The organism is Streptomyces sp. NPDC006365 (assembly GCF_042870755.1).
GTDB classification, from domain to species: Bacteria; Actinomycetota; Actinomycetes; order Streptomycetales; family Streptomycetaceae; genus Streptomyces; species Streptomyces xiangluensis.
The window spans coordinates 511,562-567,490 of sequence record NZ_JBIAHS010000004.1 but is presented as its reverse complement, the minus strand read 5'-3'; the positions used below and the strand labels follow the sequence as shown (position 1 = coordinate 567,490).

Genomic DNA, 55,929 nt, shown 5'->3' with positions numbered 1-55,929 from the left:
CCGCCTGCTGACCGAGCGTGCCACCGAACTCGGCGCCGAGATCCGGCGCGGCTGCGAACTGGTCGGGCTGAGCCAGGACGACGACGGGGTGACCGCCGAGCTCGGAGACGGCACGCGGCTGCGCTCGCGCTACCTCGTCGGCTGCGACGGCGGCCGCAGCACGGTGCGCAAGCTGCTCGGCGTCGGCTTCCCCGGCGAGCCCTCCAACGCCGAGACGCTGCTGGGCGAGATGGAGGTGACCGAGGACCCGGAGACGATTGCCGCCGTCGTCGCGGACGTCCGCAAGACCCAGCTGCGGTTCGGCCTCGGGCCCCTCGGGGACGGGTTGTACCGCGTCGTCGTGCCCGCCGAGGGGGTGGCCGAGGACCGCGCGGTCCCGCCGACCCTCGAGGAGTTCCAGCGGCAGCTGCGGGTGTACGCCGGCACCGACTTCGGCGTGCACTCGCCGCGCTGGCTGTCCCGATTCGGCGACGCCACCCGGCTGGCCGAGCACTACCGCGTCGACCGGGTGCTGCTGGCCGGCGACGCGGCCCACGTCCACCCGCCGCTGGGCGGGCAGGGGCTCAACCTCGGTGTCCAGGACGCGTTCAACCTCGGCTGGAAACTGGCCGCCGCGGTGGGCGGCTGGGCACCGGAGGGACTCCTCGACAGCTACGAGACCGAACGGCAGCCGGTGGCCGCCGACGTACTGGACAACACCCGCGCGCAGACGGTGCTGGTGTCCACCGATCCGGGCTCCCAGGCGGTGCGCCGGCTGGTGTCGGAACTGATGGACTTCGAGGACGTGCACCGGTACCTGATCGAGAAGATCACCGCGATCAGCGTCCGCTACGACTTCGGCGAGGGCCACGAACTGCTGGGTCGGCGCCTGCGGGACGTGAAGCTGAAGCGGGGCCGCCTCTACGAGCTGATGCACACCGGCCGCGGCCTGCTGCTCGACCAGACCGGCCGGCTCTCGGTGGCGGGCTGGGCGGACCGGGTCGACCACGTCGTCGACGTCAGCGAGGAACCGGACATGGAGGACGTGCCCGCGGTGCTGCTGCGGCCGGACGGCCACGTGGCGTGGGTCGGTGACGACCAGGAGGAGTTGCTCGGTCGGATGGCGAAGTGGTTCGGCGCGGCCGTCTGCTGAGTGCGCGACTGCGACTCAAAGGCCCCGTCCACGCTCGGCGGGGCCGGAGCGTCAGACCAGCCAGCGGCCGTCGCGCATCAACTCGCGGTCGCGCAGCTCGTTCTCCTCGCGCCAGGCCTGGATGCGGCGCGGAGTGATGCGGAACCAGCGGTATGGCGTGGTCAGTGCACGCGGGTCGAAGCCGGTGCGTGCGGCGAACCGGTCAGCCTGCTGCTGCGGCAGCTCGTCGATCTCGAGAACTTCGACCTCGCCGTCGATCATGGACACGTCGCGGGTGTGACCCAGCCCGACACGAGCGGTCCGGGTGGCGGCCAGATTCCTGCCGGTCGGGCTCTTCGCCGGGGTGGCCACCAGCAGCGCCTCGCCGTCCCAGTCGAAGGACAGCGGCACGAGGTACGGTGCGCCGTCCGCCGAGGCACTGGCCACCCAGACGTCGACGTCGTCGGCGAGCTGGTGCTCGGTGTCGCGGCGGCGCTGGGCGCGGGGGCGGGGGTCGGCGGACACCACGTTCATGGTCACTCCTGTAGGCGGGGGGCACGATCGCTGTGGCCACAGCCTCTCCCGGACCGGATGCCGTCCACCTCCGTGCTGACCACGGAAACCGCCACGGATAAACGGATAATGAGCCGGTGTCCACTCCAGTGATCTCGTCCCGGGAAGCCGAAGTCCTCGCGCTGCTCGGGGAGCACCTCAGCAACGCGGAGATCGCCGCGCGGTTGGTCATCTCCGTACGTACGGTCGAGTCGCACGTCTCCTCGCTGCTGCGCAAGCTGGAGGTGCCGGATCGGCGGGCGCTTTCCCGGCGCGCGGCCGAGTCCGCCCACGCCGAGCGGTCGCGGTCGGCACCCGCCCTTCCGGCGCGGCTGACGCCGTTCGTCGGACGGGCGCGCGAGCGTGCCGAGTTGGCCGAGGCGGTGAGGACGCACCGGCAGGTGACCGCGGTCGGCCCGGGCGGGGTCGGAAAGACCCGGCTCGCGCTGGCGGTGGCAACGGAGGTGGCCGACGACTTCGCCGACGGGGTGTGGTTCGTCGACCTGGTCCCGGTCACCGATCCGGAGCGGGTCGGGGCGGCGGTCGCGGCGGCCGTGGGTGTGGGCGAGCAGCCCGGGCGTGGCATCGACGACGCGGTGCCGGCCGCGCTGGCGGATCACCGGGCGCTGCTGGTGCTGGACAACTGCGAGCAGGTACGCGACGGGGTGGCGTCGTTCGTGGAGCGGCTCTTGACGGCCTGTCCGCGGTTGCGGGTGCTCGTGACGAGCCGGGGCCGGCTGATGGTGCCGTTCGAGCGGGTCTTCCCGGTCCCGCCGCTGTCGCGGGCCGGCGGCGACAACTCGGAGGCGGTGGCCCTGTTCATGGACCGGGCGGCGGCGGTCGGCCGGCCTCCGGGTCCGGCGGTGAGCGAAGGAGTCGTGGCCGTCTGCGAACGGCTCGGCGGCATGGCGCTGGCGATCGAGCTGGCGGCGGCACGGTGGTCCACGCTCGGCCTCGACGGCCTCACGGTCGGCCTCTCCGATCAGCTGCGGATCCTCACCGGCGGAGCCCGCGCCGACGACAGGCACCGGTCGGTGCGGGCGGTCCTTGACTGGAGCCATGACCTGCTGGAGCCGCAGGATCAGGCCTTGCTGCGCCGGGTGTCGGTGTTCGCCGTGCCGTTCACCGCCGAGGCGGCCACTGCGGTGGCCGGGTTCGCCCCGCTGGATCCGGCCGCGGTCACGGACGGGCTCGGCAGGCTTGCCGAGCAGAGCCTGCTCGCCGTGACACCGTCCGCGGACGGCACCCGTTACCAGGCGCTGGAGACCATCCGCCAGTACGGGACGGAGCGGCTCGCCGACGCCGCTGAGCTGATCGACGTCCGATCCCGCCACGTGGACTGGTGCCTGGCCGGCGCGAGGGCCCTCATGGGAGCCGGCGGCGCGGACTGGCGCGCCCGGTTCGACGCTCTGGCGGACGACCTCAGGGCCGCTCTCACCTGGGCCGCCGAACAGCCGGAGCGGCACGCGGGTGCCTGCCAACTTGCCTTGTCCCTGGCCGAGTTGGCGTTCACCCGCAACCTGCTCGGCGAGGCCCAGCAGCGGTACGAGCAGGCGGCCCGGCTCACCGACGACGCCGCCGCCGGTGCCGCTGCGCTGCGGCACGCCGCCTCAGTGGCCGGGTGCCGCAGACTCGGCGAAGACATGTTCCGACTGCATCGTGCCGCCGCGGAGGCCGCCCGCCGGGCCGGGGACAGCGCCGGTGCCGGCCGCGAACTGGCGACCGCCGCCACCGTCGCGTACCGCTTCTCCACCTCGTTCACGCGCATTCCCCCCGTGGACGAGGTGACCGCCATGCTCGCGGAGGCGCGAGAGCTGTCCGGTGACAGCCCGGCCGCCGAGGCGGCTGTCGCGCTGGCCGAGGCGGCGGTGGTCGGGGACGCGCACGGCGCGATTCAGGGAGACGCGGAAAACACCGTTGAGGAGACGGTCGAGCGAGCCGAACAGGCCGTCGGGCTCGCCCGGCGCACCGGCGACCCGGTGGCGGAATCGGCCGCACTCGACGCGCTCTCCGGCGCCCGGTGCTGGGCCGGTGATGCCTTCGCCGTCGCGAGGCTCGCCCGGCACCGGATGGAAATCCTGGCTTCCGTACCGCCTACTCCTGCCAGTACGCACGAGTTGATGGACGCCCTCGCCATGGCCGCCGGAACCGCCCTCGGTGTGGGCGAGCTGCCGGAAGCCCGGCGGTGGGGCAGGCAGCTCGCCGACCATCCGCTGCTGGCCGAGGCGGGCCACCACGCCACGTCCTGGATCCTGACCGCGGACGCGTTCGCCGGCCATGCCGACGAGGTACTCACCCGCAGCGTGAAGTTCCTCGACGCGTGGGAGCACAGTGGCCGCCAGCGTTCAGTCTCCCTCGGCGCCGCAGCCGCGTCGGTCGCCATGATCCACGGCCTGCGCGGCGACCACGGCGCGCGGGCGACCTGGCTCGCGGTCGTCGATCAGGCGGACACGGCGGTGGAGCAGCACCGTCATGGCTACGGTGCGGTCTTCGACGCCATGGTCCTGCTCCACCACGGAGAGGTGGACGCCGCGCTGGAGCGGGTCGCGCCGAAGCCGGACGAGGTGTGGAAGTGGGTGTGCTGGATCTGGCATCACTGGTACGTGGCGCTCCGCGCGGAGACGGCGGTGCTCGCCGGGCACCCGGACGCCCGGTCCCGGATCGACGCCGCGCGCGCCGTGGTCACCGGCAACCCGGTCGCCACCGCCCAGGTGGACCGCGCGGAGGCACTGCTGGACGGCGACCTGCCGCGCCAGCTCGCCGCCGCGGCGGCGTTCGACGCGGCCGGCTGCCCCTACCAGTCGGCGCGCACGCTGCTCCTCGCAGGCGGCGACCACGCCACCGCCGGCGCGGCCGCGCTGGCCGGCCTCGGCCTGGCGCCCAAGTCCGACCGGTAGTCGGTAGCCGGTAGCCGCCGCTGGTGTTCCTTCAGCTGACCGCCTGCTTCACCAGTGCGGCTATCCGTGCCTCCGCCTCGTCCGTCACCTCGGTCAGGGCGAAAGCGGTCGCCCACATCGTGCCCTCGTCCAGCTTCGCCGGGTCGTTGAACCCGAGGGTTGCGTAGCGCGACTTGAACTTCGCGGCGCTCTGGAAGAAGCAGACGACCTTGCCGTCCAGTGCGTAGGCGGGCATCCCGTACCAGAGCTTCGGCGCGAGGCCCGGGGCGTCGGCCTTGACGATGGCATGGACGCGCTCGGCGATGATCCGGTCCGAGTCCGGCATCTCCGCGATCTTCGCGAGCACGTCCCGCTCCGCCTCCGCCGCCTTGTCCGCCCGCGAGCCGCGACGCGCCGCCTTCTTCTGCTCCTGGGCGTGGTCCTTCATCGCGGCCCGCTCCTCGGCCGTGAATCCCTCGTACGAGCTGTTCTTGGCACTGGTCATGATCACTCCTGTGGTCGTGGGTCACGAGCGGCTCGGTGTGCCCGTTCGGGCCCTGCCGCTGTGGTCACAGCCTGTCCTGACCGAGGTGCGGCGGCATCCGTGCCGACCACGGAAACCACCACGGACACGGAGTCGGTGTCTGCCGCGGTCGGCGGTTACGCCGTGCTGCTTTCGCTCGTTTCGACGCCGTCGGCTTCCTCGGTGGCCGGTACGGCCAGACGCAGGCCGCGGGACTCGGCGACGCGCAGGGCGTCGGTCAGGCACTCGGCCAGCCGGAGGCCGGCGTAGCGGACCTCGGTGTACGGCGACACGGGGTCGTCCAGCACCGCGCGGGCGAGGCCGAGCACATCGGCGCCCATGGCGAGCTGCACGGCTTCCAGGTCGTCGGCGAGGCAGGAGACGTACCCGCCGCCGCTGTCCGTCATCAGGTAGCAGGGATTGCCGTCGGGGGACGGCCAGGGCAGCAGGCGGGGGGAGTTGGAGGTCGCCGCGGGGTCGGTGATGTGCTTCATCAGGCGGCCACCTCCTGCGCGCCGATCAGGTGCCGGTCGAGGTCGATCCCGAAGTCGGCGGCGAGGACGAGGGCGAGGCGACGGCGCTCCTGGAGTGCGGCTTCCCGTTCGTGGGCGGCCAGATAGGGGCGCACGAGGGCGGAGTCGGTGCCGTCGAGGGGAGTGGCGAGGCCGTACGGGGAGCGGTGGCGAGGGAGGTTCGGGGGCAGGGGAGACGAGGGGCGGCGTACGACGGTGAGGTGGACGCAGAAGTGAGGGTGCCGGTGGGGACGGCGCCGTTTGCCCGTACCCGGGGCGAAGAGGAGGCGCAGCCATTCGAGGGTGCGGCGGATAAGGTCGTGCACGTCGACGCTCCTTTCAAGCGTTGGCCGTGCCCCGGGAGGTCTGGCCACCTCGCCGGGGTCTTGTCATATCGACCATACCGGGAACTGCGTCCCCCTGCACCCCCCTGCCTATTGCTGCGTCCCACCGCGTCGGAACGCGTTCGGCCACTGCGATACGCGTTGGGCTGCGGCACCGTAGAGGAATGAGTGAGCTTCCGCGCTACGAGTACGTGAAACTCGCCGATTCCATCGCGGCGGAGATCGCGTCCGGCAAGCTGCCGCAGGGCGCCGCGCTGCCGGGCGAGCGATCCATGACGGAGTTGTACCGCGTGAGCATCGGCACAGTCCGCCGCGCCGTCGTCGAACTCCGGAAACGAGGGCTTGTCGCCACATTGCCCGCGAAGGGGACGTACGTCATCGGAATGCCGGAGCCGGCCGGCGACGCGCCCGAAGAGGGCGAGCCGAACACCTGAAGGGGTCGCGCGTTGCATCGCGCGACCCCGAAACGCACCAGAGCCCCAGATCAGATCCGCTCTGAACTGGGGCTCTCCGGTAGGCCCTGTGGGACTCGAACCCACAACCAATGGATTAAAAGTCCACTGCTCTGCCAATTGAGCTAAGGGCCCTGGCGATGTTGCTCCCCTGAGCATAGCCGGACGTGGCCGGGTCTCCGATCGGGTATCGGGGTCCCGGCCACGGTGGGTGGGTGGAAGCGTCAGAGATCTACCGGTTCCGGGGCGTTCGCACGGGACGCCTCTCGGGCGCGGGTTTTCTCGTGGTCCGGGTTGAGGAACCAGTGGCGGGCCGAGGCGTACCACCAGGCGGCGGCGAAGCCCAGGACGACGAGGACGGCGATGGGGGCGTAGTTGAAGGTTTCCCAGGTGACCGGGGAGACCTGGGGGAGCATGAACAGGATCGTGATGACGACGACCCAGGCCACGGCGATTACGCCGATCAGGCCCGACCACCGGCCCAGATGCCACGGTCCGCGGTCGAAGCTGTCACCCTTGCGGAGCCGGAGCAGGGTCGGGATGACGTACGCGATGTAGAGGCCGATCACCGCGATCGAGGTCACCGCCGCGTACGCGGTCACGTTGATCAGGTACGGCAGTCCGAGCACCAACGCTCCCAGCGCCGCCAGCCACACGGCGGCGACAGGAGTGCGGGTGCGCGGGCTGACCGTGTGCCAGACGTGCGAGAAGGGCAATGCCCCGTCACGCGAAAAGGCGTAGATCATGCGGGAGTTGGCGGTCACGGACGCCATGCCGCAGAACAGCTGGGCGCCGATGATGACCAGCAGGAGCAGCTTGCCCGCCGTCGCGCCGAGCGCGTCGAGGAGGATCTGCGCGGGCGGCACACCCGTGGCCGACTCGAGGGCACCGTCGTACGACTGGATGGCGAAGGTGAAGCCCAACAGGAGTACGAAGCCCGCTATCCACGACGTCCAGATCGACTGCACGATGCCCTTGGGGCCCGCCGTGGACGCGTCGTGTGTCTCCTCCGTCATGTGCGCGGAGGCGTCGTACCCGGTGAAGGTGTACTGCGCCATCAGCAGGCCGAGGAGGACTACGTACAGGCTGCTGCCCCACCCGGTGTTGTTCACGAACTCCGTGAACACGAAGGACGCCGACTGGTGGCTGTCCGGGGCGAAGGTGAGCGCGCCCACGATCACCACGACGCCCACCACGTGCCACCACACGCTGACGCTGTTGAGCAGGCCGACGATGCGTACGCCGAAGGTGTTGAGGAGGCCGTGGAGGACGAGAATTGCGGCGAAGAGCAGGACCGTACGGCCGGGTGTGACCTCGAAGTCGAACTGCAGATTGAGGTACGCGCCCAGGAACGAGGCCGCCCCGAAGTCGATCCCGGCGGTCACCGCGACCTGGCCGAGGACGTTGAACCAGCCTGTGAACCAGGCCCAGGCGGCTGCGGTACGCGGGGGTGCCAGCCGGTGCGACCAGAAGTACAGGCCCGCGGAGGTCGGATACGCCGAACAGATTTCGGCCATCGCGAGGCCGACGAACAGCGTCATCAGGCCGACCGCCGCCCAGCCCCACATCATCACGGCGGGGCCACCGGTGTTCATGCCGAACAGGTAGAGGGTCATGCACCCGGACAGCACGGAGATGATCGTGAAGGAGACCGCGTAGTTGGAGAACGCGGACATACGGCGGGCGAGGACCTGGGTGTAGCCGAGCTGCGCCAGCCGTTCCTCGTCGGAGACGGCCTGTGCGGAGGGCGGTGCGGAGGCGGCGACGGAGGGGTCGCTCGCGCCGGAGGGTGGGGACGGTGTTGTCATGCCCCGAGCGTTTCCCTCACCGGGAGCGTGACATGCGTCACGGATGAGCTCGGTTTGGCCAAAGACAGGCCCCGCGCGGGTCGTTCGGCTCCCACACGGCCCGCGAACGCCGCAGGGCCCGGACGACGAAGTCGTCCGGGCCCTGTCAGCGGGAGATCGGGTCAGCCGTTGCGCTTCCAGCGCGGCTTGTCGTCGCGACGGCCGAACGAGGAGCCGGAACCTGAGCCGGAGCCTGCGCCACGGTGGTCGTCACGACGGCCGTACGGGCGGTCGTGGCCGCCGGAACGGAAGCCGCCGGAGGGACGGTCGCCCTGACGGTCGCGGTTGAACGGGCGGTCGCTGCCCCGGTGGCCGGAGGGACGGTCGTCCCGGCGGAACCCACCGGTGGGACGGTCGCCGTCACGGCGGTCATCGCGACGGAAGCCACCCGAGCCACCCGACGGACGGTCGTCGCGACGGAAACCGCCACGGTCGCCATCACGGCGCTCGTCACGACGGAAGCCACCCGAGCCACCCGACGGACGGTCACCGTCACGGCGGTCGTCCCGGCGGAAACCGCCACGCTCACCGTCACGGCGGTCGAACGAACGGCCACCCCGGTCGTTGTCACGCCGGTCATCGCGACGGAAGCCACCCGAACCGCCCGACGGACGGTCGTCGCGACGGAAACCGCCACGGTCACCGTCCCTGCGGTCGTCCCGACGGAACCCACCCCGGTCACCCTCACGACGCTCGTCACGGCGGTCGTCCCGACGGAAGCCACCCCGGTCACCGTCACGACGGTCCCGGCGCTCGTAGTTGCCCCGCTCGTCACGGCGCTGACGCGGCTGCTCGTACGCCGGTGCGGACGCCTGCTCCGGCACGGAGGCGGCAAGCGCGGCCTCGGCCGCGGCGGCCTCCACGACGGCGGCGGCCTCGGCGAGCGCGGCCTCCGGGTCATCGCCCCGCTCGCGCGCGGCGCGGGCGAGGAGTCGGTCCGCCTCCTCGCGCAGCTCGGAGGCACGCCGCTGCGCACGCTCCAGCTGCTTGGTGAGCTGGGCGACCTCGCGCTCGGCCTGCTGCGCGGCGTTGCCCGCCGACTCGGCCTGCACCTCCGTCATCGACCGGGCGCCGGTGATCTCCGCGACCTCAGAGTCGAAGGCGGCACCGCCCTGGATGATGTGGCGCGAGGCGTCGACGCCCGCGTCCTCCATCTGGCGGAAGATCTGCCGCCGCTGGTGCGGCAGGGACAGCGACACGACCGTGCCGGAGCGGCCCGCGCGGGCCGTACGGCCGGAACGGTGCAGGTAGTCCTTGTGGTCACCGGCCGGGTCGACGTTCAGGACCAGGTCGATGCCGTCGACGTGGATACCGCGGGCAGCGACGTCGGTGGCGACGAGCGCGTTGACGTAACCGTCCTTGAAGTCGGCCAGCGTCCGCGTCCGCGCGCCCTGCGTCATACCGCCGTGCAGCGCGTCGGCCTTCACGCCCGCGTCACGGAGCTGCTCGGCGATACGGTCGGCGCCCAGCTGCGTACGTACGAAGATGATCGTGCGGCCCTTGCGGGAGGCGATCGCGGCGGTGACCGGCGCCTTGTCCTTGGGCTTCACGACGAGGATGTGGTGGGACATCGTCGTGACGTTGCCCTGGGCGCTGTCGACCTCGTGCGTGACCGGGTTGCTCAGGTAGCGCTTGACCAGCGTGGAGATCTCGTTCTCCATCGTGGCCGAGAACAGCATGCGCTGGCCGCCGGCCGGGACCTGGTCGAGGAGTTCGGTGACCTCGGGCAGGAAGCCCAGGTCGGACATCTGGTCGGCCTCGTCGATCACGGCGACCTGGACGTTCTCCAGGGAGCAGGCGCCGCGGCTGATGATGTCGCGCAGGCGGCCCGGGGTGGCGACGAGGATGTCGACGCCGCGCTCGAGGGCGTAGATCTGGTTGCCCATCGACGTACCGCCGCAGACGACCTTCATCTTCAGGCCGAGCACATCGCCGTACGGCTGGAGGGCGTCCGCGACCTGCATCGCGAGCTCACGGGTCGGGGTGAGGATGATGCCGCGGGGCTTCTTCTTCTCGGTGTGGCCGCCGGAGAGCTGCGCGAGCAGCGGCAGACCGAAGGAGAGGGTCTTGCCGGAGCCCGTGCGGCCACGCCCGAGGATGTCCTTGCCGGCCAGGGCGTCCGGGATGGTCGCGGCCTGGATCGGGAAGGGGACCGTCACGCCGTTCTGCGCGAGCTTGCGCACGACACCGTCGGGCAGGCCCAGGTCGCCGAAGGTGACCTCGGGGGTCTCCTGCTCGGCGGCCTCGACGGCCTCGGCCGCGTCGGTGACGTCGACTGCCTCGTTCTCGGGCACGACGACGTGATCAGTACTGGAAATGGACATGCGAATGCGAAACCTTCCGGAGTCTCGTCGGCACGCGCCCGTCAACTCCGTGTTCGCAATTCGACCGCCTCAATGCGATCCAGCCACGGCAAGGGAGAGTACGCGCCACACGGCGCGCTCTGCTTTGGCGCCGGGCAAATGGGATCAAACGATCTACCAAGATACGCACCCTCCGACCCTCAAGGCAAATTGAGCAGCAACTGAGCCGATAACCCCAGGTCAGCCCCGGTCGGCCCGGGCCGGTCGACCCCACGTCAGCCGTGGTCACCCTGGTCAGCCGCTTACGCCCGCATGCGGCTCCGGCTCCCGCTCCGCGAGCTGAGGCGTGGGATCCGGGTGCGCCGAGGACGACGGCTCGGCGGTGGTCGGAGTGGGTGACGGCGTGGGCGACTCCTTCGGCGGCTTCGGCCGGGGAGTCGGAGTCGTACGGGTCGGGGTGGGCTGCGCCCTCGTCGGCTCGGGGACCTGCGGCTTCGGCCTCTTCCTCCCGGGCTCGGACGGCGACGAGGAGCCGCTCCCGTCGTCCCGAGACGGCGACGTCGGCCCGTCCCCGCCACCGTCCCCCGACTCCGAGGCGGCGGACTCCGCGGAACCGTGTTCTTCGTCACCCGCCCCGCCCTGCCCGGAGCCACCACCGCCTCCCGTCACCGCCGAACCGCCCTCGGGCGCCTCACCGGCCTGCTGCCCCGCGGAGTGCGAAGGCCTGGCCCTGCTCGCATCGTCGTCGTCATCGCTGACGTTCATGCAGCCGGCGGTCGCCGTGACGGCCAGGGCCGCGGCGGCCAGATGGACGGGTACGTACATGGCGCGCACGGGCAGCCACCTCCGGGGCGGGGACAAGCAGTCCCCCTGCCCAACTCCCGCCGCCCGCAAGAGGACACGCCGCCCGAAGAACAGTTTTCAACAGTCGTACGGTACGGATCTCATCCGTATCCGAGGGCATGCAGCCGCGCGTCGTCGATCCCGAAGTGGTGGGCGATCTCATGAACCACCGTCACTTCCGTCTCGGCCACGACGTCTTCCCGCGACTCGCACATCCGCAGCGTCGGCCCCCGGTAGATGGTGATCCGGTCCGGCAGCACACCGGCGTACCACTCGCCGCGATCCGTCAGCGGAGTCCCCTCGTACAGCCCGAGCAGCTCGGGATCGTCGCTCGGCGGTTCGTCCTCGACGAACACCGCCACGTTGTCCATCAGCCGTGTCAGCTCCGGCGGGATCCGGTCCAGGGCCTCGGCGACCAGTTCCTCGAACTCCTCGCGCGTCATCTCCAGCACAGAGCCATTGTCAGGCACGGACGTCACCCGCGAGAGCCGTAGGAGGCCCCGATCGGGCGGCATATCCGGCCCCGGACTTGGGCATACGGGACCAATGGCCCGCGTCCCCGCCGCCGCTCTGCACCGCGTACGCCAGGCGCCACGTGCGCTCGTACGTCACTATCGCGCTCGCCACACTCACCCGGTCATCGAACTCGTCCACCAGCCGCACCCCTACACCCGCGCCCTGGGCCTGATCACCGTCGTCCTGGTCGGGGCGTGGCTGGGCCTGCTGATCGTGGGGAACGTACGCGCCCCGGTCGGCCCCATGGACACCACCATGACCCTGCGCCCCTCGGTCACCGGCGGCACGAAGATCAACGTCTCACCGCTGGGCGCGCTCGAACTGCGCAGCCATGTCGCGCCGATCCGCCTGGACGTCGACGTGGACCAGCTCGACCCCGTCCGATCCCAGGCCCTCGTCGACCACCCCGAACGGCTCTCCGGCCTCCAGGACGAGGTCACCCGCGACGTCGGCCACGGCACGCTCGACCTGGCCGTACGCTCCGTCGTCGCCGTCGTCTCCGGCGCCACCGCACTCGGCCTCGCCGTATACCGCCGCCCGCGCCGCGCCCTGGCGGCCGGCGGCCTGGCCCTCACCCTTCTGGCGGCCTCCGGAGCGACGGCCTTCGCGACCTGGAATCCCAAGTCGGTCCTGGAGCCGAAGTTCTCGGGCCTGCTGAGCAGTGCCCCCTCAGTGGTCGGCAACGCCCGCAGCATCGTCAGCGAATTCGACGTCTACCAGAAGGAGTTGGCGCGCCTAGTGACGAACGTGACGAAGCTGTACGACGCCACGTCCACACTCCCCGCGTACGCCCCCGACCCCTCCACCATCCGCGTCCTGCACGTCTCCGACATCCATCTCAACCCGGCGAGCTGGAAGATCATCGCCTCGCTGGTGAAGCAGTACAAGATCAATGTGATCGTCGACTCCGGCGACACCATGGACCACGGCTCCGCGGCGGAGAACGGTTTCCTGGACCCGGCCGCCGACCTGGGCGCTCCGTACGTATGGGTGCGCGGCAACCACGATTCGCGGGATACGCAGGCCTATCTGGAGGACATGGAGAACGTGCACGTCCTGGACGAGGGGCGCGCCGTGTCGGTCGCGGGCCTGCGGTTCGCGGGCATGGGCGACCCGCAGTTCACCCCCGACCGCTCGAAGGAGGTGACCGCCTCGGAGGAGCTGGCGGGCGCCCGCCTGGCCTCCGCGCTCCGCGACCAGGAGGCGGCGGGCACGCCTGTGGACATCGCCGTCGCGCACAACCCGGACGCCGCGCGCGAGGTGGACGGCGACGTACCGCTCGTGCTGGCGGGCCACCTCCACCATCCGGAGATGGAGATCATGAAGTACGGCACGCGCCTGCGGATCGAGGGTTCGACGGGCGGCAGCGGGCTGCGGGCGCTGGAGCAGCAGTACCCCGACCCCATCGAGACGTCGATCCTCTACCTGGACCGGGACACCCGCCGCCTCCAGGCCTGGGACGAGATCAAGCTGGGCGGACTGGGCCTGACCACGGCGGAGGTCAGCCGCCACCTGCCGAAGGAGAACCAGCCGGGCGCGTCCCCGTCCCCGTCGCCTGGCTCCCCTTCACCGTCTCCTGGCTCCCCATCACCGTCTCCTGGCTCCCCATCACCGTCGCCGGGTTCCCCCTCGCCCTCCCCTTCTCCCTCTCCCTCCTCCTAATCCGTTTTGCCGATCCCTCCCGGCATCCCATATGCTGCTGACGTCCCCGACGCGCCGCGAGGCGCCCAGGCAGGCCCCAGCCCTCATCGTCTAGCGGCCTAGGACGCCGCCCTTTCAAGGCGGTAGCACGGGTTCGAATCCCGTTGGGGGCACCAGTTGCTCTGCGTTATCGCAGGTCGGCGAAATTATCTGCCTTGCGGTTTGCTGAACGCGCTATGTCGAGTTCGACACCGCGTCTGACGCTCTGTTTCACGAAGCCCCAGGTCGACGCCCCGCTGGCCCGGCTGCGGGATCCGGCGCCTGCCGACTTCACCCGCAGCGCCCGTGCGCTCGGCGACATCACCGTCCACCGCCGCACCCACAACGTGCGTCGCCGCTACGACCGCGCGCCGCACTGGCCGGGCGGGCTCCTGGCCGTTGGTGACGCTCTGTGCGCCTTCAACCCGGTCTACGGCCAGGGCATCACCGTCGCCGCGCCCCGGGCACTGCTGCTGCGGCAGACGCCGGCCGCGGGAACACGGCCGGGATGGGAGCGGCGGCTGATGCGCCGGCCTTCGACCTGCTGCGCAGGTCACACTCGGTGATCTGAGGCTGCGCACTCACGCACTCATACTGTCCGCCCTCTGTCGCGTTGTAGCACCCCATGGGAACGACGCGGCGGCGGGCGCGCTCTGTGCGCGGCTGTGGCGGGCCGGTCGTCGGCCCGTCATTCGGGCGCGGACGTCGGGAGTCGCTCTGCCGCCGTGATCACGGGGCGGGGTTCGCCGCTCTCGACGATGCGCTGTACGAGCCGCTGCCTCAGCTCTGCCCGGACGTCCTCGTATGCCGGGTCGGCCACGAGGTTGGACAGTTCGTCGGGGTCGGAGTGCAGGTCGTAGAGGTAGGCGTCCTGGTAGCGGTCGGCGCGCGGATCGTTCCAGGGGTCGGCGCCCGGGGCGGTCGCGGCGTACTTCCAGCGGTTCGTACGCAGGGCTCGGCCGACCTCCGATTCGCTGATCTGGATGAGTACCTCCCGCGGCCAGTCGGGGTCCTGGCCGTGCAGCAGCGGCAGCAGGGAACGCCCTTGCATCTGTGGGGGCACGGGCAGGCCCGCCGCATGCAACAGGGTGGGCGGCAGATCGATGTGGCCGACCAGTTCCGGCAACCGTACGCCGCCGCGCAGCCCTGGTCCGCGGAGCACGGTGGGCACGCGTACGGAGGCGTCGTGGACGCTGCGTTTGTACTCCTTGTTGCGGGTCTTGAAGTGGCAGCCGTGGTCGGAGGTGAAGAGGATGACGGTGTCGTCCAGTTCCCCGCGTCGCTGAAGGACAGAGACGATGCGGTCGAGCACCTCGTCCAGTCGGCGCACCATTCCGTAGTAACCGGGCAGGTGCTGGGCCCAGTTGCCGCCGCCGAGGGCCGCGAGGTCGGAGGGTACCCACGGGGCGTTGTAGCGGTCGCTGTAGCCGGTCGGAGCGGGATAGTCGTCGCGGGAGTTCTGGTGGTGCGGCTCCAGGAACGACAGGAAGAGGAAGAACGGCCGGTCCCGGTCCCGGTCACTCTCCCGGTCCCGGTCGCGGTCCCGGTCACGGTCGATGAAGTCGATCGCGGCGGTGCCGAGCGCGTCGGCGCGGTAGCCGTCGAAGTGGTGCGGGGTGCCGTTGCCGTCGTACAGCGTGGTCTCGTAGGCGTCCGAGGTGAACTCGAGAAGGTTGGCGGCGAGCCAGTACTCGTATCCGGCCCGGTCTTCCGCCGGCACCGGACCTGCCGTACGGCCGCCGGCCAGGTGCCACTTGCCGATGTAGCCGGTGGCGTAGCCCGCGTCCCGGAACGCGCGGCCCAGGGCCGGGGTGTCCCGCGGGAGAGGGAGCCCGTTGCGGAAGACCCCGGTGGTGGTCGGGTACTGCCCGGTCTGGAGGCCGGCGCGCGAGGGCGCGCAGACGGGCTGGCAGGTGAAGGAACGGTCCACGCTCACGCCGTCCGCGGCGAGCCGGTCGAGGGCCGGGGTGAGGCCCAGGGGGTTCCCGTGGATGCCGGTGGTGTCCCAGCGTTGCTGGTCGGTGAAGAAGACGAGGACGTTCGGACGGCGGGTGGAGGCGACGGGTTCGGAAGGCCTGGCGGGGGAAGCGCTGAAGGTCATCGTGCTCCCGTTTCAGTGGTGAAGTGGTCCCGGTCCTTCATGACGTACCCCCGGGCGTCCCTGCCGACAGGCGGAACCGCTCGGACCATGCGACTTCCGGTAGGCGGCCGGGGTCACACCCACCTCTCTTCGGAAGCCCGTCCGGAAATTCGCGGCCGTGCCGAAACCCGTCGCTCCGGCGATCCTCTCGACAGACCAGTCGGAGGTCTCAAGGAGTCGGCGCGCACTGAGAATCCTCTGCCAGCACCATGATCGGCACTCCTCGGCCGGCCTTCCCCGAGCTGCTGGTCGAGATCAAATTCATCGCCCGGACCTGAGGGCTGCCCGGCCGGCGGAAGCCCCCCAGCCCACAACCCATTGGCCACCACCCGTAGATGACAGATGTCATGAGGTCCCATGACAGACCGCACTCCCAACGGCCCCTGCACGCCGCAAGCCTGAGTACATGGACACAGTCATCGAAACCGCCGGCCTGCGGCGGCGCTATCAGGGTTTCGAGGCCGTACGCGGCGTCGACCTCACGGTCGCCCGGGGCGAGCTCTTCGCTCTCCTCGGGACCAACGGTGCCGGCAAGACCTCCACCCTGGAGCTCTTGGAGGGCCAGGCCGCCCCCGCCGCCGGGACTGTCCGCGTGCTCGGCCGCGACCCGTACCGGGAACGGGCCGCCGTCCGCCCCCGTATCGGGGTGATGCTCCAGGAGGGCGGCTTCCCTACGGAGTTGACGGTCATGGAGACCGTACGGATGTGGGCGGGCTGCACCAGCGGTGCCCGACCGGAGGCCGAGGCTCTGGAACTGACCGGGCTGTCCGGGCGGGGGGCGGTACGGGTCAAGCAGCTCTCCGGCGGGGAGCGGCGTCGGCTCGATCTCGCGCTGGCGCTGCTGGGGCGGCCGGAGGTGCTCTTCCTCGACGAGCCGACGACCGGCCTGGACGCGCAGTCCCGCCGCGATACCTGGGAGCTGGTCCGTGAGCTGAAGGAGCAGGGCACGACGGTGCTGCTCACCACGCACTATCTGGAGGAGGTGGAGGAGCTGGCCGACCGGTTGGCGATCATGCACGGGGGGCTGATCGCCACGTCCGGCACGGTTGCCGACGTGGTCGCCGAGCGGCCCTCCCGGTTCAGCTTCGAGCTGCCCCTCGACCGCTTCCTGGGTGATCTGCCGCCGCTCGCGGCGCTGGGCGTGACCGGCCACCGGCAGTCCGGCCGGATGGTCCGGCTGGAGACCGGCGATCTGCAACGGACCGCGACAGCACTGCTGTTGTGGGCCCGCGACGAGGGCGTGGAGCTGCGCGGCCTCGACGCCCGGTCGGCGACGTTGGAGGAGGCGTTCATGGAGATCGCCAAGGGTCTGGAGAGCAGGGACCTGGAGGGCGAGGGTCTGGCGAACGACAGGGGCCCGGCGAGCAAGGGCCCGGAGCGCGAGGGGACGCGACGATGACATCAGTAGCCCGTACCGCACAAGAGCCCTCGGCCACGGCTACGGCCACGACCCCACGGCGCACCGCCACGGCCCGTATGGCCGCCCTCGGCCGCGCCGAGCTGACGCTGCTGCTGCGCAGCCGGGCGTCCCTGGTCAACGCCGTGATCCTGCCCAGCGCGGTCGCCTTCGCGATGCGCGGCATGGTCGACGGGCTGGACCTCGAGGGCACCGGCCTGTCGGTGGCCACCGTCATGCTGCCCGCCGCGCTGGCCAATGCGCTGTTCTTCGCCGTCTATACGAACCTGGTCGGCGTGTACGTCGTGCGCCGCGAGGGCCTCGTGCTCAAGCGGCTGCGCACCGGCGAACTGCGCGACTGGGAGATCCTCGCCGGCGGCGCACTCCCGGCGCTTCTGCTGGTGTTCGTGCAGTCCGTGCTGCTGGGAGCCGGGATGACCGTGATCCTGGACGCGAACGCACCGGCCGCTTGGCACCTGGTGGTGGCCGGCCTGCTCATCGGCATGGCGATGCTGGTCGCCGCGGCGGCCCTGACCGCGGCGTTCACCCGGACGGCGGAGAGTGCGCAGCTGACGTTTCTGCCCTTCCTGTTGGTGACCATGGCCGCCTCCGGGGTCTTCGCGCCGCGCGAGCTGCTGCCGGACGGAGCGGCCGACGTCGCCGCCTGGCTGCCCTTCTCCCCGGTGATGGACCTGCTGCGAGGCGGCTGGACGGGAGATCTGGGCGCTGTGGAACAGGTCCGGGCGACGCTCGTCGCCTTGGCCTGGACGGGCGTGGCCGTGTACGGCGTGCAGCGGCGGTTCCGCTGGGAACCGCGGCATTGAGCGGCGCGAGCGACGACAGGAACCTGTACACCTGGCCTACGGCCCGACCGGCAAGTGCCGGGCGAAGGCATGCACAGCCCGGGCCGAAAGCCGTTCGCCCAGCGGCAGTTGGAGGTCCGCTCCGCAGACGCGGACTCGCAGGAGCGGGCCGTCCATGCGTACCTGCTCGATCCGGGTGCGCGGGATGCAGTGGGTGTCCAGGCCGTGGCGGCCACCGGATCGATCGGTGTGAACGGGGTCGGCGAGGACGACGAGTTCCCGCGGGGTGAGTACGACAGCGGCGTACGCGGGATCCGAGCGCAGGGGCACCGGCAGCGGACCGGCGACGACGGCGACCGGGTCGCCGTCGTTCAGGCGTGCCGTGGGCGAGGTGAGCAGGAGTCGCCATTTGTACGGGAGTCCGGTGTTCGGTACAGGAGCGTCGGGCAGGTCCAGCTCGGTGGGGGCGACGCGGCGGCGAAGGGACAGCACCAAGGGGTGCAGCTCGTGCTCGGCGACCGCGTTGTAGTGGATGTTCAGGCGCGCGTCCGTGGCGAGGATCGTCAGACGGGCGTACAGCAGGGCGTGCGCCATCTCGATCGCGGCCACCTGCTCCGGACGCAGGGCCACCCGCACTCCGGGCTCGGCGGGAGCACCGACCCACAGGGCCACTCCGCCGGGCCCGAAACCGAGCACGCCGGCCGGAGTCAGCAGGTGAAGGCGGCTGCCTCCGAGGCGGCCGGGCCGGGTGTGGGCGGGGACGACGAACACGTCCCGGAAATCCCTGATTCCGACCGTCTGGCGCAGCGCCTCGAGCGCGCCGCCGGGCACGTCCTCCGCGCGGCGCGGACGGTACGGGAACCCCCGGATGCCGGTACGGGTGTGGGCGCGCGCGGTCTGTTCGTCGACCTCCTGCTCCCACGGCTCGAGCAGTTCGAGCCTCGGACGTGCGGCGGGACGCCGTCGCAGCAGCGAGCGGGGGCTCACGGCAAGTCCCGTCAGCCCGTCGATCCGCCACCCAGGGCCTCGGAACACGGCCACCTCCCGGGGGAGTTCCAGCCAGTCGGCATCGTCCGCCAACCGGCATCCTCCACAAACCTACGACGACCAGGGCGGCAGAATGACGCCCACCGGCAGGCCGTACCACGGCCGTGACCAAGTGCCCGGCACCAGGGCCCAGTTGCCCGGCGCCGTCCGGCCCTTGGGCGTACGAGGACGTACGAGGAGAGGACGACGTGAGCGAGAACCAGCCCGACGGCATAGAGACCCGCATCGACACGGGGACGGCGCACAACGCCCGCGTATGGAACTACTGGCAGGGCGGCAAGGACAACTACCCCGTCGACGAGCAGGTGGGCGACCACGTCGCCGGGATGATCCCCGTCATCCGCGACATTGCCCGCGCCGACCGGGCGTTCCTGAGCCGTGCGGTGCGTTTCCTGGCCGAGGAGCGCGGCATACGCCAGTTCCTCGACATCGGCACCGGGCTGCCGGCCATGGAGAACACCCATGAGGTCGCCCAGCGGATCGCACCCGAGTCACGGATCGTGTACGTCGACAACGACCCCATCGTGCTCTCGCACGCCCGCGCCCTGCTGACCAGCACCCCCGAAGGCGCCACCGACTACATCGACGCCGATGTGCACGACCCGGACGCCATCCTGCGGGTCGCGGGCGGCACCCTCGACTTCACCAAGCCGGTCGCGCTGATGCTGCTCGGCATCCTCAACTTCGTGCTCGACGACGACGAGGCACGGTCCATCGCGAGCAGGCTCGTGGCGGCGCTCGCCCCCGGCAGCGTCCTCGTCCTGACCCACCCCACCACGGAACCCGAACTCGGCGGCGACCTCCAGCTGGAGGCGATGGCCTTCTGGAACGCCAACGCCAAGCCGCCGGTCACCGCCCGCAGCAGGGAGGAGATCGCCACGTACTTCGACGGCCTCACACTCCTGGAGCCGGGCCTTGTCTCCTGCGCGCAGTGGCGATCGGAGCCCGGTACGGAAACCGGAGCCGTTCCTCAACTGGGAGCCGTGGCGGAGAAGGCCTGAGGTCAGGGTTCTTCTGGCGTTCCACTCGGCTCTGTCGGCGACTCGGCGGAGGCCGACGTCGGGGCCGAGGTCGAGGTCTGTGTCGGCGATGGGTCGCGAGTGGAGGTGGGGGTGGGAGTAGCGGGGGTGGAGGTGGGCGCAGCTGACGGGATTTCGGAGGCGCCCGTAGGGCTCTCGTCGATGGGCTCGGGGCTGGAGGGCTCGGGGGACGATGTCGAAGGGTTCCCCGAGTTGGACGGAGCGGGCGGGGTCGAAGGGCTGGTCGCGGGCGGTGGGGCGAGCGGGGGCGTCGGCGACGCGGGCCCGCCGGAGGACCTCAGCATCGGCAGGGCGACGAGGACGGCGACCGCGCACGACAGGCCGGCCCCGGCCGCGGCACGGAGCAGACGGCGGCGGGCCGCGCCGCGGCGGATGGCCTCGTAGCGGCCGGGGGGCGGGACGAGGTGGTCGGAGGGAGGCCGGAGGATCACCGCGAGGGGGTCGTCGGGGCCGAACTCCGCGCCGCCGCCGTCAAAGCGTGTGGTCAAGGCTTCTCCTCAGGTGGGCGCGGAGCAGTTCGCGGGCCGCGTGGAGATCGGCCTTGACGGTTCCTTCCTTGCGCCCGGTCAGTACGGACACCTCCCGGATCGGCATGTCGGCGTAGTAGTGCAGCAGGATCGGTACGCGCAGTCGTTCCGGCAACGACTGCACGAGCAGCCGGACCGTGGGGTCGGCCTGCTCGGTCTGCGGCCGGACGGCGGCTTCCGAGGTGGCCCGGCGCACGGCCCTTCGCTCGCGCTCCATTTTGCGCCAGTGGTCCCGCACAAGATTGGCCGCGGTGACGTAGAGGAACCCGCGAGGTTCCTCCACGGAGGTCCACCGGGCCCAGAGCCGGGTGAACGCCTCGGAGGCGATCTCGTGCGCCGTCTCGTCATCGTCGACAAGCCTCCGACACCACCCGGCGAGACGCGGATAGAGGGCAGCGAACAGCTCGGACGCGGCCTTGTCACGGGACCGTTTCAACGTTCTCCAGGGTCGTCGGGACACTCGTGGGGAAGGAGCCCGAACCGGCGGCATACGTTCCACCGGCCCGGGCCCGCGCCCCCCTTTGGGGGCGCGGGGAGCTGCGCGACCAGCCACAACGGACCCGCGGCCGAAACAAGACCTGTCGGGGGACCGGGGGCGCAGCCCCCCGTTTCGGGAAGGGGCGGGGCTAGGGTCAAGGACTCGCGGAGCGCAACACAGCGAAAACGATCACGTTGTCGCGATACCAGTCCCCGCTGCGCGGCCCCCCGCACGTAATGAGCCGCAGCTCCGGCCGCTCCACGTCCCCGTAGACGTCGTCCGCAGGAAACTCCGCCTTGGCAACCGTCCGTACGGCGGTGACGCCGAACTCCGCAGCCGTGCCGTTCTCCAGCCGCGCCACGATCCCATCCCCCTGGCGCAGCCGGTTCAGGTGACGGAACACCCCGTCCCCGTACGAGCCGACCGTGACATGACCGAGGATCACGGACGGGCCAACCTGCCCCGGCGTCGGCGAGTGCCGATACCAGCCCGCCCGGTCGTCCGCCGTGATCGGCGGCACCTGCACGCTGCCGTCCCTGGCCAACCCCAGCCCCATGACCGGGGTGTCGACCCCGATGGCAGGGATCCGCAGACCGACCGGCTCCGAACGCCCAAGCGGCCGCGCCGACTTCACTTTCGATGCGGACGGTGAAGGCGGGCTGCTGGGCCGCGCGCTCGTGCCCTGCCCGCCCCCGTTCCCGCCGCACCCCACGAGCAAGGAGCCCAGAGCCGCCGTGACGAACAGACGCCTGGACGGCGCCGTCATGCGCCGGTCGCCCTCCGCCGACGTACGAGAAAGACCATCGCACCGCCCCCGACGAGAACCGCGGCAGCACCGCCCCCGATCAGCGCGCTGTCACCTCCGGACTCCTCGGACCCCGGCGTCACACCGGTGTCGGGCGCCCCGCTCGGCACGACGGACACCTGACCCGAGTCCGGCGCCCGCGTCGGCTCGGCGCTCGGGTCCAGGGGGGCCGGGGTGGAAGTCTCGGCCGGCGCATCGGAAGCGCCCTCAGTCGGGGCGGGCGTGGCCGTGGACGTCGGTACCGGCTTGGCGGTCGCCGTGGTGGAGGGAACCGGCGTCGGGGTCCCCCCGTCGGCGAACGCGGGCACCGCACCCCCCAGCACAGCCGTACCCGCAAGTGCCATGGCGGCAAGGACAGTTCGGCGCATCAGTCGCTCTCTTTCGTCGCTCCGTCCACCCACGGATTCAGCGGGCGCGTCACGGATCGAGCGGAGAGACGAGACAGCGAGGAACCGGGTTGTAAAGAACAGGCAAAGACGTCGGAGGGCTTACGGGCCTACTGCTCAGGTGTCCTGATACCGCCGGCTCTCCAGCCGTACGTGCAACTCCTCCTCCTGGTCCCCGGACGCCGTACTGACCTCATACACGGAGAACAGCGAATCCAGGGTGGACCGGAAGCGGTCGATCGCCCAGTAACCGCCCTGGACGTCGGCCGTGACGGACGCCGTGAGGCGGGCGGGACGGGCGCCCTCGTGCGGGTCGGCGACGTCGAACGTGCCGAGCCACACCGTCGGACGCGTCGCCGACAGCTCCTGGGGTACATCGTCGGCGCACCGGTCCGAACTGAAGCAGGCGCACAGGGTGTCGAACACGACGCGGGCGTCTTCCTTGCTGCATCCGCTGAGTTCCACGGAGACACTTTCCGGATGCGGTCGTTCCTTGTCCATCGTGATCGCTCCTCTCGTCACCGCGCTGCGGAACCTCGGGGCTGCGGTACCTCGGGACAGCCCGGTCAAACCACGCCCCACCCCCAGAAAAGCACCATCTCCGGGTTTGAGCACCCCTCGACTGCAAGCGAACTGCAACCGGCCCGCATCACCATGTGTACTGCTATGGACGGCATCGCGGAAAATTCGGCGCAGGACGCGGCACGGCTGCTCGACGCCCAGACACCGGGATGGGAACGCGGCCTCAGCGCGCTCAACTTCGAGCTGCTGCGCAAGGCCCTGCGCCGTTGGGCGGGGGACCCCGACCTCGAGACGTTCGATGTGTGCTGGGGGCGGTTGTACGGGGTGGTGGGGACCGCTCTGTACGGGCAACTGGCGTACGTCCTCGGGAACATGACCTCCAGTCAGGTCACCCTGGAGTTCTGCCGCCGCATCCTCGCGCACGAACCGGGACCGTCCGCCGAGGAACAGGACGGGTACCGACGCGTGATCACCGCGATGCAGACCGTACTCAGGGCCCATAACCTCACCGCGCCCACGCAGGCCACTCAGCAGCCCCCGCCCACCGCACCCCGTCCGGCTGGCACCGCCCGCCCACAGCGCTCCACCGGCCCGGCAAGTCCGGCACAACCAACCCGCCCGGCACACCCGTCGCTCCCCCTCCTGCGCAGGGCCGTACAGAGCCTCGCCCACGGCGACCGGACCGCCGCCGCCGACACCCTGCGCCCTCTCCTCGCCGACCCGGACCTGGCGGGCGACGGCATCGGCAACGCCGTACGCCTGGTGGCGGCCGCACTTGAGCCGGACGAGCCGGACGACGAAGCGACCGTACGGGCGGCAAGGGAACTGCTGGACCGCCACCGGCTCCGCTGGCCGGAGTACTCGCCGGTGGGCGCGGAACCCATCCTCGCCGCCGCGTCCCGCACCGACGTCAAGCTGTTCGCGGACCTGGCGGCCGCGGGCGAACGGCGGCCCGCCCCACACTCCTGGCCCGACCGGGAAACCCTGCGCCGGCTGTGGTCCCGGCCCGTCCGCGCGCACGTCGCGGAGGCACTGCACCACGCGTCCGAGGGGTACACGGCCGATGCCCTGGAGGCCCTCGACGCGGTGACCGCCATCCTGGACCGCCTGCGGGACCCCTACGCCGCACCCCTCGACGACCTGACCGACCAGTCCGAACCGACCGCCGCGCTCGAAGAGTTCACCACCCGGCTCCGGTCCCATCTGACCGAACGGCTGGCCGCAGAGGCGTACGCCCGACTCGAAAAGGACGGCGAGACCCACCCCTGGTCGGCCGAGTCCGTACGGCTCTGGGAGCTGATCGACTCCCCGGCGCACAGCCACCACCTCGCGGTCGCCCACCACGCGCGCGCCTACGAGTTGCAGGGCACCGCACTGGCCGGGACGCAGTCCGCCACCCGGGCACGTACGGAGTGGACGGAGGCGTTGCGCCACTGGGCCGCCGTGCACGGCGACGACGCGTACTGGCAGGAGCTGCACCGCCGCCTGGAGGCGGCGACCGGCACCAGTGTGCCGGTCGCCGTCGTCGACGAGGTGCGCGGGCGGCTGCCGCGGGACCTGTTCGAACCGCATATCGCCCTCGCGGCCCGGATGCACGCCACCGATCCGCGGCACGCCCGGGAACACCTCGCCTTCGTCACCTCCTCCGGTTTCCCCGAGCGGGACATCGCGGCGGCCCGCAAGGCGCTGGTCCGCGAGGCCGTCGAGGCCGTGCTGGCCGCCGTGCAGCAGCAGGAGTACGCGGCTGCCTCGGCCGGACTTCAGCCGTGGCTGCGGCTCGATCCCGACAATCCGGATCTGCTCCGCACCACGCTGATCGTGCTGCGTCACCAGGTGGAGACCGAATGGTTCGACGCCCGGCGCCCGCACCAGCTCGTCCCGCTGCTCACCAGGATGCAGGGGATCGAAAAACGTCTCGGTCCCGAGGCGGCCCGGCAGGACCGTGAACTGGCCGGGGAACTTGCACGGTTGGCGTTCTGGCGCGCCGTCGAACTGCATCAGCGCCTCGCCCGTGCCTCCCGCGCCGAGGCCCTGCTCCTCGTGAACCAGATCACCCATCTCGCCGATCAGGCTGTCGAGCTCGATCCGAATCTTCCGCTCGTCGGGATGTACCGGGAGCTGGAGACCTTCGCGCCGCGTATGCACGCGCTGGCCGCCCGCCTGACGGCCGCGATGTGGGGCGGCGACAGTGCCGTACGCCGTTATGTCGAACTGGCTGAGGCCAGCGAGCACTTGGAACCCGCGTCGATGTGCCATCTGGTGTCGGCGCTGCTCGATCTGGACCGGCCGGAGCCCGCGGACTGGACGCGGGCGTGGTGGCTGCTCATGGAGGTACGCGAGGACCCCTCGGAAGAGGCCCAGCGGTGCCGCGACGAGGTCACGAGATTCGGCCGCATCCTGTGGTCGCGGATGGCGGCCGCGGGCCAGTTGCTACCGGGTCCGCCCCCGCCCGAGTGGCTGAGCCGGCCCAGCCGTTGAAGCACTCCCGTCGAAGCCCGTCGAAGCCCGTCGAGCAGAGCGGAGGATCCACATGTCGCACGGCGATCACGACAACCCCTGGCAGTGGAGGGACGGGCACAACCCGTACTACCGCACACCGCTGCAGATACTCGGCCTCGACCCCGACCGGACCGGGCGGGCGGCCGTAAGGGCCGCGGCCCGCCGCAGGCGCCTGCGCGTCGAGCGCGGCGCGGACCGCTTCCCGGTGTTCGGCCGCCCCCTGGAGATCGCGGAGGTCAACGCGGCCGAGGAGGAGCTGCTCACCCCCACCGGCCGCCTGCTCGCCGAACTGCGCACACACCGGCCCGCACGCCACCAGGAGGCCGAGCTGCGGGCCCAGCTCGACGAGCTGGCAGCCGAGTTCGCCAGCCTGCCCGAGCCCGAGACACCCGAACCGCGCGTGGTCGCGCGGCCGGAGGCGCTGCTGGGGTGGCTGCCCCGCAGGCCGGGTGAGCCCCGGTGACTCCGCCGGAGTCGTCGGACCGCCGACGAGGCCTGAGTCCGCGGACCAGGCCCGTGGCCGCCTCGCGCAGCGCCGGGGCCGGCCCACGCGGGCCGCGACCGGCTCGTACGGACTCTCCGGACCGTACGGGCTCGGCGGACCGTACGGGCTCGACGGACCGTACGGGCTCGACGGACCGTACGGGCTCGACGGGCCGTACGGATTACGCCGACGCGCCCCGCACCGCCCCGGCCCATCGACGGAAGCCGGCCCTGCGGCTGCGTACCCGCCCCATGGCCGCCTCCGTCAGGACGCGCATCACCGAGCGGCCACGCCCCGTACCGGACGGGTCGCCGCCACTGCCGCAACGTCTCGTTCATCAGCTGCTGGCCGACGCGGAGCGCGACCGTGGCGACTTGCGTGAGCAGGCTCGCGCGAGGGCGGTCGAGGAGCGTGAGCGGTACGCCCGCCTCGCCGCGGACGTCGCGAGCGCCCTGCACGAACTGCGCGGCTTCCTCGCCGCGACGCCATCCGCCCACGCCCCCGACCCCGACCCCGACCCCGATGGCCCTGATGAGGTCCTCGCCGCCGTCGCCCGGCGTTTCGCGTCCGCGCTCGCGCAGGCGGGCGTACACCTGGACGACCCGCTCGGCCGTCCATACGCAGAGGTCGCCCCTTACGTCGACGTGGGGCACGCCCCGGAGGCCGGGGAGGCGTCCGAGCTGGTGATCGGCAGGACGGTGCGGCCGGGGGTGCGGCTGCACGACGGCACCTGGATACGCCGCGCACAGGTCCTGCTGGAGCCCCGGAAGGAGCCCGGCGAGCAGTCCCGGACGAAGGGGGAGGAGCGCGCATGAGTCTCATCGTGGGCATAGACCTGGGAACCACGAACAGTTGTCTGGCGCTGCCCGCCGACGCGCCGGTCCCCCGCAAGGAGCAGCTCATCGCGGAAGGGCGGCTGCGCCCGGTGGGCGACGCCCTGCTGCTCGTCCCGCCGGACGGCTCGCCGACGGTGCCGTCCGCTGTGTGGGTCGGCCCGGACGGAGCCGTACAGGTCGGGCTGCTGGCCAAGCACCGGGCGCGGATGCAGGGTGCGCCGCCCGCGATGTTCTTCAAGCGGAGCATGGGTACCGACCAGCGGTTCACGGCCGGTCACGCCGAGCTGACGCCGCTCGAGGCGTCCACGGAGGTGCTGCGGCACCTCAAGAGGACCGCCGAGGGCGTGCTGGGCGTGCCGGTGGAGCGGGCGGTCGTCACGGTTCCCGCCTTCTTCGAGACCCGTTCGAAGAACGACACGACCAAGGCCGGTGCCGCGGCGGGCCTGGAGGTCGTGGAAACCCTCATCGAGCCGGTCGCGGCGGCCCTCGCACACGCCGGGGAACACCTGGGAGATGATCCCCGCACCTTCCTCGTGTACGACCTCGGCGGCGGCACCTTCGACACCTCCGTCGTGACCTGGGACCCCGAAGAGGGGTTCGAGCACCGCGCCTTCGGCGGCGACCGCTATCTGGGCGGCTACGACTTCGACCGGGCGATCGTCCACTGGATGGACGGCAGGCTGCCCGCGTACGACCTGAAGTTCGACCCCGACCGGCCCGCCGACGCCCGCTCGTACGCCGCCCTGCTCTTCCTCGCCGAGGAGTGCAAGCAGGAACTGTCCCGGATGCCCGTGACCGAGATCGTCAGCCAGCACGGCGAGGACCGTACGGGCACCCCGATGAACCTCCATCTGCCCATGCTGCGCACGGAGTTCGAGGAACTGATCCGCCCGTCGCTGGAGGCCACCGTCGGCCACTGCGAGCGCACCCTGCGCCAGGCGGGCATCACCCTCGATGCCGGGACCGGGACCGGGACCGACGCCGACACCGACATCGACATCGACATCGACATCGACATCGACGAGATCGTCATGGTCGGCGGCTCCTCCCGTATCCCCCTGGTGGCCCGGCTGCTGGAGGAGCGCTTCGGCCGTACGCCCGTACTGCTCCACCCGGACCTCGCCATCGCCGCCGGTGCCGCACTGAAGGCGGCTGCCGCGGCGCAGCGCGGGGTGCACCTGGAACTCGACCGGCCCGAGGCGATCGGCGGCTTCGCCGACATCGCGGGCCGGGTCCTCGCGAGCGGCACGATTCCCGAACCTCTCGGCACCCCCGTCCTGCTGGTCTCGGACGACGGAGTGCACCGCGCCGAGGAGGCGGCGGGCGCGGACGGTTCCTTCGTCTTCCCGGACGTACCGCTTCAGGAGGGCCGCGAGAACGGCTTCACCGTACGGGTCATGCACGACGGCCGGGAGGCCGAGGCTCGGCACGTCACCGTCGCCGCCGGGGCGCCCGCCGCCGCGCCGGTCTCGGGCGATGTGCTGGCCCACGACTTCTCCGTACAGCTGGCCACGGGACCGCACCGCATCGTCGCCTCCGGAGTACGGCTTCCGCACCGCACCGGCTTCCGCCTGCAGACCGCCAGCCAGGGCAGGCGGCTGTCCATCCGGCTCTACGAGGGGTTGATGCCGATCGGCGCGGTGGAGATCGACGACGTACCGGCCGGGCTGCCCGTCGGCACCGATGTGGAGGTGACGGTCACCTTCGAGGCGGGCTGGACGATCGCCGCCGAGGTCGCGATCCCCGAGATCGGCGCCCGGGCGACCGCGTCCATCGACATCCCGCTGCGCACCATCCCGGCCTGGGACGATCTGCGCGAGGCCCACCGGGACGCCAAGGGGGGATGGGCGGAGCTGTACGGCGAACTGCCGCCCGCCGAGGCCGACGAGGCAGCGACCGCCGTGAACCGGCTGCTCGCCGAGACCGACGCGCTGTTCGCCGAGGGCCAGGACCGGGCGAAGGCCCACTACAAGCTGATGGAGACCGAGACCCTGCTCCAGGGTCTGGCGGAGCGCCGGCAGTGGGCGCAGACGCTGCATCCACCGCTGCACGAGTTCCAGGCCGGGCTCGCCGACATCCGCTCGCTGACCGCCGAACTGGCCCACATCGATCCCACCAGGAGCGCGCGCTACTCAGCCGAACTCGTCGAACTGGAGGCCGCGGGCCGCGCCGCGTACGCCGACCTGAACCGCTACGACTGGCACCAGGCCTGCACCCGCCTGGTCGACCTGCTGCACGGCATCCAACGCGACCTGTACGGCCCCCTCCCCGGCCAGAGCCCCGACGACTGGACGGCCGGTCAGCTGGAGGCCGCCTTCCGCGAGGAACTGGACAACCTCAGACGTACGGTCCTCGCCGCGGACCGGGACTCGGACCAGCGTCACCGGCGCGAGGCCGAGGGCTTCCTGAACCGGATCGACACGACCGAGCGCGAAGTGAGCACAGCGGCAGTGCAGTGCACGGACGACGACCTCAAGCGCCGCCTCATCGGGATCTTCACCACCCGCATCGAACCGCTGCGGGTCCAGATCGACAGCTGGCTGCGCGGGCTGCGCAGCAGCGAGGGCATCCAGGTGGTACTGCCACGCAGCCGTACCGCAGGCCAGGGGGAGTGACGTCGAAATGCTGAGCTGCCCCATGTGCCGCAAACCCCTGCCCGGCACGCCTTCCCGCTGTTACGCCTGCCGGGGCGACCTGAGCGCACTCCGCCACCTCCGCGCCCTGGCCGACCACCACTTCAACGACGCGGTGCGCGCAGCCCGTACGCAGCGGTGGGACCAGGCGGCCGAACTCCTCGCCGTCGCCCTGGTGTTGAACCCCGCCGACGAGGAGGCCCGCGGACTGCTGCGGAAAGTACGCCTCCACCAGAAACGGGTGCGGAAGGGGGCACGGAACGGGACATTCCGACGTTGAATGCTCCAAGACGGACTCGAAGACGCCCTGGACTGCGAGGGCGACGCATATCGACGGGTCGGACGGGGGCGATGTGTGTGATGCGGTTCGAAATCCTGGGCCCGCTCGGGGTGCGGGGCCCCGACGGACCCGTAGCCCTCGGCACTCCGAAGAACCGTGCCGTCCTCGCGGTACTGCTGGCCCGCCGGCAGCACCGGACCTCCGCCGCCGCACTGGCCGACGCGGTATGGAGCGGCCAGATCCCCAAGAACGGCCCGAAGAACATCCAGGTCAACGTGCACCGCCTGCGCCGCGCTCTGGGCGGCGGCGACCGCATCCGCTTCGCCGACGGCTACCAGCTCGTCCTCGCGGACGGCGAACTGGACGCCTGGCGCGCCCAGTCACTCGCCCGCCGAGCCGAACTCGCCCACTCCGCCGAGGAGTGCGGCCGCCTCCTGCGCGAGGCGCTCGCACTGTGGCAGGGCGACCCTTACGCCGGCTACGAGGACCTGGCCCCGATCCGCCCCGAAGCCGAGCGCCTCACAGAATTACGCATGACCCTGCTCGAACGCCGCATAGACGCCGACCTGACGGCAGGCCACCACACCGACCTGATAGCCGAACTTTCGGCCCTGACCACCGAACACCCCCTGCGCGAACGCCTCCACGCCCGACTCATGCTCGCCCTCTACCGCTCCGGCCGCCGAGCCGACGCCCTGTCCAGATACCACCACGCCCGCCGCACCCTGATCACCGAAATAGGCCTGGGCCCGGGCCCAGAACTCCGCACCCTGGAACAACGCATCATCGCGGCGGACCCTTCGCTACTCGGCCCACCACCGACCTGCACCTGTATCGCTGCGCGCCCACCGACAGGTGAGCCGGAGGCTCCTCCCGCCTCCGCACCGGCGCCTCCGCGCACGCCCCTGCGCCTTGTCCCGGACCCACCGCGCCCGGCGCGCCGGATCACCGCCCCACTTCCGCCGGCCCAACCACTCCTGGGCCGCGACCGTGCCGCCGCCCCCGACACCACACACCCCTCCTCCGCCGAGCCGAACGCCTCCCTCCAGTCGGCCACGGCCCCACCCCGGCGGCCCCGCCAACCTTCCACCCCACCGGCACCAGCCCAACTCCCCCCACTCCTCCGCACATTCACCGGCCGCCCAACCCCCCTCGCCCACCTGGACGCCGCGCTCGACTCCGGTCAGCGCGTGCTCGCTCTAGTCGGCACCGGCGGCGTGGGCAAGACGGCGCTCGCCGTGCACTGGGCGCACCGGACACGGTCCCGGTTCCCCGACGGTCAGCTGTATGTCGATCTGCGCGGCGCCGCCCAGGTTCCGCCGCTGCGCACCGAGCAGGTGCTCGCCCGCTTCCTCCCCGCCCTCGGCCTGCCCGCCGGACGCGTGCCGGACCAACCCGACGACGCGGCCGCCCTGTACCGCTCCGCACTCCACGGCCGACGCGTCCTCGTCCTGCTCGACAACGTGAGCGGCGCAAGCCAGGTCCGCCCCCTGCTGCCGCCCGGCGCGGGCTCGCTGGCCCTGGTGACCAGCCGCAACAGCCTGCGCGGACTCGTCGCCCGCGACGACGCCCACACCCTCACCCTCAAACCGCTCCCCCCGCCCGAAGCCCTCGCACTGCTCGAACGGCTACTGGGAGAGCAGACGATACGAGCCGAACGTACCGCCGCCGCAGAACTCGCCCGACGCTGCGACCACCTGCCCCTGGCCCTGCGCATCGCGGCGGCCCGCATCACCACGAGCACCAACCGCGTGGGCGCAATCGGCACCCTCCTCGCCCGTCTGACAGAGCAGCACATCCTCGACGAACTCTCCCTCGACGACGACCCGGACACAGCCGTACGACACTCCATCGACCGCTCGTACGCCCCGCTCCCCCCGGAACAAAAACGCCTGTTCCGGCTCCTGAGCCTGCTGCCCGACCGAGCCGTCTCCCCCGAGACGGCAGCGCTGCGCGCCGCCCGCCCCGTATCCCGAACCCGCCGCCTGCTGGACCAGCTGGCAGCGTCCCACCTCATCGAAACCCCGGCCCCCGACCGCTACCGGCTGACCGGACTCCTGCGCGTCTACGCCACCGAACACGCCGCCCGCACCGACCTGCCGCCGCAACCCCTCAACGGCTCGAGCACCCCAGCCAGTACCCGAAACCCCGCCGGGTATGGATAAGCGCGGGCTCCTCCTGATCCACCTTGCGCCGAAGCCGCGAGACAAGCTGCTCGATCGCGTTACGGGCCCGGAACTCGCCCCAGACATGCCGGCTGATCTGCTCCTTGGACAGCACACGCTCCGGATTGACCAGCAGATGACGCAACAGCCGGTACTCAGCGGGCGTGAGATCGAAAACCCTGTCCTCGCGCCGCGCCTGGCACGTGGCATCGTCCAGGACCAGATCCCGGTAGCAAAGCGCGCCACCCGGCCGTGCGGGATTCCGGCCACGCAGTAGAACCCGCGCCCGGGCCAGAAATTCGGCGATACGAAAGGGCTTGGTGACGTAATCCTGCTCCCCCGGCCCAAGCTCGGGAACAAGACAGTCCAGCGACTCACACGCGGTCAGAAAAAGCATCGGCGGCCGGTCCAGAGCCGCCACGCGACGCCCCCGCATGAGCCCGCCCAGGTCCGGCAACGTGGCATCGAGCACCACCAGGTCGAACCGGAACTCCGCGACCAGCAAGGCGGCCTCGCCCCCCGTACCCGCCGTACCGACCCGATAGCCCGCCAACTTCAAGGTGGTCGTGAGGAGTTCCGCGGTCCCGGGATCGTCGACGACGACCAGCACATGCTGCCCGTCCCCACGAGTAGGCGACGGCTTCTCGCTGATACTCCCGTACATGGCAAGACCATCCGTGTAGGTCGTGTGCTCCGGAGGCGGCGGTACCTAGAGTTCGGCCTCCGCCCGCCCGATGAAGTCGTCGACCATCCGGTGGACGAGCGAGGCGAGCTGCCGCAACTCCTCGGGCGACCAGTCGGCGAGAGCCACCTGCATACCCCGGGCACTGGCCTCCCGGACGCGGGCGAACGCCTCCTCGCCGGCCGGCGTGAGCCGAACCTGCTGGGCCCGGCGATCGTCGGGGTCGGGGACACGGCTCGCGTAGCCGACCCTCTCCAGATGCTGCACCTGCCGGGTGACGTGCGAGGCCTCCACCGACAACCGGGCCGCCAGCTCTCCGAGCCGCAGCGGCTCGCTCTCGGCGAGCTGCCTCAGGACCGCCACGGCGGCACGGTCCAGCGGCAGACCCGAGAGCGCCATGAGGCGCTCGTGCTGCCGGGCTCTGCCGGAGAGGTACGTAGCGCGGGTGAGGGCGCGCTCGATCATGATCACATCTGGCGAGACTTCACCGGCTGCTGAGGACGGCGTGGACATGCTTCTCACTTTAACATCTAATTGCCTGACTCAAGCAAATCGAATCCCTAAATTCGCTTGGCTCAAGTAACTCCCACATGCTTGCCTAACTCAAGTAATCTACAACGCCCGCACTCCACCACCAGAGGAGCTCACTCATGACCAGCACCGGCCTTCAGGGACGCGGCGTCATAGTCACCGGAGCAGGCTCCGGCATCGGCCGGGCCACAGCCGTGAAGTTCGCCGAGGAGGGCGCGGGCGTCCTGGTGGCGGACGTCAACCAGGAAGGCGCCGAGCAGACCGTCAGGTCGATCGAAGAAGCGGGCGGCACAGCCAAGGCGGTCATCGGCGACCTCCGCGACCAGCAGGTCATCGACGAGATCGTCGCCACCGCGGTACAGGTCTTCGGCGGCCTGAACGTCCTCGTCAACAACGCAGGAATCATGGACCACATGTCGGCCGTCGGCGAGACCGAAGACGACGAGTGGGACAGCGTCATCGGGATCAACCTCACCGCGCCCTTCCGCCTGACCCGGGCCGCCCTGCCGCACCTGCTCACCGCGGGCAGCGGGGCAATCGTCTTCACCGCCTCCGAGGCCGCCCTCCGCGGCAGCGCCGCCGGAGCGGCCTACACCACCTCCAAGCACGGCATCGTCGGCCTGACCAAATCCCTCGCCGTGATGTACCGCAAGTCCGGCATCAGGGCCAACGCCATCGCTCCCGGCGGCACCGCCACCAACCTCCGCCCCGACGTACGACCGGACGCCCACGGCCCCGCCGTACTCGGCCCCCACCTGGGCGTCGGCGTCGGCGACAAGCTCGCCACCGCCGAGGAACAGGCCGCCGCCATCGTCTTCCTCGCCTCCGACGCCGCGAGCTACATCAACGGCGCCGTCCTCCCGGTCGACAACGGCTGGTCGGCCACCTGATCCGACGGGGCTCGTACGAACCCGGGCGTGACCGGTTTCGCACGAGCCCCGCCACACTCCTCACGACAGACGCAGAGCCGGGAAGCCGTGGCCCCGCAGGTCAGAGGTGCGGGGCCACGGCCCCCGGTCTGATACGCTGATCCAGCGACATCGAGCCGCCACAGCGTGAACCCCCGGTCACAAATCCCGTTGGGAGCACGCCACACCGTGTGCGACACTGTTCGCACGCAACAGCTTGGTCCTGTGGAGCAGTTTGGAGTGCTCGCCACCCTGTCAAGGTGGAGGCCGCGGGTTCAAATCCCGTCAGGACCGCTGCAACCTCAAGGTTGCGCGGCTGGGTAGCTCAGTTGGTACGAGCGTCCGCCTGAAAAGCGGAAGGTCGCCGGTTCGACCCCGGCCCCAGCCACCATCCAAGGCCCCTGATCTCCGATCGGGGGCCTTCGCCGTTCTCCACACGCACTACCGTGGATTCATGACGGCACCGCTGGACGTGCTGGTGGTGGGCGCGGGCCCGACCGGTCTCGCCCTCGCCGCGCAACTGCGCGCGTACGGGAGCCGGTTCAGGGTCGTCGACCGATCCCTCGACCGGGTCCGCGAGTCACGGGCGCTGGCAATCCAGCCCCGCACCCTGGAGGCGCTGGCAGGCTTCGGCGTGACGGAGGAGCTGGTCGCCCGCGGCAACCCGGCGATGCGGCTGCGCATGCACCTGCCCCGGCGCGTGGTGACGCTGCCGTTGTTCGACATCGGGCTGACCGACACCGCGTACCCCTTCCTGTTGTTCCTCTCGCAGGCCGAAACCGAGGCCGTCCTCTCCGAACACCTGGCCACGCGGGACGTGACGATCGAACGCGGCGCCGAGCTGGTCCGGCTGGAGGTGAAGGACTCGTCGGTCGTCTGCCGGCTGCGGGACGGCGACGGCTCGCAGGAGGCCGTGGAGGCGCGCTATGTCGTGGGGTGCGACGGCGCCCACAGCACGGTGCGCGCCCAGACCGGTATCGGTTTCCGGGGGTACGCGTATCCGCAGACGTTCCTGCTCGCCGACCTGGAGGTCGACGGGCTGGAGCCGGGTGCCGTGCATACGTATATGAGCAGGGCCGGGATGCTGTTCTTCTTCCCGCTCGGCTCACCGGCCGGCTGGCGCATGCTCACGATGCGTCCGCCCGACACCCCGGAGCTCGCGGTGGAGCTGCCGTTGCTGCAGGAGATCGCCGGCCGCTACACCGACGACCGGCTGACGCTGCGGGACCCCACCTGGATGACCGACTTCCGCCTCCACAACCGCGGCGCCGCCTCCTACCGCTCCGGCCCCTGCTTCCTCGCGGGTGACGCGGCCCACATCCACAGCCCGGCCGGAGCGCAGGGCATGAACACCGGGATCCAGGATGCACTCAACCTCGGCTGGAAGCTCGCCCTGGTCTGCCGTGGCGCCGCGTCCGAAGAGCTGCTGGGGACGTACGAGGCCGAGCGTGCCCCGGTCGGCCGCAGCGTGCTGCGCTTCACCGACCGTGCCTTCAGCATCGGCACCAGCAGCAACCCCCTCATCCGCTTCGGCCGCACCCAACTCGCCCCGCGCCTGGCGCCGTTGGCGCTGAGGCCGCCGGGGCTGCGCGGCCGGCTCTTCCGAACCGTCTCCGAACTGGGCATCCACTATCGACGCAGCCCCGCCTCCACAGCAGGCTCGCGCCCGCCGAGGAGCGGACCGCGGGCGGGGGACCGGCTGCCCGACCTGCCGCGCGGTCTGCAGGCACGGACGGCAGCGCCGGGCTGGCACCTGCTGTTGTCCGGGCCACCGCCCCTCTGGCCCGACGAACGACTCGCCCGAGTCCTGGCAGGGCAGGCCGATCTGGTCGCTGTGCACCGGCTCGATGGACAGAGCCCGTGGCCGGGCGTCGCGCACGGGCTTGTGCGCCCCGACGGCTATCTCGGCTATGTCGCACGGGGAGCCGATCTGGACGGCCTGCGTGCCTACGTGAACCGCTGGCTGCCGACCGGCCGCCGCTGACTCCCTCCGCCCGGCCTCCTGTGACATGAGCGGCAGGACGGAACGCAAATCCATTCGCCACTACTTTTCCCGAGGTGCGATCCTGGACCCCGTATGTCTACGCACTCTGCCCCCGCCCCCGCCCTCGGCGATCTCGCCCCCCGTCTGGCTGAGCTGTCTCTGCGCGATGCGCATCGGCTCGGGCGCAGGCTGGAGGGGGCGCGTCGGATTCGTAAGGATGAGGCTCGGGCTGCCGTACTCGCCGAGATCGAGACGGAGGTGGCCAGGGCCGAGTCGCGTATGGCTGAGCGACAGGCGCGAGTGCCCGCCGTTTCGTATCCCGAGCAGCTGCCTGTCAGCCAGAAGAAGGCCGAGATCGCGGCGGCAATCCGTGATCATCAGGTCGTGATCGTCGCCGGTGAGACGGGGTCCGGCAAGACCACGCAGATTCCCAAGATCTGTGTCGAGCTCGGCCGCGGGGTCCGGGGCATGATCGGGCATACCCAGCCCCGCCGCATCGCGGCCCGTACGGTCGCCGAGCGTGTCGCCGAGGAGCTCGACACCCCGCTGGGCGAGGCCGTGGGCTGGAAGGTCCGGTTCACCGATCAGGTGAACAAGGACTCGACGTTCATCAAGCTCATGACGGACGGCATCCTGCTCGCGGAGATCCAGACCGACCGTGAGCTGCGCGCCTACGACACGATCATCATCGACGAGGCGCACGAACGGTCGCTGAACATCGACTTCCTGCTGGGTTATCTGGCCCAGCTGCTGCCCAAGCGGCCGGATCTGAAGGTCGTCATCACCTCGGCGACCATCGACCCGGAGCGCTTCTCCCGGCACTTCGGGGATGCCCCGATCGTCGAGGTCAGCGGTCGTACGTACCCCGTCGAGGTCCGTTATCGCCCACTCCTCGATGAGGACAGCGAGTCCGCCGAAGGTGAAGAAGGGGACCGGGACCAGATCACCGCGATCACCGACGCCGTCGAGGAACTCCAGGCCGAGGGGAAGGGCGACATCCTCGTCTTCCTCTCGGGAGAGAGGGAGATCCGGGACACCGCGGACGCGCTGACGAAGAAGAACTACCGGTTCACCGAAGTCCTCCCTCTGTACGCCCGCCTCTCGCACGCCGAGCAGCACCGCGTCTTCCAGCCGCACACCGGCCGCAGGATCGTGTTGGCCACCAACGTCGCGGAGACGTCGCTGACGGTCCCGGGCATCAAGTACGTCATCGATCCGGGCACCGCCCGCATCTCCAGATACAGCCACCGTACGAAGGTCCAGCGCCTCCCCATCGAGGCGATCTCGCAGGCCAGCGCCAACCAGCGCAAGGGCCGCTGCGGACGGACCAGTGACGGCATCTGTATCCGCCTCTACAGCGAAGAGGACTTCACCGCCCGGCCGGAGTTCACGGACGCCGAGATCCTCCGTACGAACCTGGCCTCCGTCATCCTCCAGATGACCGCCGCGGGTCTTGGGGACATAGAGAAGTTCCCGTTCATCGATCCGCCGGATCACCGCAACATCCGTGACGGCGTCCAACTCCTCCAGGAACTGGGCGCGTTGGACCCCCAGCAGAAGGACGTACGCAAGCGTCTCACCGAGAGCGGCCGCAAGCTGGCCCAGCTGCCCGTCGACCCCCGGCTGGCGCGGATGGTCCTGGAGGCCGACAAGAACGGCTGTGTACGCGAGGTCATGGTGATCGCCGCCGCGCTCTCCATCCAGGACCCGCGCGAGCGCCCGGCCGACAAGCAGACGCAGGCGGACCAGCAGCACGCCCGCTTCAAGGACGAGACGAGCGACTTCCTCGCCTTCCTCAACCTCTGGCGGTACATCCGCGAGCAGCAGAAGGAGAGAGGCTCGTCGTCCTTCCGGCGGATGTGCAAGCAGGAGTACCTGAACTTCCTCCGGATCCGGGAGTGGCAGGACATCTACTCCCAACTCCGCACGGTTGCCAAGCAGATGGGCATCCATGTCAACGAGGACGACGCACCCGACCAGCAGGTCCACATCTCGCTCCTCGCCGGCCTCCTCTCCCACGTCGGCATGAAGGACGTGAAGAAGGCCGGGGGGGAGGGCGGGAGAGACACAGCGAAGAACGAGTATCTGGGCGCCCGGAACGCCAAGTTCGCGATTTTCCCGGGCTCGGCGCTCTTCAAGAAGCCCCCGCGTTTTGTGATGTCCGCCGAGCTGGTCGAGACGTCCCGGCTCTGGGCGCGCGTGAACGCGAAGATCGAGCCCGAGTGGATCGAGCCCCTCGCCGGACACCTGCTGAAGCGCACGTACAGCGAACCGCACTGGGAGAAGGACCAGGCGGCGGTGATGGCGTACGAGAAGGTCACGCTGTACGGCGTACCGATCATCGCGCAGCGGAAGGTCAACTACGGGCGGATCGACCCGGAGACATCCCGCGAACTTTTCATTCGCAACGCGCTCGTCGAGGGCGACTGGCGCACGCACCACAAGTTCTTCGCCGACAACCGCAAACTCCTCACCGAGGTCGAGGAGTTGGAGCACCGTGCCCGCCGCCGCGACATCCTGGTCGACGACGACACACTCTTCGACTTCTACGACCAGCGGGTGCCCGAACACGTCGTGTCGGGCGCGCACTTCGACTCCTGGTGGAAGCACAAACGGCGCGAGGAGCCCGAGCTGCTCGACTTCGAGCGGTCGATGCTCATCAACGAACGTGCAGGCGACGTCAGCAAGGACGACTACCCGGACTCCTGGCGCCAGGGACGGCTCAAGTTCCGCGTGACGTACCAGTTCGAGCCGGGAGCCGACGCGGACGGCGTGACCGTGCACATCCCGCTCCAGGTCCTCAACCAGGTCACGGACGAGGGCTTCGACTGGCAGATCCCCGGGCTGAGGGAGGAGGTCGTCACGGAGCTGATCCGGTCCCTCCCGAAGCCGATCCGGCGGAATTACGTCCCTGCCCCCAACTTCGCGCAGAAGTTCCTGGAGCGGGCGGTGCCGTCGGCCTCCGACCGCACGACGTCACAGCAGGAGCCGCTGACGACGGCGATGGCCCGCGAGCTGAAGCGCATGGTCGGCGTGCCCCTCACCGCCGACGACTTCGACTGGGCGAAGGTCCCCGACCATCTCCGCATCACCTTTCGGATCGTCGACGAGCGACGGCGCAAGCTGGCCGAGGACAAGGATCTGGAGGCTCTGAAGCTGCGCCTGAAGCCGAAGGCGCGGCAGGCGATCTCACAGGCGGCAGCGGCGACGGCCGAACGCACGGGCGGGGAGTCCCTGGAGCGCAAGGGCCTCACGGACTGGACGATCGGCTCGCTCACCCGCGTCTTCGAGACGCGTCGCGCCGGCCAGCCGGTGAAGGCGTACCCGGCGCTCGTCGACGACGGCGACACCGTCTCCGTACGCCTCTTCGACACCGAGGCCGAGCAGCAGCAGGCGATGTGGAAGGGCACCCGACGGCTGATCCTGCTGGGGATCCCGGTGAACCCGGCCAAGTTCGCGTCGGAGAAACTCACCAACCCTCAGAAGCTGGCGCTGTCGGCGAACCCGCACGGATCGATCCAGGCGCTGTTCGACGACTGCGCGACCGCTGCCGCCGACAAGCTGGTCGGGGACTTCGGCGGGCCGGCCTGGGACGAGGAGTCGTATCGGAAGCTGTACGACAAGGTGCGGGCCGAGATCGTGGACACGACGGTCCGTACGGTCGACCAGGTCCAGCAGGTCCTGGCCGCCTGGCAGGCGTGTGAGCGGCGTCTGAAGTCCGTACGGAGTCCTGCGTTGCTCGCGAACCTCACGGACGTACGGGCGCAGCTGGACGCCCTTGTGAAGCCGGGCTTCGTGACGGCCGCGGGTCTTCGCCGCCTGCCGGATCTGATGCGGTATCTGGTGGCCGCGGACCGGCGTCTCCAGCAGATGCCGACGAACGTCCAGCGGGATACGACGCGTATGGCGAAGGTCCATGAGATGCAGGACGAGTTCGCCTGGCTTCTTGAGCAGATGCCTGCGGGGCGACCCGTTCCTCAACAGGTCCTGGACATCCGGTGGATGATCGAGGAGCTGCGGGTCAGCTACTTCGCTCACGCGCTCGGCACGGCTTATCCCGTCTCGGACAAGCGGATCGTGAAAGCGATCGACGCGGCTGTTCCGTAACGGGGTCTGTGCGCTGGGTGAGTTCGACCCTTGGGGCTCTGCTCCTGTAGAGTCTCTTCTCGCAGCGCAACGCGACAATCGCTCTGCGAAACCAGGTCCTGTGGAGCAGTTTGGAGTGCTCGCCACCCTGTCAAGGTGGAGGCCGCGGGTTCAAATCCCGTCAGGACCGCAGTTGTAGGGGCCCGCATCCGGTAAGGATGCGGGCCCCTTTGCGTGGGGGATTCCTTCCGCAGCCCCGCCCTTTCCCGAAACTGGGGGCTGCGCCCCCAGGCCCCCATGCCTCCGGCCGGGTGGGTGGGCGCCCGTAAAGGCAAGAGCCTGCCCCTCCCTGCGCCCCAACGCACCGCACCCGCACCCGACAACGAGCCGGCCCGCCCATTGACGCCGTCACGTTCCGCCGGTACTCAAACACCAAGGGCAACCGACCCCTTGGAGGTGGCGTATGACCGCGTTCGCCCGGCACGAGACGCGGGCTCTGCTTCGCGCCCATCTGCAGGCCGCCTCCGGGTACCGGCATCTGACCCGGCACTGCCCGATCTGCCACCGTCTCCAGAACCTGGCCATGGCCATGGAGGTCGCTCCGGATGACGCGGACACCCCGGAGGGCGTAGCGGAGGACGAAAGCCCCGCAACGGCATGAGCTCCCCCCTCTACCGCAGGTAACACAGCCCCATCAAGGGCCCTGGTGTGTGACGGGTGTCACTGCATAGGTTTTCAAATCGGCGGTACTTACCAGTCACCTACAACCAGTCAATTTTATATGTGCAATTGCACCCCACCCCTGGGGCGGCCCCGAAACCGGATCCAAACCGGTCCCAAGCGGCACTACGGACCGCTCAGATACCACCCAGACATCCCACGACCACTCACACCCTGTCAGGGATCCCGCACAAAAAAGATCGCGCTGGACCCGGCGGAGTCCAGCGCGATCGACGACGCACCCTTGTTGCTTGAGGTTCTGGCTCGGGCGTGGGCTCTGTTGGGGCAGAACCCGCGTCGCTTGGAGCTTTGGTCGAGCAGTCCGGCACGTTGGGGGAACCTGCCGAAATGCCCTGCTATTCAGTTGTTCAGGCTTCGCTACGCTGCTGCGGGATGCCCGCGAGCAACGCGCGGACCTCAGCTTCGCGGTAGCGGCGATGCCCGCCGAGCGTACGGATCGACGTGAGCTTGCCGGCCTTCGCCCACCGCGTGACCGTCTTCGGGTCAACACGGAACATCGTGGCGACCTCAGCGGGGGTCAGCAGCGGCTCGGCATCAGGGGTGCGAGCGGTCATGAGCGGCCTCCTCGGGAGAACCGAACCTTCTCGGTTCTTTCCTCTAAATTCTGCACCTTGACCCGCGTTGCCCGAAATGGCGGACGCGGGTCGAGTCGGTTATAGGACGAACGGCTTGTCCTCGGCACTACAACTACACCATCCGTCCAGCCGCGTCGGCCAAACCGATGGAATTGCCCTCCCAGGTGTTCATCAGCGACGGAAGCCGATGGACCATGCCATAGCGGACAGTCACGCCACTGTGACGATCAGTCACAGGGCGATCAGGAGTCACGAGACCCCCCATAGCGTGCAATGCTGAGATTCCACCCATACATGGGTAGATGGAGTCCTCCCCGGACTCCTTGTCCTATTTTGACATGAGGAGGGGTGTCTGGTGCAAGGTCCGCGTTAGTGCCGTCCGTCACCCTTACCCTCAAAGTCCTGATGGTGACTTACGTCCCGTCAGTTCGCCGAACGGCGATCCCGGACCGCCCGCCAGCGTTCGACCAGCCGACCGTACGCCTCCCCGGCCCCGACCCCGTCGCCCGTACGCAGCGCCTCGATCCCCTCGGCCACATCCGCCGCCGAATGGTCGCCGTCGAGCTGCTCGGCGGACAGGACGTGCACCAGGCCGCCGTAGTCCAGCTCCACCAGCGAGCGCGGATGGAACTCCTCCAGCCAGCGCCCCACATCGACAAGCCCGTCGATCAGCGGCCCTTCGTCGATGGCGTCCTTGAGCGCCTTCAGCCCCCGCGCCACCCGCCGTCGCGCCTGCACCATGGGCGTCCGGTAGCGCAGTACGGGCGCGTCCTCGTCCGATCCCTTGTCGTACTCGCGCTCCTCGTCGGCGACCAGCACGAACCAGTTCAGCGGTACGTGCCAGGTCGAGGTGCGGATCCAGGGGCGGGCATCGGGGTTGCGGCTCAGCCAGCGCTCGTAGTCCTGGGAGGTCTGTCGGCGTACGACCGGGGGCAGCACCGCGTCCAGGACCGGCCCCGGCAGCTCCTCGGCCAGCTCTCCCAGGGCCTGCCAGCCGCGCAGCCGGGTGCGCCAGGGGCACACGCACAGCACGCCGTCCACGTCCGCGATGAAGGCGTCGCCACTCTCGTGCACGGGCACCGGGATCGGTGGCGTGGGCAACAAGTCGGCCAGGGAGCGTCGCAGTTCGTCCTGGTACGAGGGCCGGTCGGGGCGGCGCGCGTACCGCGCCCAGTGGCCGCGCTCCGGTTCCGGGAAGGCGGCCAGCGGTTCGTACACGCGCAGATAGGCCGCATACGGGACGATCACCGAGGGCACCTTGGGCACGCCTGCTCCCTCCCCCGCGGACCTGACGGAAAACCCTTGAAACCCCCGCGCGGGGGCGCGGGGACACACTGCACAGCGTCCGATGGCACAACGTGACCGTACTCCGAGAGAAGGTGATCCTGAGCACCGCGCCAGTGGCGGGTACGCGGAAGCTCTAATCTCAATGTCACGGAACCCGCCACCCCTACGGGCCCCGCCCCAGAACCGCCGCTACTTACCCAGGAGTCACCACCGTGACCGACGTAACCAACGGCGTCCTGCACACCCTGTTCCACTCGGATCAGGGAGGTCATGAGCAAGTCGTGCTCTGCCAGGACCGCGCCACTGGCCTCAAGGCCGTCATCGCCATCCACTCGACCGCCCTGGGCCCCGCCCTCGGCGGCACGCGCTTCTACCCGTACGCGAGCGAGGAAGAGGCCGTCGCCGACGCGCTGAACCTGTCGCGCGGAATGTCGTACAAGAACGCCATGGCCGGGCTCGACCACGGCGGCGGCAAGGCCGTGATCATCGGCGATCCCGAGAAGATCAAGACCGAGCAGTTGCTGCTCGCGTACGGCCGGTTCGTGGCCTCGCTCAGCGGTCGGTACGTCACGGCGTGCGACGTCGGCACCTATGTGGCCGACATGGACGTCGTGGCCCAGGAGTGCCGCTGGACGACCGGCCGCTCCCCGGAGAAGGGCGGAGCAGGCGACTCCTCCGTGCTGACCGCGTACGGCGTCTACCAGGGCATGCGGGCCTCGGCCCAGCACCTGTGGGGCGATCCCTCGCTGCGGGCTCGCAGGATCGGCATCGCCGGCGTCGGCAAGGTGGGCCGCCACCTGGTGGAGCACCTCGTGGCGGAGCGCGCCGAGGTCTTCGTCACGGACGTGCGCGAGGAGGCCGTACGGCGGATCACCGAGCGGCACCGGGACGTACTGGCCGTCAAGGACACCGACGAACTGATCCGCGTCGACGGCCTCGACATCTATGCCCCCTGCGCGCTGGGCGGGGCCCTCGATGACGTCTCCGTGCCGGCCCTCACCGCGAGGATCGTGTGCGGTGCCGCCAACAACCAGCTCGCACACCCGGGCGTCGAGAAGGACATCGCCGACCACGGGATCCTGTACGCACCGGACTACGTCGTGAACGCAGGCGGTGTCATCCAGGTCGCCGACGAGCTCCACGGCTTCGACTTCGAGCGGTGCAAGGCGAAGGCCGCGAAGATCTACGACACCACGTTGGCGATCTTCGCACGCGCGAAGGAAGACGGGATTCCGCCGGCCGCGGCGGCCGACCGGATCGCCGAGCAGCGGATGGCGGAGGCGCGGCGCCACTGAGCCCGCGGCGGAGCCCAGGCCTCTGGCGGGTACCCGCCGACGGGCGTTGGAGATTACTCTCACGTTCGTCGGCGGGTCGTACGTCCAGAAGAGGTTAAAATCGCGGTTGACCAGCGGGGACAGGGCTCCCCGAGGGTCCTGGGCGGCGGCACGTCCTGCGGGCGACGTACCGTATGGGCTTGGGCTCAGGTACCGTGGAAGCCCTACGGACCGGTCTCTCTGCGGAGAGCCCGTTCCAGATCATGAACGCGTGTCAAGACTCTGGGGCCGTCGAGCCCCGTCACCGAGGGGGTCGAGCCATGGGGCGCGGCCGGGCCAAGGCCAAGCAGACGAAGGTCGCCCGCCAGCTGAAGTACAACAGCGGCGGGACTGACCTGTCGCGTCTGGCCAGTGAGCTGGGCGCTTCGACTTCGAACCAACCGCCGAACGGCGAGCCGTTCGAGGATGACGAAGACGATGACCCGTACGCCCAGTACGCGGATCTGTACAACGACGACGATGAGGACGAGGACGACGAGTCCGGTCCTTCGTCGCAACAGCAGCGTCGCGGCGCTTGACTGTCTTAGCAGCGCTTCACCCGGTCCGGAGCGGATAACGCACCGGACCGGGTTTTGCGCTGTGCGCGGCGCTCCGCTGGGTTCGCGGTGTGGAACTGCGGCTCCGCGCCCCTGACCGGGGTGCCCCTGAAGGGGCGCGGTGGCCCGCATTGGACTTCGGCACGTACGGTTACGCGGCGTAGTCGCCGTTCAGCTCCGCGCCCGTGTCGTGGCCCTCGCGGTCTGTGATCTCGCCTGCGACCCACGCGTCCACGCCTCGGTCAGCGAGTGTGGCCAGCGCCACGTCCGCTGATTCCTCGGGGACGATCGCGATCATGCCCACACCCATGTTCAGGGTCTTTTCCAGCTCCAGGCGGTCGACCTGGCCGGTCGCGCCGACCAGGTCGAAGACCGGGGCGGGGGTCCAGGTGGTGCGGTCGACCCTTGCGTGCAGAGTGTCGGGGATCACTCGGGCCAGGTTGGCCGCCAGCCCGCCGCCGGTGACGTGTGAGAAGGCGTGGACCTCGGTTGTGCGGGTGAGGGCCAGGCAGTCCAGGGAGTAGATCTTGGTGGGCTCCAGGAGCTCCTCGCCGAGGGTGCGGCCGAAGTCCTCGATGTGCTGGTCGAGGCTGAGCCCGGCGCGGTCGAAGAGGACGTGGCGGACGAGCGAGTACCCGTTCGAGTGAAGGCCGGAGGAGGCCATGGCGATGACCGCGTCCCCCTTGCGGATGCGATCGGCGCCAAGGAGCCGGTCGGCTTCGACCACTCCGGTGCCGGCGCCCGCGACGTCGAAGTCGTCCGGGCCGAGGAGCCCGGGGTGCTCGGCCGTCTCGCCGCCGACGAGGGCGCAGCCCGCGAGGACGCAGCCCTCGGCGATGCCCTTCACGATGGCGGCGACGCGCTCGGGGTGGACCTTGCCGACGCAGATGTAGTCGGTCATGAAGAGCGGTTCGGCGCCGCACACCACGATGTCGTCCATCACCATCGCGACCAGGTCGTGGCCGATGCTGTCGTACACACCGAGCTGCCGGGCGAGGTCGACCTTCGTACCGACGCCGTCTGTGGCGGAGGCAAGCAGCGGGCGCTCGTAGCGCTTGAGGGCGGAGGCGTCGAAGAGGCCGGCGAATCCGCCGAGGCCGCCGAGGACCTCGGGGCGCTGCGTCTTCTTCACCCACTCCTTCATGAGCTCCACGGCGCGGTCGCCCGCTTCGATGTCGACGCCGGCGGCCGCGTAGGAAGCACCAGCAGTGCCCGGGGCCGGAGTCGACTGATCAGATGCAGCAGACATTGCCTGAGAACCTTCGGGTTGGTTGGTACGGGCTTACGGGCGACGGATCGCGTCGGCCGCGGCCGTGGCCGCCGGGCCCGCCGCCAGCTCCGTCTCCAGGAGCTGCTTGCCGAGCAGTTCGGGGTCCGGGAGGTCCATCGGGTACTCGCCGTCGAAGCAGGCGCGGCAGAGGTTCGGCTTGGCGATGGTGGTCGCCTCGATCATGCCGTCGATGGAGATGTACGCCAGGGAGTCGGCACTCAGGGACTTGCCGATCTCATCGACCGTCATGCCGTTGGCGATCAGCTCGGCGCGGGTGGCGAAGTCGATGCCGAAGAAGCAGGGCCACTTCACGGGCGGCGAGGAGATCCGGATGTGGACCTCGGCCGCGCCCGCCTCGCGCAGCATCCGTACGAGCGCGCGCTGCGTGTTGCCGCGCACGATCGAGTCGTCCACGACGATCAGGCGCTTGCCCTTGATGACTTCCTTGAGGGGGTTCAGCTTCAGGCGGATGCCGAGCTGGCGAATTGTCTGTGAGGGCTGGATGAAGGTCCGGCCGACGTACGCGTTCTTCACCAGGCCCGCGCCGAAGGGGATGCCGGAGGCCTCCGCGTAACCGATCGCGGCGGGCGTGCCGGACTCCGGAGTCGCTATGACGAGGTCGGCTTCGACGGGGGCTTCCTTGGCGAGCCTGCGGCCCATCTCGACGCGCGAGAGGTATACGTTCCGGCCGGCTATGTCGGTGTCCGGGCGGGCCAGATACACGTACTCGAAGACACAGCCCTTGGGCTTCGCTTCCGCGAATCGCGAGGAGCGCAGACCGTTCTCGTCGATGGCGACGAACTCGCCCGGCTCGATCTCGCGGACGTAGCTGGCACCGCAGATGTCGAGAGCCGCGGACTCGGAGGCGACCACCCAGCCGCGCTCCAGCCGGCCAAGGACCAGCGGGCGGATGCCCTGCGGGTCGCGGGCCGCGTACAGCGTGTGCTCGTCCATGAAGGTGAGGCTGAAGGCGCCCTTGACCTGCGGGAGGACCTTGGCGCAGGCCTCCTCGATGGTCAGCGGCTTGCCCTCCTCGTCGACCTGGGCGGCGAGGAGCGCCGTGAGCAGGTCGGTGTCGTTGGTGGCCGCCACACGCGGAGTGCGGCCCTCCTGCTTGGGAAGGTCGGCGACCATCTCGGCGAGCTGGGCCGTGTTGACCAGGTTGCCGTTGTGGCCCAGCGCGATGGAGCCGTGCGCCGTGGCACGGAACGTGGGCTGGGCGTTCTCCCACACCGAGGCGCCGGTGGTCGAATAGCGGGCGTGACCGACCGCGATATGACCCTGGAGGGAACCGAGTGCGGCCTCGTCGAAGACCTGGGACACCAGGCCCATGTCCTTGAAGACGAGGATCTTGGAGCCGTTGCTGACCGCGATTCCCGCGGATTCCTGGCCCCGATGCTGGAGGGCGTAGAGCCCGAAGTAAGTGAGCTTGGCGACCTCTTCACCGGGAGCCCAGACTCCGAAGACGCCGCAAGCGTCCTGGGGGCCTTTCTCGCCGGGGAGCAGATCATGACTGAGTCGACCGTCACCACGTGGCACGCCACCGAGTGTAGGCGAGGTCGGCCGCTGGTCCGAATGGGGGATTCGGGCTCGTTGTGGATCACTTGGCGGCGACGGCTTCGAAGCCGCTGCCGTTTTCGCTGGTCAGGGTAAGGGTGCGGTGCTTCAGCTCATAGGTGGCCTTGCCGTTGAAGAGCTTCAGCAGGGCCTTTTCGGTGTCCATGAGTGAGGGGGAGCACATCATGCGGGTGGTGGATGGGGACCCCAGAGTGATCTGCCCGTCGCTGACCGTTGCCTTTGCCGACACCTTGTTGCAACCGAGCTGACCGCGGACGGTGCCCTTGCCGTCGAAGGTGAGGTGGACCTTGCCCTCGGCCTCGGAGGCCAGCGCGCTGACCGTGCCGCCCTTGTTGGTGGTGCCGGTCACGTTCCACTTCGTGCCCTGGAGCTTGGCCGGTTTCTGGGCGGTGAGCTTCACCGTGTGCCCGTCCTTGGTGGTGAGCGTCAGCTTGTCGCCGTCGACCTTGGTCGTGATCGTGCTCTCGGAGAGCGTCTCGGCCATCTTGGACTCGAACTCCATCGGCTTCTCTCCGCAGGCCATCTTGGTCTGCAGGGTGTCCGAGCCGACCTTGATCGTGTCGCCCTGCATCTCGGCGGTGGCCCCGAAGTGGTTGCAGCCGTAGTTGCCGCCCACCTTGCCGTCATCGCCGAACTCGATGTGGGCGTCGGCAGGGGCGTCGTACGTGGTGCCCCCGACGTTCACGCTGTCCACTTTCCAGTGCTTGCCGGTGATCTTCGACTGCTGCCCGGCACCGACGGACGCGGATCCGTCGTCACTTTTCTCCGTGCCGCAGGCCGCGGTGGCGAGCAGGCCGGTGACCGCCAGGACGCTGAGAGTAAGCCGTTGCGTTCGCATGTCGCTGTGACGGGACGGGTGGGGTTGTTGGTTCCCTTCCATTTTCGCGCAACTTCCTGCCCATCCCCGGCTGCTCAGCCCATCAGCGGGAGCAGTCCGCCCAGGTCGGCTCGCTCGCCGCTGGCGCTGACCTTGGCGTCGTCGAGGGCCGTACGCCATTCCGTACGCCCGGTCGCGAGCCGGATCCAGGTCAGCGGGTCGGTCTCCACGACGTTCGGCGGGGTTCCGCGGGTGTGCCGCGGACCCTCGACGCACTGCACGACCGCGAACGGCGGAACGCGGACCTCCGTGGAGGCGCCGGGCGCCTTCAGGGCGAGCGCGTCGGCGAGCAGGCGGGTGCAGGCAGCGAGGGCCTGACGGTCGTACGGGATGTCGAGGCCCGGCACGGCGGCGTTCAGGTCGTCGGTGTGGACAACCAGCTCCACCGTGCGGGTGACGAGGTAGTCGGCGAGGGTCATGAAGCCGGGACGGGTGGCAAGCAGCCGCTCGCCCGGGGTGGCGGCCAGCCGCTCGGACAGCCGCTGCTCGGTGCGGGCGTACAGCGCGTCGAGGTCCTGGTGCTCGCGGGCGAAGTCGCGGGTGCGGTCGGCGTTGGCGGCGGCAAGCGCGGGGTCGATGGTCGCGGACGGCCAGTCCGGCGGGGCGAGTTCGGCCTTCGCTGGTGGCTCCAGGTCGATGGTCCGGCTGACGCTCTCGACGGCCGCGGCGATATGCGCGGCCAGTTCTCGTACGGTCCAGTCGCCGAGGCGCGTGGGTTGTGTGAGCTGCTCGGGGATGAGGGTGCGGACCGCTGCCTGTACGTTCCCGAATTGGGCCAGCACGGCGGCACGGATCTTGATGGGGTCGTATGTACGGGTGCGCTTCTTGGCCGGTGGCATGTCCATCACCCTAGGCGTGGGAGTCCGCGGCGGCGGGTGCCTCGAAGGTCTCTCGGTTGCGGGGCACACCGATGTCGTGCCGGCGGAAGGGGATCCCGCGGGCGGTGTCCGGGTCGGGGGCGTCCATCAGCTGGAAGTGGAGGTGCGGCTCGGTGGAGTTGCCGGAGTTGCCGCAGCGGGCGAGCGGCTGTCCGGCCGTCATCCGGTCGCCCTCACGGACGGTGAGGGATCCGCGCTTCAGGTGGGCGTACGCGGCGTATGTGCCGTCGCCGAGGTCCAGGATGACGTGGTTGCCGATGATGCGGCGGACCCCGGACAGTTCGCGTACCGAGCCCTCGACGAGCATCAGGTACAACAGCGCCGGCCACGACGTACGGCTCAGGTGGTCGCGCTGCCCGTCCGTGGCGCGTACGACCGTGGCTTCGGCTACCGCAAGGATCGGGGCGCCGAAGGCCGGGAAGTCCGTGCTGCGGCGGGCGAGCGGCCACAAAGCGCGGAAACCGGGGCGGGCGCCCGGCTCGGGCTCGGCGACTATGTCGATGGCGAACGTCTGACCGTAGGCGTGGGTGCCGTGGCTCGGCGTGCGGTCGGCCGGGCTGTTCAGCGCGGACCAGCGGCCGGTGACGGGTGGGGCGACCTCTACAGCCTCCCGGATCACGCGCTTGTCGTCCGGGGCGCCGCCGCCCGACCGGTTCACCACGGTGACGAGGGCGTACGCCAGGGACCAGCACCAGTAGGTTCCACAAGATCGGGTATCCGAAGTCGAACCAGATGTGGGCGATCACCAGGCCGAAGAAGAGGGGGCGGTCACCCGTGAGTGTGATCGGCTGCGAAAGCCAGGCCGCACCGCCCGGCCTGGACAACACTGGCCTTCGCCTGGAAGGGGGTGCAACATGACGGTTATGGCCGAGCGCACGTCTCAGATGTCGGTGAAGGAGTTCGAAACGATCGCCTCCGCCGCTCCCGAGACCGTCACGTTGGAGTTCATCAACGGACGGATCGGGGTCAAGAGGGTGACGGACGGGGACCACAGCACCATCGTGTCCTGGCTGGCCCGACGGTGTATGCAGACCAGGCCCGATCTGGACCTGTACCAGGGCCAAGGGCTCCGGGTCGACGCGTATCGGGAGGGCAGGGCGAAACCGGATGCGGTGCTCGCACCGCAGGCCCACTTCGCGGGGCACGGCGAGTGGGCCGACCCGGAGGGGACACTCATGGTCGTCGAGGTCACCTCGTACGACTCGGACACCGACCGACAGGACCGGCACGAGAAACCGGCCGCATACGGCCAGTCCGGGATCCCCTTGAACCTCCTGATCGACCGGGACTCCTGCACCGTCACGGTGCACAGCACGCCGGACCGGAAGGTCGGTGGTTACCGGGACATCCACACCGCCAAGTTCGGTGAGAAGGTGTTCGTCCCAGGTCCGATTGGCATCGAGCTCGACACGGAGATCCTCAAGAACTACGTGCGATGAGCCGAAGAGCCCCCGCCCGGAGTCCGGGCGAGGGCTTCGGGGGCGTACGGAATATCAGGCAAGCATCGCCGGGATCGTGCCCTCGTGCGCCTCGCGCAGCTCGGCCAGGGTGAGCGTGAACGCGCCCTGGACCTCGACCACGTCACCGTCGACGACACCGATGCGGGTGGCGGGCAGGCCCCGGGCGCCGCACATGTCGTTGAAGCGGAGCTCCTCCGAGCGCGGTACGGCGACGACCGCACGGCCCGCCGACTCCGACAGGAGGAGGGTGAACGCGTCGAGCCCGTCCGGGACGATCAGGCGCGCGCCCTTGTCGCCGAGCAGCGCCGACTCGACGACCGCCTGGATCAGACCGCCGTCGGACAGGTCGTGCGCGGAGTCGATCATTCCGTCGCGGGAGGCGGAGATCAGGATCTCGGCCAGCAGCCGCTCGCGCTCGAGGTCCACCTGGGGCGGCAGCCCGCCGAGGTGGTCATGGACCACCTGTGACCAGGCCGAACCGCCGAACTCCTCACGGGTGTCGCCGAGGAGGTACAGCAGCTGGCCCTCCTCCTGGAAGGCGACCGGCGTACGGCGGGCGACGTCGTCGATCACGCCGAGTACGGCCACGACCGGGGTCGGGTGGATGGCCGCCTCGCCCGTCTGGTTGTAGAGCGAGACGTTGCCGCCGGTCACCGGAGTGCCCAACTGCTGGCAGGCGTCGGCCAGTCCGCGGATGGCCTCCGCGAACTGCCACATCACCGCCGGGTCTTCGGGCGAGCCGAAGTTCAGGCAGTCGGAGACGGCGAGCGGCTTGGCGCCGGTGGTGGCGACATTGCGGTACGCCTCCGCGAGCGCCAACTGTGCGCCCGCGTACGGGTCGAGCTTCGCGTACCGACCGTTGCCGTCCGTGGCGATCGCGACACCGAGTCCGGACTCCTCGTCGATACGGATCATGCCCGAGTCCTCGGGCTGGGCCAGCACCGTGTTGCCCTGCACGAAGTGGTCGTACTGGGAGGTGATCCAGGACTTGGAGGCCTGGTTGGGAGACGAGACAAGCTTGAGGACCTGGTCCTTCAGTTCCTCCGCGGTGGCCGGTCGCGGAAGCTTGTTGGCGTCGTCCGCCTGGAGGGCGTCCTGCCAGGACGGACGGGCGTACGGGCGCTCGTAGACCGGACCGTCATGCGCGACCGTGCGCGGGTCGACGTCGACGATCTTGCCGCCGTGCCAGTAGATCTCAAGCCGGTCGCCGTCCGTCACCTCACCGATGACGGTCGCGATGACGTCCCACTTGTCGCAGATCTCCAGGAACCGCTCCACCTTCTCCGGCTCCACGACCGCGCACATGCGCTCCTGGGACTCGCTCATGAGGATTTCCTCGGGCGAGAGGGTCGAGTCACGCAGCGGTACGTCGTCCAGCGTCACACGCATACCGCCAGAGCCGTTGGACGCCAGCTCGGACGTGGCGCAGGAGAGACCCGCCGCACCCAGGTCCTGGATGCCGACGACCAGCTTCTCCTTGAACGCCTCCAGGGTGCACTCGATGAGCAGCTTCTCCTGGAAGGGGTCACCGACCTGGACTGCGGGGCGCTTTGACGGCTTGGCGTCGTCGAAGGTCTCGCTGGCCAGGATCGAGGCGCCGCCGATGCCGTCACCGCCCGTACGAGCCCCGTACAGGATGACCTTGTTGCCCGCGCCGGAGGCCTTCGCGAGGTGGATGTCCTCGTGCCGCATGACACCGATGGCACCGGCGTTGACCAGTGGATTGCCCTGGTAGCAGGCGTCGAAGACGACCTCGCCGCCGATGTTCGGCAGGCCCAGGCAGTTGCCGTAACCGCCGATGCCGGCGACGACACCGGGGAGTACGCGCTTGGTGTCCGGGTGGTCCGCCGCACCGAAACGGAGGGGGTCCACGACGGCGACCGGGCGGGCACCCATCGCGATGATGTCGCGAACGATGCCGCCGACGCCTGTGGCCGCGCCCTGGTAGGGCTCGACGTACGAGGGGTGGTTGTGCGACTCGACCTTGAAGGTGACCGCGTAACCCTGACCGACGTCCACGACGCCGGCGTTCTCACCGATGCCGACGAGCAGGGCGTCGGACTGGGGCGCCTTCTCGCCGAACTGGCGCAGGTGCACCTTCGACGACTTGTACGAGCAGTGCTCGGACCACATGACCGAGTACATGGCGAGCTCGGCACCGGTGGGCCGGCGGCCGAGGATCTCCACGACGCGCTCGTACTCGTCCTTCTTCAGACCGAGTTCGGCCCAGGGCAGCTCGACGTCCGGGGTCGCGGCCGCGTGCTCGACCGTGTCCAAAGGAGTGCGGCTCATACGTTGACCAGCTTCTTGAGGATCGAGGTGAAGAAGGGGAGGCCGTCGGTGCGGCCGGTCCCGATGAGGGGCTCCACGGCGTGCTCCGGGTGCGGCATCAGACCTACGACATTGCCGGCCTCGTTGCTGATTCCGGCGATGTCACGCATCGAGCCATTGGGGTTGAAGTCGAGGTAGCGGAACGCGACCCGGCCCTCCGCCTCCAGCATGTCGAGGGTGCGCTCGTCGGCGACGTACCGCCCGTCCATGTTCTTCAGCGGGATGTTGATCTCCTGGCCCGCGTCGTAGTCGACGGTCCAGGCCGTTTCCGCGTTCTCCACCCGCAGCTTCTGGTCACGGCAGATGAAGTGAAGGTGATCATTTCCGAGCATCCCTCCTGGGAGGAGATGGGCCTCGGTGAGGATCTGGAAACCGTTGCAGATGCCCAGTACCGGCATTCCCGATTTCGCCTGCTCGATGACGGTCTCCATCACGGGCGAGAAGCGCGCGATGGCGCCGGCGCGCAGATAGTCGCCGTAGGAGAAACCGCCGCACAACACCACGGCATCGACCTGCTTGAGGTCCTTGTCCTTGTGCCACAGCGCCACCGGCTCGGCACCCGCGAGCCGGATCGCACGCTGCGTGTCCCGGTCGTCGAGGCTGCCCGGAAAGGTGACGACGCCAATACGAGCGGTCACTTTCCCGCCTCCGCCTTCACTTCCTCCACCTTGACGGCGAAGTCCTCGATCACGGTGTTGGCGAGGAAGGATTCGGCGAGTTCATGGATGCGGGCGAGCACGGTGTCATCGACCGGCCCGTCCACCTCGAGTTCGAAGCGCTTTCCCTGACGTACGTCGGAGATGCCCTGGAAACCGAGGCGCGGCAGTGCACGCTGCACCGCCTGGCCCTGGGGGTCGAGGATCTCCGGCTTGAGCATGACGTCGACTACGACGCGTGCCACTGGCACTCCCGGTGTGTGGTGCTGAGCAGGTTCCTTCAGACTACCCGGCCCAGGTTTCTACGCGAGTAGATTGGTAGGAATCTACGTGACGGCCATCACGATTCCGCATCGACAGGCTTCCTTCACGGAAAATCCAGGGAAAGATCCGGATCAACATCCGGAACCCTATTGCGGTGGGACACCGAGACCGATTAAGTCGTGCTCCACATTGCATTGAGTGGGGGCTGTACAACGGAAGCAGTGGAGCAGAAGCTGTACAGCGGAATTGGCAATAGGCGATACTTTGCTCGTTCGCTCCATCCATGAGTGCGTGCACTCCACAGACTCCATACCGCTCTATAAATCAGCCAACAGTCGGCATCTCCGCACGTCATCGCACGTTGCCGCCAGAGATGCCGCGCGAAGGGACCGATATTCGTGGCGCAGCGTGTCGTAGTCACTCTCTTCGACGACATCGACGGCTCGGAAGCGGCGGAAACGATCGCCTTCGGTCTGGACGGCAAGTCGTACGAGATCGATCTCAACCAAACGAACGCCAAGGAACTGCGCAAGGCGCTCGCGCCCTACGTGGACGCCGGCCGCAAGCACTCACGCTCCGGCAAGACCTACCGGCAGACGGCGGTGGCTCCCGACCCGGCGGCCGTCCGGGCCTGGGCCCAGTCCAACAAGATGGACGTGCCTGCGCGGGGGCGGATCCCGAAGAAGGTGTACGAGGCGTTCACCGCGGCTCAGTGAGGGGGAGCCCCAGGGTTCGCCGACGGGCCCTGGGGACAACCGACTTGCGCTGCACCCCCGCTGGTCAGCTAGAGTCTGAAGCACGCCGAAGGGCCGGGCCGAAAGGCCGCAGCTCACGGAGTTACGCGGGTGTAGTTCAGTAGTAGAACATCCCCCTTCCAGGGGGAAGGCGCAGTGTGCAATTCCTGTCACCCGCTCTGCATCTCTTACCGGGCATCCTTTTGGATCAGGTAAGGTGGTGCTCGCGCCGATCGGTGAGAGCCGGTCGGATGCAATGCGGACGTAGCTCAGTTGGTAGAGCGCAACCTTGCCAAGGTTGAGGTCGCGAGTTCGAACCTCGTCGTCCGCTCCAGCATCAGAAGTTCAGAGATGAGACCCCGGTCCAGCGACCGGGGTCTTTTCGTGTGCTCGCTTCCGGTTCGTGCGTCGGCTCCCGGGTGGATGACATTTGTCATGGGCACTGATGACAGCGTGCACTGCTCCGGCCGGACTGCTGTGCGACGGTGGTTGCCGTGGGAATCGCGGCGGTGACGGCGTACGCACAGGGGGACAACGACATGCGCAGGGCCGGGAGTTGGTGGCGGGGGAAGAGCACTCCGGCGAAGGTGGAGACGTATACGCGCTGGTCGTTCCACTTCCTCGCACTCGTGGAGGTCGCCACCTTCGGGCTGCCGTCCCTGGGGAAGGTGCCCTCGTCCCTGTCCTGGGTGTTGTTCCTGATGGTCGTCGGGCACGCGGCGCTCTCCGCGGTGTTCGCGTCGCGGGCCCTGGACTGGACCCGCGGCACCCGGGCGCGACCGGTGCGGCTGCTGGGGGCTCTCGCAGTGACCACCGCCGTTATCGCCGTCGTGACCATCGCCCTCGCTACACGCGGTCCGGAAGGTGACGAGACGTCCACAGCAGCCGCGGCGGCGTTCATCGGTGTCCTGGGCTTCGGGACCGGCACGCTCGCGCTCGCCGTGCGCGAGCACCGGCGCATGGCCTACATAGTCATGGGCTACGCCCTGGGCTGCGGCGCCTACTCGTTGTCGGTGGGCGACCCCGCGCTCTCGGCACTCCTACGGGCCGGTGTGGTGCTGCTCGCCGCCGGGTTCTACGCCTTCGTCTCCGCGTTCTCCGTCTGGCTGCTCAACTCCGTCTACGAGCTCGACGCGGCCCGTGAGACCAGGACCCGGCTCGCCGTGGCCGAGGAGCGGCTGCGGTTCGGGCGGGATCTGCACGATGTGATGGGACGGAATCTGGCGGTGATAGCCCTCAAGAGCGAACTCGCCGTGCAGCTCGCGCGGCGTGAGCGGCCGGAGGCCGTGGAGCAGATGATCGAGGTGCAGCGGATAGCGCAGGAGTCGCAGAAGGAAGTACGAGAGGTCGTACGCGGCTATCGCGAGGCCGAGCTCGGTGCCGAACTCGCCGGTGCACAGGGAGTGTTGAACGCTGCCGGGATCAGCTGCACGGTGACCGGCTCCACGGCGGGGCTGCCCGCGGCGGTCCAGTCGGCGCTCGGCTGGGTGGTGCGGGAGGCGACCACGAATGTGCTGCGACACGGGAACGCTGAGCGCTGTGACGTCTCGCTGCGCGCGGCGGGCGGCCTTGCCGTGCTGACCGTGGAGAACGACGGGGCGCCACCGGACTCGCGCG

General features: G+C 69.9%; 50 protein-coding genes, 7 tRNA genes and 1 pseudogene (2 of these 58 only partly in view). 29 read left to right on the top strand and 29 right to left on the bottom strand.

Annotated elements, in window-relative coordinates; translation table 11 throughout:
• Positions 1–1,132, top strand: the 3' portion of a protein-coding gene (rox, locus tag ACFYO0_RS15875) for a rifampin monooxygenase (protein WP_388675367.1). It extends 305 nt beyond the left edge of the window; 1,132 of the gene's 1,437 nt are visible here — the last part of the coding sequence; its start codon lies off the left edge, out of view; the stop codon is at positions 1,130–1,132.
• Positions 1,133–1,183: 51 nt separating this feature from the next.
• Here rox and ACFYO0_RS15870 read toward each other — a convergent pair whose 3' ends face one another.
• A complete protein-coding gene (locus ACFYO0_RS15870; RefSeq protein ID WP_388675365.1) occupies positions 1,184–1,645 on the bottom strand; it encodes a pyridoxamine 5'-phosphate oxidase family protein in 462 nt (153 codons plus the stop codon).
• Between the two features lie 116 nt (positions 1,646–1,761).
• Between ACFYO0_RS15870 and ACFYO0_RS15865 the strand changes: the two genes are divergently transcribed.
• Positions 1,762–4,560, top strand: a complete 2,799-nt coding sequence (locus ACFYO0_RS15865; RefSeq protein ID WP_388675363.1) for an ATP-binding protein — start codon at positions 1,762–1,764, stop codon at positions 4,558–4,560.
• A gap of 31 nt (positions 4,561–4,591) precedes the next feature.
• On the opposite strand, the gene ACFYO0_RS15860 is transcribed toward ACFYO0_RS15865, so the two are convergent.
• The 3 genes from ACFYO0_RS15860 to ACFYO0_RS15850 all read right to left on the bottom strand — a co-directional run bounded on the left by ACFYO0_RS15860 (position 4,592) and on the right by ACFYO0_RS15850 (position 5,900).
• The gene (locus ACFYO0_RS15860; RefSeq protein ID WP_388675360.1) at positions 4,592–5,044 is read right to left on the bottom strand and encodes an iron chaperone; all 453 of its coding nucleotides are present in this window, start codon (positions 5,042–5,044) and stop codon (positions 4,592–4,594) included.
• A 155-nt stretch (positions 5,045–5,199) separates the two neighbouring features.
• The gene (locus ACFYO0_RS15855) at positions 5,200–5,556 is read right to left on the bottom strand and encodes a hypothetical protein (RefSeq protein ID WP_388675357.1); all 357 of its coding nucleotides are present in this window, start codon (positions 5,554–5,556) and stop codon (positions 5,200–5,202) included.
• A complete protein-coding gene (locus ACFYO0_RS15850; protein WP_388675354.1) occupies positions 5,556–5,900 on the bottom strand; it encodes a hypothetical protein in 345 nt (114 codons plus the stop codon). Before ACFYO0_RS15850 ends, ACFYO0_RS15855 begins: the two co-directional genes overlap by 1 nt.
• A 182-nt stretch (positions 5,901–6,082) precedes the next feature.
• Between ACFYO0_RS15850 and ACFYO0_RS15845 the strand changes: the two genes are divergently transcribed.
• Positions 6,083–6,352: a winged helix-turn-helix domain-containing protein gene (locus ACFYO0_RS15845; protein WP_388675352.1), complete on the top strand. Its 270-nt coding sequence runs from the start codon at positions 6,083–6,085 to the stop codon at positions 6,350–6,352.
• A gap of 80 nt (positions 6,353–6,432) precedes the next feature.
• On the opposite strand, the gene ACFYO0_RS15840 is transcribed toward ACFYO0_RS15845, so the two are convergent.
• The 5 genes from ACFYO0_RS15840 to ACFYO0_RS15820 form a co-directional block, all read right to left on the bottom strand.
• Positions 6,433–6,505 (bottom strand) — tRNA-Lys (locus ACFYO0_RS15840).
• An 89-nt stretch (positions 6,506–6,594) separates the two neighbouring features.
• The gene (locus ACFYO0_RS15835; RefSeq protein WP_388675349.1) at positions 6,595–8,178 is read right to left on the bottom strand and encodes an amino acid permease; all 1,584 of its coding nucleotides are present in this window, start codon (positions 8,176–8,178) and stop codon (positions 6,595–6,597) included.
• A gap of 161 nt (positions 8,179–8,339) precedes the next feature.
• Positions 8,340–10,541: a DEAD/DEAH box helicase gene (locus ACFYO0_RS15830; RefSeq protein WP_388675346.1), complete on the bottom strand. Its 2,202-nt coding sequence runs from the start codon at positions 10,539–10,541 to the stop codon at positions 8,340–8,342.
• A 273-nt stretch (positions 10,542–10,814) separates the two neighbouring features.
• Positions 10,815–11,345, bottom strand: a complete 531-nt coding sequence (locus tag ACFYO0_RS15825; RefSeq protein WP_388675491.1) for a hypothetical protein — start codon at positions 11,343–11,345, stop codon at positions 10,815–10,817.
• Between the two features lie 119 nt (positions 11,346–11,464).
• On the bottom strand, positions 11,465–11,815 hold the full coding sequence (locus ACFYO0_RS15820) for a metallopeptidase family protein (RefSeq protein WP_344394230.1): 351 nt from the start codon (positions 11,813–11,815) through the stop codon (positions 11,465–11,467).
• Between the two features lie 94 nt (positions 11,816–11,909).
• On the opposite strand from ACFYO0_RS15820, the gene ACFYO0_RS15815 reads away from it, so the two are divergent.
• The 3 genes from ACFYO0_RS15815 to ACFYO0_RS15805 all read left to right on the top strand — a co-directional run bounded on the left by ACFYO0_RS15815 (position 11,910) and on the right by ACFYO0_RS15805 (position 14,125).
• Complete coding sequence (locus ACFYO0_RS15815) at positions 11,910–13,541, top strand: metallophosphoesterase (RefSeq protein ID WP_388675343.1); 1,632 nt, start codon at positions 11,910–11,912, stop codon at positions 13,539–13,541.
• Positions 13,542–13,620: 79 nt separating this feature from the next.
• Positions 13,621–13,696 (top strand) — tRNA-Glu (locus ACFYO0_RS15810).
• A 60-nt stretch (positions 13,697–13,756) separates the two neighbouring features.
• A complete protein-coding gene (locus ACFYO0_RS15805) occupies positions 13,757–14,125 on the top strand; it encodes a hypothetical protein (RefSeq protein ID WP_388675341.1) in 369 nt (122 codons plus the stop codon).
• Positions 14,126–14,247: 122 nt separating this feature from the next.
• On the opposite strand, the gene ACFYO0_RS15800 is transcribed toward ACFYO0_RS15805, so the two are convergent.
• Complete coding sequence (locus ACFYO0_RS15800; RefSeq protein ID WP_388675339.1) at positions 14,248–15,660, bottom strand: sulfatase-like hydrolase/transferase; 1,413 nt, start codon at positions 15,658–15,660, stop codon at positions 14,248–14,250.
• Positions 15,661–15,672: 12 nt separating this feature from the next.
• Entirely contained in the window at positions 15,673–15,894 is a 222-nt protein-coding gene (locus ACFYO0_RS15795) for a helix-turn-helix domain-containing protein (RefSeq protein WP_388675488.1), read from the bottom strand.
• Positions 15,895–16,105: 211 nt separating this feature from the next.
• Between ACFYO0_RS15795 and ACFYO0_RS15790 the strand changes: the two genes are divergently transcribed.
• Together ACFYO0_RS15790 and ACFYO0_RS15785 are read left to right on the top strand one after the other, a co-directional pair.
• Positions 16,106–17,098: an ABC transporter ATP-binding protein gene (locus tag ACFYO0_RS15790; RefSeq protein WP_388675336.1), complete on the top strand. Its 993-nt coding sequence runs from the start codon at positions 16,106–16,108 to the stop codon at positions 17,096–17,098.
• Entirely contained in the window at positions 17,095–17,919 is an 825-nt protein-coding gene (locus ACFYO0_RS15785) for an ABC transporter permease (protein ID WP_388675333.1), read from the top strand. The genes ACFYO0_RS15790 and ACFYO0_RS15785 overlap by 4 nt, the downstream gene beginning before the upstream one ends.
• Positions 17,920–17,955: 36 nt before the next feature.
• On the opposite strand, the gene ACFYO0_RS15780 is transcribed toward ACFYO0_RS15785, so the two are convergent.
• Positions 17,956–18,978 (bottom strand): hypothetical protein, encoded by a 1,023-nt coding sequence (locus tag ACFYO0_RS15780; RefSeq protein ID WP_388675330.1) that lies wholly within the window; start codon positions 18,976–18,978, stop codon positions 17,956–17,958.
• 155 nt (positions 18,979–19,133) lie between these two features.
• Between ACFYO0_RS15780 and ACFYO0_RS15775 the strand changes: the two genes are divergently transcribed.
• Positions 19,134–19,946: an SAM-dependent methyltransferase gene (locus ACFYO0_RS15775; protein ID WP_388675328.1), complete on the top strand. Its 813-nt coding sequence runs from the start codon at positions 19,134–19,136 to the stop codon at positions 19,944–19,946.
• A 2-nt stretch (positions 19,947–19,948) separates the two neighbouring features.
• Here the strand turns inward: ACFYO0_RS15775 and ACFYO0_RS15770 are convergent, their stop codons facing one another.
• The 5 genes from ACFYO0_RS15770 to ACFYO0_RS15750 all read right to left on the bottom strand — a co-directional run bounded on the left by ACFYO0_RS15770 (position 19,949) and on the right by ACFYO0_RS15750 (position 22,682).
• Positions 19,949–20,473, bottom strand: a complete 525-nt coding sequence (locus tag ACFYO0_RS15770; RefSeq protein ID WP_388675326.1) for a hypothetical protein — start codon at positions 20,471–20,473, stop codon at positions 19,949–19,951.
• A complete protein-coding gene (locus ACFYO0_RS15765) occupies positions 20,457–20,948 on the bottom strand; it encodes an RNA polymerase sigma factor (protein ID WP_388675323.1) in 492 nt (163 codons plus the stop codon). Before ACFYO0_RS15765 ends, ACFYO0_RS15770 begins: the two co-directional genes overlap by 17 nt.
• A 196-nt stretch (positions 20,949–21,144) precedes the next feature.
• Complete coding sequence (locus tag ACFYO0_RS15760) at positions 21,145–21,756, bottom strand: class F sortase (protein WP_388675321.1); 612 nt, start codon at positions 21,754–21,756, stop codon at positions 21,145–21,147.
• Positions 21,753–22,163, bottom strand: a complete 411-nt coding sequence (locus ACFYO0_RS15755) for a sortase-dependent protein (RefSeq protein WP_388675319.1) — start codon at positions 22,161–22,163, stop codon at positions 21,753–21,755. The genes ACFYO0_RS15760 and ACFYO0_RS15755 overlap by 4 nt, the downstream gene beginning before the upstream one ends.
• 135 nt (positions 22,164–22,298) lie before the next feature.
• Positions 22,299–22,682 (bottom strand): hypothetical protein, encoded by a 384-nt coding sequence (locus ACFYO0_RS15750; protein WP_388675317.1) that lies wholly within the window; start codon positions 22,680–22,682, stop codon positions 22,299–22,301.
• 165 nt (positions 22,683–22,847) lie between these two features.
• On the opposite strand from ACFYO0_RS15750, the gene ACFYO0_RS15745 reads away from it, so the two are divergent.
• The 6 genes from ACFYO0_RS15745 (at position 22,848) to ACFYO0_RS15720 (ending at position 31,600) form a co-directional block, all read left to right on the top strand.
• Positions 22,848–25,181 (top strand): hypothetical protein, encoded by a 2,334-nt coding sequence (locus ACFYO0_RS15745; protein WP_388675315.1) that lies wholly within the window; start codon positions 22,848–22,850, stop codon positions 25,179–25,181.
• 52 nt (positions 25,182–25,233) lie between these two features.
• A complete protein-coding gene (locus tag ACFYO0_RS15740) occupies positions 25,234–25,665 on the top strand; it encodes a hypothetical protein (protein WP_388675313.1) in 432 nt (143 codons plus the stop codon).
• A gap of 53 nt (positions 25,666–25,718) precedes the next feature.
• Positions 25,719–26,501, top strand: a complete 783-nt coding sequence (locus ACFYO0_RS15735; protein WP_388675310.1) for a hypothetical protein — start codon at positions 25,719–25,721, stop codon at positions 26,499–26,501.
• The gene (locus ACFYO0_RS15730) at positions 26,498–29,137 is read left to right on the top strand and encodes an Hsp70 family protein (RefSeq protein ID WP_388675308.1); all 2,640 of its coding nucleotides are present in this window, start codon (positions 26,498–26,500) and stop codon (positions 29,135–29,137) included. Before ACFYO0_RS15735 ends, ACFYO0_RS15730 begins: the two co-directional genes overlap by 4 nt.
• Positions 29,138–29,144: 7 nt before the next feature.
• Positions 29,145–29,435: a hypothetical protein gene (locus ACFYO0_RS15725; protein WP_388675305.1), complete on the top strand. Its 291-nt coding sequence runs from the start codon at positions 29,145–29,147 to the stop codon at positions 29,433–29,435.
• Positions 29,436–29,515: 80 nt separating this feature from the next.
• Positions 29,516–31,600 carry a BTAD domain-containing putative transcriptional regulator gene (locus ACFYO0_RS15720; protein WP_388675303.1) on the top strand — a complete coding sequence of 695 codons (2,085 nt, stop codon included), beginning with the start codon at positions 29,516–29,518 and terminating at the stop codon, positions 31,598–31,600.
• On the opposite strand, the gene ACFYO0_RS15715 is transcribed toward ACFYO0_RS15720, so the two are convergent.
• The gene (locus ACFYO0_RS15715) at positions 31,548–32,264 is read right to left on the bottom strand and encodes a response regulator transcription factor (protein ID WP_388675300.1); all 717 of its coding nucleotides are present in this window, start codon (positions 32,262–32,264) and stop codon (positions 31,548–31,550) included. The two genes, ACFYO0_RS15720 and ACFYO0_RS15715, sit on opposite strands and share 53 nt — an antisense overlap.
• Before the next feature lie 45 nt (positions 32,265–32,309).
• A complete protein-coding gene (locus ACFYO0_RS15710) occupies positions 32,310–32,795 on the bottom strand; it encodes a MarR family winged helix-turn-helix transcriptional regulator (RefSeq protein ID WP_388675298.1) in 486 nt (161 codons plus the stop codon).
• A gap of 137 nt (positions 32,796–32,932) precedes the next feature.
• Between ACFYO0_RS15710 and ACFYO0_RS15705 the strand changes: the two genes are divergently transcribed.
• From ACFYO0_RS15705 to ACFYO0_RS15675, 7 genes are all read left to right on the top strand, one after another.
• The gene (locus ACFYO0_RS15705; RefSeq protein WP_388675295.1) at positions 32,933–33,703 is read left to right on the top strand and encodes an SDR family NAD(P)-dependent oxidoreductase; all 771 of its coding nucleotides are present in this window, start codon (positions 32,933–32,935) and stop codon (positions 33,701–33,703) included.
• Between the two features lie 237 nt (positions 33,704–33,940).
• Positions 33,941–34,015: transfer RNA gene (locus ACFYO0_RS15700), tRNA-Asp, on the top strand.
• Positions 34,016–34,035: 20 nt separating this feature from the next.
• Positions 34,036–34,112 (top strand) — tRNA-Phe (locus ACFYO0_RS15695).
• 63 nt (positions 34,113–34,175) lie between these two features.
• Positions 34,176–35,705: an FAD-dependent monooxygenase gene (locus ACFYO0_RS15690; RefSeq protein WP_388675293.1), complete on the top strand. Its 1,530-nt coding sequence runs from the start codon at positions 34,176–34,178 to the stop codon at positions 35,703–35,705.
• Positions 35,706–35,798: 93 nt separating this feature from the next.
• Positions 35,799–39,812: an ATP-dependent RNA helicase HrpA gene (gene hrpA / locus ACFYO0_RS15685; RefSeq protein WP_388675290.1), complete on the top strand. Its 4,014-nt coding sequence runs from the start codon at positions 35,799–35,801 to the stop codon at positions 39,810–39,812.
• 94 nt (positions 39,813–39,906) lie between these two features.
• Positions 39,907–39,981 (top strand) — tRNA-Asp (locus ACFYO0_RS15680).
• A 273-nt stretch (positions 39,982–40,254) separates the two neighbouring features.
• On the top strand, positions 40,255–40,452 hold the full coding sequence (locus ACFYO0_RS15675; protein ID WP_388675287.1) for a DUF6274 family protein: 198 nt from the start codon (positions 40,255–40,257) through the stop codon (positions 40,450–40,452).
• Positions 40,453–40,879: 427 nt separating this feature from the next.
• Here ACFYO0_RS15675 and bldC read toward each other — a convergent pair whose 3' ends face one another.
• Both bldC and ACFYO0_RS15665 read right to left on the bottom strand, forming a co-directional pair.
• The gene (bldC, locus tag ACFYO0_RS15670; RefSeq protein WP_003949541.1) at positions 40,880–41,086 is read right to left on the bottom strand and encodes a developmental transcriptional regulator BldC; all 207 of its coding nucleotides are present in this window, start codon (positions 41,084–41,086) and stop codon (positions 40,880–40,882) included.
• A gap of 444 nt (positions 41,087–41,530) precedes the next feature.
• Positions 41,531–42,373 (bottom strand): hypothetical protein, encoded by an 843-nt coding sequence (locus ACFYO0_RS15665; RefSeq protein WP_388675285.1) that lies wholly within the window; start codon positions 42,371–42,373, stop codon positions 41,531–41,533.
• A gap of 233 nt (positions 42,374–42,606) precedes the next feature.
• On the opposite strand from ACFYO0_RS15665, the gene ACFYO0_RS15660 reads away from it, so the two are divergent.
• Positions 42,607–43,689: a Leu/Phe/Val dehydrogenase gene (locus ACFYO0_RS15660; protein WP_388675283.1), complete on the top strand. Its 1,083-nt coding sequence runs from the start codon at positions 42,607–42,609 to the stop codon at positions 43,687–43,689.
• 299 nt (positions 43,690–43,988) lie between these two features.
• Positions 43,989–44,246, top strand: coding sequence for a DUF3073 domain-containing protein (locus tag ACFYO0_RS15655; RefSeq protein WP_386340466.1), 258 nt, complete (start codon positions 43,989–43,991; stop codon positions 44,244–44,246).
• A gap of 169 nt (positions 44,247–44,415) precedes the next feature.
• Here the strand turns inward: ACFYO0_RS15655 and purM are convergent, their stop codons facing one another.
• The 5 genes and pseudogenes from purM to ACFYO0_RS15630 all read right to left on the bottom strand — a co-directional run bounded on the left by purM (position 44,416) and on the right by ACFYO0_RS15630 (position 49,652).
• Positions 44,416–45,513 (bottom strand): phosphoribosylformylglycinamidine cyclo-ligase, encoded by a 1,098-nt coding sequence (purM, locus tag ACFYO0_RS15650; RefSeq protein WP_388675281.1) that lies wholly within the window; start codon positions 45,511–45,513, stop codon positions 44,416–44,418.
• 33 nt (positions 45,514–45,546) lie between these two features.
• On the bottom strand, positions 45,547–47,073 hold the full coding sequence (purF, locus tag ACFYO0_RS15645) for an amidophosphoribosyltransferase (protein WP_388675278.1): 1,527 nt from the start codon (positions 47,071–47,073) through the stop codon (positions 45,547–45,549).
• Between the two features lie 61 nt (positions 47,074–47,134).
• Entirely contained in the window at positions 47,135–47,950 is an 816-nt protein-coding gene (locus ACFYO0_RS15640; protein WP_388675275.1) for an META domain-containing protein, read from the bottom strand.
• A 74-nt stretch (positions 47,951–48,024) separates the two neighbouring features.
• Complete coding sequence (locus ACFYO0_RS15635) at positions 48,025–48,828, bottom strand: sterol carrier family protein (protein ID WP_388675272.1); 804 nt, start codon at positions 48,826–48,828, stop codon at positions 48,025–48,027.
• A 10-nt stretch (positions 48,829–48,838) separates the two neighbouring features.
• A pseudogene (locus ACFYO0_RS15630) lies at positions 48,839–49,652 on the bottom strand (M23 family metallopeptidase).
• Between the two features lie 69 nt (positions 49,653–49,721).
• Between ACFYO0_RS15630 and ACFYO0_RS15625 the strand changes: the two are divergent.
• A complete protein-coding gene (locus ACFYO0_RS15625) occupies positions 49,722–50,306 on the top strand; it encodes a Uma2 family endonuclease (RefSeq protein ID WP_388675269.1) in 585 nt (194 codons plus the stop codon).
• Between the two features lie 54 nt (positions 50,307–50,360).
• Here the strand turns inward: ACFYO0_RS15625 and purL are convergent, their stop codons facing one another.
• From purL to purS, 3 genes are read right to left on the bottom strand one after another with little or no spacing between them, the layout of a single operon-like run.
• On the bottom strand, positions 50,361–52,619 hold the full coding sequence (gene purL / locus ACFYO0_RS15620; protein WP_388675266.1) for a phosphoribosylformylglycinamidine synthase subunit PurL: 2,259 nt from the start codon (positions 52,617–52,619) through the stop codon (positions 50,361–50,363).
• Positions 52,616–53,296 (bottom strand): phosphoribosylformylglycinamidine synthase subunit PurQ, encoded by a 681-nt coding sequence (gene purQ / locus ACFYO0_RS15615; protein ID WP_388675264.1) that lies wholly within the window; start codon positions 53,294–53,296, stop codon positions 52,616–52,618. The genes purL and purQ overlap by 4 nt, the downstream gene beginning before the upstream one ends.
• Positions 53,293–53,559, bottom strand: coding sequence for a phosphoribosylformylglycinamidine synthase subunit PurS (gene purS / locus ACFYO0_RS15610; protein ID WP_165342945.1), 267 nt, complete (start codon positions 53,557–53,559; stop codon positions 53,293–53,295). Before purS ends, purQ begins: the two co-directional genes overlap by 4 nt.
• Positions 53,560–53,976: 417 nt before the next feature.
• On the opposite strand from purS, the gene ACFYO0_RS15605 reads away from it, so the two are divergent.
• The 4 genes from ACFYO0_RS15605 to ACFYO0_RS15590 form a co-directional block, all read left to right on the top strand.
• Positions 53,977–54,294, top strand: a complete 318-nt coding sequence (locus ACFYO0_RS15605; RefSeq protein WP_388675261.1) for an Lsr2 family protein — start codon at positions 53,977–53,979, stop codon at positions 54,292–54,294.
• A 125-nt stretch (positions 54,295–54,419) separates the two neighbouring features.
• Positions 54,420–54,491, top strand: a tRNA-Gly gene (locus ACFYO0_RS15600).
• 79 nt (positions 54,492–54,570) lie between these two features.
• Positions 54,571–54,646 (top strand) — tRNA-Gly (locus tag ACFYO0_RS15595).
• 205 nt (positions 54,647–54,851) lie between these two features.
• Positions 54,852–55,929: the 5' portion of a sensor histidine kinase gene (locus tag ACFYO0_RS15590; RefSeq protein ID WP_388675486.1), read on the top strand. 281 nt of this gene lie beyond the right edge of the window; the window shows 1,078 of its 1,359 coding nt (coding positions 1–1,078); the start codon lies at positions 54,852–54,854; the stop codon falls past the right edge of the window.

Excerpts from the sequence above, each read along its gene's own strand:
- ACFYO0_RS15870 (WP_388675365.1), bottom strand. The coding sequence starts at position 1,645 with ATGAACGTGGTGTCCGCCGACCCCCGCCCCCGCGCCCAGCGCCGCCGC.
- ACFYO0_RS15860 (WP_388675360.1), bottom strand. The coding sequence starts at position 5,044 with ATGACCAGTGCCAAGAACAGCTCGTACGAGGGATTCACGGCCGAGGAG.
- ACFYO0_RS15855 (WP_388675357.1), bottom strand. The coding sequence starts at position 5,556 with ATGAAGCACATCACCGACCCCGCGGCGACCTCCAACTCCCCCCGCCTG.
- ACFYO0_RS15845 (WP_388675352.1), top strand. The coding sequence starts at position 6,083 with ATGAGTGAGCTTCCGCGCTACGAGTACGTGAAACTCGCCGATTCCATC.
- ACFYO0_RS15835 (WP_388675349.1), bottom strand. The coding sequence starts at position 8,178 with ATGACAACACCGTCCCCACCCTCCGGCGCGAGCGACCCCTCCGTCGCC.
- ACFYO0_RS15830 (WP_388675346.1), bottom strand. The coding sequence starts at position 10,541 with ATGTCCATTTCCAGTACTGATCACGTCGTCGTGCCCGAGAACGAGGCA.
- ACFYO0_RS15825 (WP_388675491.1), bottom strand. The coding sequence starts at position 11,345 with ATGTACGTACCCGTCCATCTGGCCGCCGCGGCCCTGGCCGTCACGGCG.
- ACFYO0_RS15815 (WP_388675343.1), top strand. The coding sequence starts at position 11,910 with ATGGCCCGCGTCCCCGCCGCCGCTCTGCACCGCGTACGCCAGGCGCCA.
- ACFYO0_RS15805 (WP_388675341.1), top strand. The coding sequence starts at position 13,757 with ATGTCGAGTTCGACACCGCGTCTGACGCTCTGTTTCACGAAGCCCCAG.
- ACFYO0_RS15800 (WP_388675339.1), bottom strand. The coding sequence starts at position 15,660 with ATGACCTTCAGCGCTTCCCCCGCCAGGCCTTCCGAACCCGTCGCCTCC.
- ACFYO0_RS15790 (WP_388675336.1), top strand. The coding sequence starts at position 16,106 with ATGGACACAGTCATCGAAACCGCCGGCCTGCGGCGGCGCTATCAGGGT.
- ACFYO0_RS15785 (WP_388675333.1), top strand. The coding sequence starts at position 17,095 with ATGACATCAGTAGCCCGTACCGCACAAGAGCCCTCGGCCACGGCTACG.
- ACFYO0_RS15760 (WP_388675321.1), bottom strand. The coding sequence starts at position 21,756 with ATGACGGCGCCGTCCAGGCGTCTGTTCGTCACGGCGGCTCTGGGCTCC.
- ACFYO0_RS15755 (WP_388675319.1), bottom strand. The coding sequence starts at position 22,163 with ATGCGCCGAACTGTCCTTGCCGCCATGGCACTTGCGGGTACGGCTGTG.
- ACFYO0_RS15750 (WP_388675317.1), bottom strand. The coding sequence starts at position 22,682 with ATGGACAAGGAACGACCGCATCCGGAAAGTGTCTCCGTGGAACTCAGC.
- ACFYO0_RS15745 (WP_388675315.1), top strand. The coding sequence starts at position 22,848 with ATGGACGGCATCGCGGAAAATTCGGCGCAGGACGCGGCACGGCTGCTC.
- ACFYO0_RS15740 (WP_388675313.1), top strand. The coding sequence starts at position 25,234 with ATGTCGCACGGCGATCACGACAACCCCTGGCAGTGGAGGGACGGGCAC.
- ACFYO0_RS15730 (WP_388675308.1), top strand. The coding sequence starts at position 26,498 with ATGAGTCTCATCGTGGGCATAGACCTGGGAACCACGAACAGTTGTCTG.
- ACFYO0_RS15725 (WP_388675305.1), top strand. The coding sequence starts at position 29,145 with ATGCTGAGCTGCCCCATGTGCCGCAAACCCCTGCCCGGCACGCCTTCC.
- ACFYO0_RS15720 (WP_388675303.1), top strand. The coding sequence starts at position 29,516 with ATGCGGTTCGAAATCCTGGGCCCGCTCGGGGTGCGGGGCCCCGACGGA.
- ACFYO0_RS15715 (WP_388675300.1), bottom strand. The coding sequence starts at position 32,264 with ATGTACGGGAGTATCAGCGAGAAGCCGTCGCCTACTCGTGGGGACGGG.
- ACFYO0_RS15710 (WP_388675298.1), bottom strand. The coding sequence starts at position 32,795 with ATGTCCACGCCGTCCTCAGCAGCCGGTGAAGTCTCGCCAGATGTGATC.
- ACFYO0_RS15705 (WP_388675295.1), top strand. The coding sequence starts at position 32,933 with ATGACCAGCACCGGCCTTCAGGGACGCGGCGTCATAGTCACCGGAGCA.
- ACFYO0_RS15690 (WP_388675293.1), top strand. The coding sequence starts at position 34,176 with ATGACGGCACCGCTGGACGTGCTGGTGGTGGGCGCGGGCCCGACCGGT.
- hrpA (WP_388675290.1), top strand. The coding sequence starts at position 35,799 with ATGTCTACGCACTCTGCCCCCGCCCCCGCCCTCGGCGATCTCGCCCCC.
- ACFYO0_RS15675 (WP_388675287.1), top strand. The coding sequence starts at position 40,255 with ATGACCGCGTTCGCCCGGCACGAGACGCGGGCTCTGCTTCGCGCCCAT.
- bldC (WP_003949541.1), bottom strand. The coding sequence starts at position 41,086 with ATGACCGCTCGCACCCCTGATGCCGAGCCGCTGCTGACCCCCGCTGAG.
- ACFYO0_RS15655 (WP_386340466.1), top strand. The coding sequence starts at position 43,989 with ATGGGGCGCGGCCGGGCCAAGGCCAAGCAGACGAAGGTCGCCCGCCAG.
- purM (WP_388675281.1), bottom strand. The coding sequence starts at position 45,513 with ATGTCTGCTGCATCTGATCAGTCGACTCCGGCCCCGGGCACTGCTGGT.
- ACFYO0_RS15640 (WP_388675275.1), bottom strand. The coding sequence starts at position 47,950 with ATGCGAACGCAACGGCTTACTCTCAGCGTCCTGGCGGTCACCGGCCTG.
- ACFYO0_RS15635 (WP_388675272.1), bottom strand. The coding sequence starts at position 48,828 with ATGCCACCGGCCAAGAAGCGCACCCGTACATACGACCCCATCAAGATC.
- ACFYO0_RS15625 (WP_388675269.1), top strand. The coding sequence starts at position 49,722 with ATGACGGTTATGGCCGAGCGCACGTCTCAGATGTCGGTGAAGGAGTTC.
- purL (WP_388675266.1), bottom strand. The coding sequence starts at position 52,619 with ATGAGCCGCACTCCTTTGGACACGGTCGAGCACGCGGCCGCGACCCCG.